Raw genomic sequence first — 51677 nt, forward strand, 5'->3', positions numbered from 1 at the left:
CACACCCAGCCAACCAGACACCCCAATCACAGGCCGACAGCAGCTGACCGTTCTACACCCTCAATCATGAAGAGCCGATTTACGACGTCATGCGCACGACCGGGGCTGTCCGCAAGTTCAGCGGCGAGCCCCTGCCCGACGACGTGCTCGAGCGCATCCTCGACAACGCGCGCTTCGCCCCGAGTGGCGGCAACCGGCAGGGCGCGCGGGTGATCGCGGTCCGTGACGTCGAAACCCGCAAGAAGCTGGGCGAACTGTCCAAGCCGGGCGCCCGGCAGTACATCGCTCAGATGGCCGCCGGCGAAGGGCCGTGGAACCCGTTGCAGCCCTGCGGGGTTGATCCGGCGGTCGTGGCGGCGACCCCGGTACCCGATGGCATGGTCACCGGGACGCTGCTGGGCGCCGAGGTCGTGCTCGCGGTGTGCCTGGACCTCGGCGTGGCAGCGGCGTTCGATCAGCACCTGGACCGCATCGGTGTGATCAGCGGCGCGTCGATCTACCCCTTCGTCTGGAACATCCTGCTGGCCGCGCGCAACGAGGGCTACGGCGGCGTGCTGACGACCATGGTGGTCGCGCAGGAGCCCAAGGTGCGCGAGCTGCTCGGCATCCCGGACAACTACGCCGTCGCGTGCATGCTGCCGCTGGGCAAGCCCGTCAAGCAGGTGACGAAGCTGACCCGGCGTCCGGTTTCGGAGTTCACCACCCGCGAGCGGTTCGACGGTCCGCCGCTCTGATCGCGTCGAGCGTGGGGCTTGACGAGGGGAATCGCGAGAATCTCCTCGTCATCCCCCACGCTCGAATCAACACTCAGGCCTTGGCGGCCTTCGCCACTGCTTTCATCTGCTTCTTGTAGGCGCGAACCTGGTCCAGTGAGCCCTTGTCGACGACGTCGGCGACGGACATGTGCGTGCCCTGCTTGCCGTAGTCGCCGGCGGCGGCGCGCCAGCCCTCGGGTGTGACGCCGTACTGCTTGCCGAGCAGCGCCAGGAAGATCTTGGCCTTCTGCTCACCGAAGCCGGGCAGCGCCTTGAGCCGGCGCAGCACCTCTTTACCGTCGGGGTTGCCGGTGGTCCACAGGGCCGCGGCGTTGCCGTCGTACTCGTCGACGATCACCTGCGACAGGGCCTGCACGCGCTTGGCCATGGAACCCGGAAAGCGGTGCACCGCAGGGGTTTGCGCGAACAGCTCGGCGAACTTGTCGGGGTTGTACTCGGCGATCTCGCGCGCATCGAGCGAGCCCATCCGGTCCTCGAGCTTCTTCGGCCCGGCGAACGCCACTTCCATCGGAATCTGCTGATCCAGGAGCATCCCGACCAGCAGTGCGAACGGGTTGGACTCGAGCAGTGCGTCGGCGGACGGCTCCTGAACCAGCTGCAGCTTCGACATCACGTCAGTTTAAAGCCTGCGAATGCAGTCGCGACGGAACACCGGTGATGGTCGGAGGAGCCAGACCAGGGTCGCGAAAACGCAGACTTGCGGTCTAGACAAAGGCATAACCGAGGGCATCCGCTCCAAGCGCGATTCTATGGAGGCCGGACACCGAATAGCATCGGCTACGCCGACCACGGAGCTCAGTCGACTCCTGAGTCTCCTGAGAGTTCGGTCCCGCAGGGTTTGCCCTGCCGTTCCGGTACCGGTGATGGACGGACAAGACCAGGGTGGATAGCCTTTGAGCGTCGATAAAAATTCCTGCGCTCGCCTGCCGAAACCGACGCCGAGCGGACCTAAAGCGACCCACGCCGACATGCAGAGCTTCCATCATCGGCAAGGCCGCCGCTCAGCCGTCAGCAAGGCCCTACTGCCGGAATCCGCCAGGTTGTCCGGGTTCGGGTTCGGGCCGTCCCCTTTCTCAAGCAACCGAAGCAACCCCCCTGGGTGGCCGCTTAGCCGCGAAGCGCACGACCATGCCGTATCGGCACTGTGAGCGGTTAGTCAAGGAACCGCACATGCGACTTGTCTATTCGGCCATCGAAGGGCGCGATTGCATACCTCGACAGATGAGTATTTATTTCCGATATGAAAGATTGAAGATTCCCGAGAGGATCCTCGACGACGTCGCCGTCAAAAATACGAAAGTTCTGCAAGTACGTCGTAAACATCGGATCCGCAGCATCGAGACATAACAACTGCAGGTTCTGCAATGCTTTAATAATTCCAAGATCCGCTGTGGGCATAGCCTCCAACAGGACTCCGCGGACGCTGAAGTACCATTGAACCAAAGCGTGGCGACAGTTGAGCGGATATCCACGACGGTCCAGTACGGAAAAGGGCCCCAATCGATCCCGTCGTATATACAAGATAATATTGTCTTCTTCGTATGGCAGGAATAGCCCCGGCGGGAACGGATACAGATCGTGAACATCCGCCGTGTTGCCAGAGCGAACAGCGTAAGTTTCGCCATCGGCGTTGACGACCAGCTCCAAATGTAAGCACATCAAACCCCTGGATAAACAATCGAACGCGTCCTGCCCGCTAGCCCCCAGTATTCGGGAATCGACGATTCGGGACTCAAAATCTAGCGCCACGCGCCCGCCCTCGCTGCATATGTCCTGAATGTTACGGACGGATAGCAGTCTGTCATCTACCGTTCGTATGATCGGCTCGCATAGCCAGCCATCTCCCGCCACAATTAGCGGGTCGCCAACAATATCGCCGAGCGTCCACTTCTTGTAGCCATACTGGGCGATCCTTCCTGTTCCGTCTGTCGTGCCGTCGATGTCCACGACGCCGGGAGCTACCAACCGTCGCTCCGGCTGTGTTGCACGTAGAAGAGCTAGCACTATAGCGGAATACAAGACGAACGGCGCCCCCTTGATCTGATCCCGGGCCACGTTAAGCTCCGGACGAAGGCTGTTCTCTAGACATATCTCGCCGTAGACCCGTGCGAATTGCCCAGCGACGCCCGCTGGCGATGGTTCTGCCAAGTCATTGACCCCGCTCGCCCACCACCTATACTCCATCCAGTACGAAGATGTACTTGGCCGTGGAAGTCGAACGCCGTTATGGCTCCAGGCGTGTAACGAATTACCATGAAAGCCGATTCGGTCTAATACCTGCTGCCAATCAACGACACCCCGAAGTTCTCCTATTATCCCGGATTCGCCTTGACTTCCATAGATCTTTTCGACGTCATCCTTAAGCCTCAACTCCTCAATTCCCACTTCTTCGATGTCTCCGTGAAGTTCCTGACGCAGCGCGGCTACTAAGCGGGAAACGGAAGAGTGACGATCGAAGAAATTTAATTTTAGGTTTGATAGCGGGAGATTAGGCACGCCAATTGGCCTCAAATACACAGTAGAATCGAAAGCAACTTTGAACATACTCTCTTGAACCATTCGGCTCGCGCCCGAAAGACTGTTCCATTCCTCGAAGTTCTTGAAACCGGGAAATTGACTCAGCGCCAAACTCTTTGTTGCGGCCGTCAACTTGCGGGCGTCCACAGAAACGACGAATCCTCGTCCGCTAAGTCCTTCGATGGTAATCGCGGGATCGATCTTGAATGTGGTGATACGAACTTTAATGTCGAGAATTCCGTCAATGATATCCTGTGGCAACTCGGCATCTAACTGGCCGCGCAGTGTTTCCAGTACCGTCTCAAGATTCCATTGCACTGGCACGTCGAATGATTGCGTAGGCGCGTCTTTCCAGGACGTTGGCCGACCATCCTCGATCAAGTTGCCGTTGACCCGAACGGGTACGGCGGTGCCGAGCAGGTGCGATCGTACTAATTGATCAAGGTGAATAACCGGGCTAAATTTACGCGGATCAATGCGTACCGCTATCGAAGTGCCGGGCTGTGATCTGTACCCGAATTCGGGTCCTACGGGGCCAGGAAATGGATGTGGCGTGTCAGGCGGTTCTTGAACGATCGCAAAGCCAGACAGTTCATTGAAGGACATCCGCAGAGGGGCGTCAACTCGAGAATCAGCAAGCTGTCGACGGGTCGACAGCTCGACAAGGTCGCCTACCATGAAGACTGAAAGAAGACCTACACCAAATCGTCCAATGGACACAATTGACGGTTTTTCCACTATCCCCGTTCTGACAACGTCGGCCTGGAATTCCTTGGATAAATAGTACGATCGACCGATTTTCAAGAGGAAATTCTCCACGATGTACTGATTCATGCCGATGCCATTATCATCGATCCGGATCCACTGCCGGCCGTCTTTGTCTGTCCAACTCGAGCAGTTTATCTCCCACCCTGCATCAACCGAATTGGTGCCCGATATCAAACTCCGCGCTTGAGTGGCGTCTATCGCGTTTTGGATGAGTTCTCGAATGAACACGAGAGGATCACCGTATAGGCGCTCACCCATGAAGAGCTCTAGAATCGATTCGCGGTCGAAATCAAACCTAAATTCGCCATATTTATAACCCTGACTGATGATGCCCCGCCGATCCACCTTGGTTGGCAACACAAAATCTGACCACCGATCAGAACAATATCTAATTATCCGCTGACAAAATGCCAGCTCTTGGTCGATGACATCGATGAAATTTCGCACGTCGCTCTCCACGGCCGGATTGTCGGGACCGCACTGCAGTTGGAGAGACCTACTCCCGTCTCGATTCGTTCCGAATTTGAATCCTTCCGAACTTAGATGTTTACGCCATTCGATATCGCTCTCAGCGGTTCGAGGGTCTGCCCGCATTCCTATACCAAGCGCCCGATAGATGCTGTCGGGCGACCGAGAATTATCGAAGTCAAGAATGTCCGCTATCCTCAAGATTATTGCGCAGAAACGAAGATCACATTCCCCTAAGAGGAAATCAGACGTGAATTCATCGCTCTTCAAATCATCGGCTGGGTAGCCGTGACTCTGACATACTTTGCCGAGGTAGTTTCGGATCGATATCTTTCCCCACTTAAACCATTCCTGGTCAAGCGCGTTAGAGCTCAAGAAATCGTAAACTCGATCTGGGTGTCTCCATCGGCAATAACCTTCAGCAATTGAATCGCTGAGTTCGCCACTCTCACGGAACGCTAAGTAGTGCTCAGGATGGTGGCGCAGATAGGTGTCAAACGACCCTTCCTTGCTAATCCTGGTCTTCTCATCTTCAGTGAAGACCATTCCAATATCGTGATAGTAGGCCGACAGTATAAGAAACGCCGATTCGACTGCCGTGAGGCGACTGATGTCATTATCGAGCAATTCTTCCATAAGTTTGATGACGTTTTCAGCATGTACGCAATTGTGCAGTGTGTACGTCGGAAAGGTATCTCTGACCAGATTGAGCATCCCGGACGCATATTCGACGAGCTTCTTTGTTTTCGCGATAGAGTCCGCGGTGCCTTTTGCTTCGAGGTTGGCCCACAGTGTCGTCATGTGCCCTTTTCGTTCGTATGGTCGCAAATCTGCCTCAGCACCGCACGATCACTTCGGCGCGTGACGCAAACCGGCGATGCGCCGGCGCTCTCCATACTTCTACATCAGACTCATGCGCATCGCTGTTTCAGCATCACAGGAGCCCGGTTTCGAAAGGCGACGGTTCTGAACCGATGAAACTTGCGCATGGCGGAGGGCTACAGCCCAATAGCCGCACTGCGTTCGCCCCCTGTGTCGCCCATACCCGCGACGCTGCGGTCTGAGTGCAATCGCGAGGTTCGAGTACGATTCCCTCGTGGGAGACAACAACGAAAAGCTAGATGCCGTTGTGTTGGAGCGATACAAGTACATCAACAGCCAACTCGCTGCTTTGAACGATTCAGCGCACAAGTTCTTGAGTTTGTATCAAACGCTGACGGCAGCGATCGTGACCGCCGGTCTTGCCCTGTTCGTCGGGTATCGAGGCTGGGGCATCAGCGCCGATAACGCCCACAAGGGCTTGATCGGCTTGTTGTTGCTTCAAGCGATCGTGGCGGCGTTCACATGCGCCTTCCTGTTAGCAGGCGTCGCTTCCTGGCTGGATTACCGCAGGGAAGAAGTGACCTTGCTCAGGGACTATCTCGATCAGTCGTTCCGCGAAGCCCCAAAGATCCGAAATTTCTATCGCTGGTACGAGACGTACATGGTCCTGTTGGTAGTCGCCTCCGCTGTCGTGATCAGCATCCTGGCATTGACCCGACTGTCGCCAGCAATGAAGTAAGGAAGCTGTATCTGGTCTGTCGGTGTTGACAACCAGAGCTGTTCAATCGCCAGTCCAATCCAAACACGCTAACGCCGATCAATTACAGCCCGACCGAGGCGTCATCGGGCCCGGCGCGCAGCAGCGCGTGATGGACGTGGCCCGCAAGTACGCCTGCCCGGTTCAGTAGGCGTACTCAGGCGCTGGCCAGCAGGCCCTTGAGTTCGGCGCGGCCGTCCTCGTCGAGCGGCAACAGCGGCGGGCGCGGGTCACCGGCATTGCGCCCCAGCAGATCCAGCCCGGCTTTGACGGTCGTCGGCAGACCACCGGCGACGATGAAGCGCAGCAGCGGCGCGAGATCGTCGTAGATTTCCTGCGCCCGGTCCCGGTCGCCACGTCGCACCGCGTCGTACAGCTCGACGCAAGGCTGCGGGCGCAGATTCGGTGCGGCCGTGCACCATCCGGACGCGCCGGCGAGCAGCGCGTCGAGCACCAGTGGGTTGCTTCCGTTGTAGAACGGCAGCGCTCCTTCGGAGAGCTCCTTGATACGCAGCATCCGGGTGAGGTCACCGGTGGATTCCTTGACCATGCGCACGTTCTCGATGTCGTCGAACATCCGCACCAGCAGTTCCGGAGCCATGTCGATGCCACTGGTGGCGGGGTTGTTGTAGACCATGATCGGCAGGTCGACGGCGGCCGAAATACTGGCGTAGTGCTGGAAAATCTCGCGCTCGTTCAGCTTCCAGTAGGAGATCGGCAGCACCATGACGGCATCGGCACCGGCCTGCTGCGCGTACCGTGCGCGCCGAATGGTGTTGGCAGTGGTCAGATCTGACGCGCCGACGATGACGGGGACGCGACCGGCGACGGCGGCGACCGTGGTGTCGACGACGGCGTCGAACTCGTCCTCGGTGAGGTACGCCGATTCGCCGGTGCTGCCCAGCGGAGCGATGGCGTGTGCGCCGGTGCTGACGAGTTGCTCGACGACGGCGGCCAGCGTCTCGGTGTCGACATTGTTTCCGTCAGCGGTGAACGGGGTGATCGGGTAAGCGATGATGCCGTGAATCCTGGGTGTCTCGGTCATGGGTCAGGTCCTTTCCGGGGTTGGTCAGTGGTCGAGGGCGTCGGGGTGGCGCACCAGGGCACGGCGCGCGTAGTAGGCGAAGTTGGCGACGCTGCGTTTGGGCGTCAGGGTCCAGTCGTGGGCCTCGCGGGCCAGCCGGTCGGGCAGCGGTGCGATGGTGCCGGCAGCCATGGCGGCCAGCTGGAGCTTGGCCCCGCGCTCGATGAGCATGGCCAGCGAGCAGGCTTCCTCGACGCTGGCCCCGGCCACCACCTGACCGTGATGGGCCAGCAGGATCGCCTTCTTGTCCCCCAGCGCGCCGGAGATGATCTCGCCTTCTTCGTTGCCCACCGGCACGCCCGGCCAGTCCTTCAGGAAAGCGCAGTCGTCGTACAGCGGTGCGATGTCCATCTGCGACACCGCCAGGGGCACTTCGAGCATCGACAGCGCCGCGACGTGGAACGGGTGCGTGTGCACGATGCAGTTCACGTCCGGCCGGGCCCGGTAGATCCACGAGTGAAAGCGGTTGGCGGGGTTGGCCATTCCGCCGCCGTCGAGGACGTTGAGGTCTTCGTCGACCAGCAGCAGGTTGCCCGCGGTGATCTCGTCGAAGCCGAGTCCGAGCCGCTGCGTGTAGTAGGTGCCCGGCTCCTCGGCGCGGGCGGTGATCTGCCCGGCCAGACCCGAGTCGTGGCCGGCGTCGAACAGCGCCCGGCAGGTCAGCGCCAGCTTCTCGCGGACCGTCAGGGCGGATTCGGCGATGTGGCGGTTCAAGCCCTCCTCGGCGCGCTGCATCAGTTCGCTCTTGGAGTCATGCATGGTGTCGGTCATTCGGAACTCCTCTCGTCCTCGTGCGCAATCGCATTCGATGACACATTGCCGACTGTAGGACACAAAGTGTCATGCAGTCAATGCGGTATCCTCGGTGCCGTGAGTGGCTTGTTGCGAGCGGTGCGCCAGCAACGCGGGATGACGCTGGAGGAACTGGCAGCCGGTACCGGGCTGACCAAGAGCTACCTGTCCAAGGTCGAGCGCGGCCAGAGCGTGCCGTCCATCGCCGCCGCACTGAAAATCTCGCGGACCCTCGATGTCGATGTGGCGCAACTGTTTTCCGACGACCCGGAAGTCAGCACCTTCGCCGTCGAGCGCGCCGCCGACCGCGGCACCGCCCGCAATCACGCGATCGCCGCGGGCATGCTCGGCAAGGCCATGTCGCCGTTCGTCGTGCGCCCGGGCCGCCAGTTCGCCGCCCATGCCCACCCGACGCATCCCGGCCAGGAGTTCGTGTTCGTCCACTCCGGAACCATCGAACTCAACTACGACGGCCGCCTCGTGGAACTGTCCGCGGGCGACTGTGCCTATTTCGACGCCGCTACGCAGCACAAGCTCCGTCAGGTCGGCGACGATACCGCCGAGGTGATCGTCGTGACATCGCCCGCGCCGCCGCGCACGGTCCGATGAGCGCCGCGGAATGCCAGCGGGTCCCGCGCGTGTTGCCCTACCCGTGCTCCAGACTCGAACCGTGACCTCGCGCCTCGGCTTCCCGCTGCTCGCCTACGCCTTCGCCGCCATCATGTTGGGCACCACGCTGCCGACGCCGATCTACGCGCTGTACGCCCACGAACTGCACTTCGCGGTCCTGACGACGACGGTCATCTTCTCGGCCTACGCCATCGGCGTGCTCGCGGCGCTGCTGTTGTTCGGCCGCTGGTCCGACGCCGTCGGCCGGCGGCCGGTGCTGATCGCGGGTGCGGTCGCCGCCATCGCGAGCGCCGTCGTCTTCCTCTATGCCGACAGCGTGCCGTTGCTGCTGGTGGGACGCCTGCTGTCGGGGTTGTCGGCGGGCATCTTCACCGGTACCGCGACGGCCGCCGTCGTCGAGTCCGTGCCGGAGGAGCGGCGCGAGCAGGCCGCGGCCGGCGCCACCATCGCCAACATCGGCGGACTGGGCGCCGGACCCGTCGTGGCCGGCCTGCTGGTGCAGTACGCACCGCACCCGTTGCAGCTGCCGTTCGTCGTCCACATCGTGCTGGCCGTTCTGGCCATCGCCGCGGTGTGGCTGGTCCCCGAGACCTCGAGCCGGGCCGGCCGGATCGGTTTCCAGCGACTGTCGGTCCCCGCCGAGGTCCGCGCCACGTTCGTCCTCGCTGCCACCGCCGCCTTCGCCGGATTCGCCGTGATGGGCCTGTTCACGGCGGTGGCGCCGTCGTTCGTCAGCAGCGTCATCGGCATCGACAACCACGCCGTCGGCGGTGCCGTCGCGGCATCGATCTTCGCCGCCTCCGCCGCCGCGCAATTGGCCGGCCGCCGCCTGCATCCGCCGCGGGCCGTCGCGCTGGGCTGCGCGATCCTCGTGGCAGGGATGGCGATTCTGGCTGTGGCCCTGCAATTTTCATCGCTGGCGGGTCTGCTGGTCGCCGCTGTCGTGGCCGGCATCGGGCAGGGCATCAGCTTCAGCCGCGGCTTGGCAGCCGTCGTGGAAGGCACCGCGACCGAGCGTCGCGCCGAAGTCAGCTCGACGTACTTCGTGGTGGCCTATGTGGCCATCTCGTTGCCGGTCGTCAGCCTCGGTTTCGCCGCGCAGCGGTGGGGTCTGCAGGCGGCCGGGGTCAGCTTCGCCGTCATCATCGCGGTCCTGGCGGCTGTCTGTCTGGCTGCCGTTCTCTGGCAGGAACGCCGCAGGTCAGCCTGATTTGAGTAGCAATACCTAGGGGTCGCGCCCTTACGTTCGAAGGCATGACCACCCGCGTCTTCCCTTCTGCGGCCGAGATCGCGCAGCGCACCCCCGCCGACCGTGACCGCGCCATCGACGTCATCCGCATCGTGTCGCTGGTCGGCGTCGTCGCCGGGCACACGATCATGGCGACCAGCATCATCGACGACGCGGTCTTCCGCTGGGGCAACCTGCTGACCACGTCCGTGGTGTTCCAGGCGCTGACCTGGGTGTTCCAAATCATGCCGCTGTTCTTCTTCGCCGGCGTCGCGGCCTCGGTCGGCTCGTACGGGAGCGGGACGAGCTGGGGTGGATGGCTGCTCAAGCGCTGCACCCGGCTGTACCGACCGGTGTTCTACTACCTGGCCTTCTGGGCCGCGGCGTTGCTGATCCTCAAGCCACTGCTGCCGATCCACGTCTACGAACCCGTCGCCGGCATCAGCACGCAGCTGTTGTGGTTCCTGGGCGCCTATGTGCTGGTGCTGGCCGCGGTGCCGCTGCTGGCGCGCATCACGACGTCCGGCGGGCTCATCGCTTCCGTGGCGGGCACCTACGCCCTCGTCGCGCTCGTCGACACCATCCGCATCAACGACCACTCCTGGGCTGCGTTGGGCTATCTGAACTTCGTGGTGTGGCTCATCCCCGGCATGCTCGGGGTGGCGTATCGCCGCGGGCTGCTGACCACCACGGCCGCCCTGCGCGTCGGCATCGGGATGCTCGCGGTCAACGTGGCGCTGGTCTGGATCGGCCCGTATGAGCTGAGCCTCGTCGGCATCGAGACGCAGCACATCAAGAACATGACGCCGCCGTCGCTACTGCTCGCCGGTCACGCAATCATGATGTGTGCGTTCGCGATTGCGGCCGCCCCCGCCATCAGCCGCTGGGCTGCCCGGCCGCAGGTGTGGCGGCTCGCGGTGATCGGCAACACCGGCGCCATGACGCTGTACCTGTGGCACATGCCCGCCCTGCTCGGCATGCACCTGGCCTTCGACTTCGCGGGCCTGCCCCGCTACCCCGGCCAGCCGCATTTCCTGGTCCTGAGCGTCTACCAGATGACGATCATGACGGCGCTGGTCGCCGGGCTGTTCCTGCTCCTGCGCCCGCTGGAGAACAACCCGTTGCCGCTGTGGGACGGCGGCCGGGTCGCGGCACCGGGTTGGCGCAGCGCGATCGTCGGCACCCTGTTGGTCGTCGCCGGCGCCGCCACCCTGGCGTCAGTCGGCTGGGGCCTGAAAGACACCGGCCTGCAGTGTGTTTCGGTGATGCTCGTGACCCTCATCGGGGCCCGCGCGTTGGCGCGGGATTAACCGCTCTTGCGGCGGAATTCGCGGCGGCCACCGCCGACCGCGCCGTGCGACTTGGATTGCTTGGCCCCGCCGTCCTGGTGGGCAGTGCCGCCGGCAGAGCCGGCCTTCTTACGCTCGAGCGCCTCGCGGAACTTGCGCTTGGTCTCGTCGGACGATGCTGAACCTTCGGCGGAGTTCTCGGCCATGCACGCAGACTAGCGCGTTCAGCGCACGCCCGGAGGCAGCCCGTACAAGTGAGTGATGGGCATGGTGAGCAGGACCCGGCGGTCGGCCACCATCGCCCGGCGATAGTCGTCCCAGTCCGGGTGCTCGCCGGAGATGTTGCGGTACAAGGCAATCAGACCTTCTACCGTGTCGTCATCGGGTGCCGCGGCAGGCGGACTCAGCACCGCGTTCCCCTCGGCCACCGCGTACGCCCACCCGTCGTCGGAGCGGACGTAGATCGAGGCCCGGGCGTCGCGCCGCAGATTGCGCGTCTTGGCCCGGGGCTCGGTGACCGACACCCCGATGGTGACGGCCCGTGGATCGAAGTAATAGGACACGTTGGACAACTGCGGGCGACCGTCGCGCTTGATGGTGGCCAGCACGCCCAGCGAATTGTCACTGATCAGCGCGAGCAGCTTGTCTTCGAAGACCTGACGGGTCATGGCTCCCAGCGTACGGGGCAACTGCCTACCATTGGGTGTCATGACGGAGTTGGGATGACGCGCTACGCGGTGTTTCTGCGCGGCGTCAACGTGGGCGGCGTGAACCTGAAGATGGCCGAGGTCGCCGCCGCCTTCCGCGAGGCCGGCTTCGATGACGTCAAGACGCTGCTCGCCAGTGGCAACGTGGTGCTGTCCAGCTCGGCCAAGGCTGCGACGGTACGTACGAAAGCCGAAGCGGCGCTGCGGGAATCGTTCGGGTACGACGCCTGGGTGCTGGTGTACCCCATCACGGAGCTCCGGACCATCTCGGCGGACTACCCATTCGAGCGTGAGGTCGAAGGGCGCCATTCGTACATCACGTTCGTCAGCGATCCGGACGTGCTCGACGAACTCGCGGCGCTCGAACCGGTGGGCGACGAATCGATCAGCCGCGGTCACGGCGTCCTGTACTGGCAGGTGGCTCGCGGCGACACCCTGAGCAGCGCGATCAGCAAGACCATGGGCAAGAAGCGCTACAAGTCGTCGACCACCTCGCGAAACCTGCGGACGGTCGAGAAGGTCCTGGCTGCGGGCGAATAGCTCAACCCGGCCAAACGTGCTGACAGACGGCGAAAGTGAACCGGGTCCGGCACTATGACCGGATGATTCCGCTCTCCTGGACGCCGGTCGGACCGGACGCCGCCGTCGTCGGCCCCGATGAACGGCTCAGCTGGCCCCGCACCATCGGTATCGGTGCCCAGCACGTGGTGGCGATGTTCGGCGCCACGTTCCTGGTGCCGGTGCTGACCGGTTTCCCGCCGGCCACGACGCTGTTGTTCTCCGGCGTCGGCACGATCGCGTTCCTGCTCATCACCGGAAATCGGCTGCCGAGCTATCTCGGGTCGAGCTTCTCGGTAATCGCACCGGTCACCGCCGCGGTCGCCGCGCACGGAACCGGCAGCGCGCTGGGCGGCCTGATCGCCGTGGGCCTGCTGCTGATCCTGGTCGGCGGGGTGGTGCATCTGGTCGGCACGCACTGGCTCGATGTGACGCTGCCGCCGGTCGTGACCGGTGCGATCGTCGCCCTGATCGGTTTCAACCTGGCACCGGCGGCGAAGAACAACTTTGAGAAGGGGCCGCTGGTCGGGCTGGTGACGCTGGTGCTGTTGGTCGCGACCCTGGCGTTCTTCCGTGGCATCATCGGCCGGCTGGCGATCTTCCTGGCCGTGGTGGTCGGCTACCTGCTGGCACTGGCTCTCGGCGAGGTGAACACCGCGGCCATCGCCGCCGCCCCGTGGATCGGGCTGCCCGAATTCCACGGGCCGTCGTTCAGCCTGGCGGTCCTGCCGATGTTCTTGCCGGCGGTGATCGCGCTGATCGCCGAGAACATCGGGCACGTGAAATCAGTGGGCCAGATGACCGGGAAGGATCTGGATCCACTGATGGGCCGGGCGTTGGCGGCCGACGGCGTGGCCACCGTGCTGGCCGGTGCGGGCGGCGGTTCGGCCACCACCACGTACGCCGAGAACATCGGCGTGATGGCGGCGACCCGCATCTATTCGACGGCCGCGTATTGGGTCGCTGCTGCCGTGGCCGTCGCACTGTCGTTGTGTCCCAAGGTCGGTGCGGCCATCTCGGCCATTCCGCCGGGCGTGCTGGGCGGGGCGACGATCGTGCTCTACGGTCTGGTCGGCATCCTCGGGGTGCGGATCTGGCTGACCAACCACGTGGATTTCTCGCAGCCGATCAACCAGATGACCGCCGCCATCCCGCTGATCATCGGCATCGCCGACTTCACCTGGCAGGCCGGACCGTTGACGTTCACCGGCATCGCGCTCGGTTCCGTTGCGGCGCTGGTGATCTACCACGGCATGCGCGGGCTGACCGCCCTGCGCGGCACGACCAGTCAGCCGGCCCAGACGTCCTCGACGTAGCGGTCGGTGCTGACCAGTCCGGCGAGCCAGGCGCGGGCTGCCTCGTCGTCGGCGCCGGTCTTGCTGCGGTAGATGTCCTGGAACGCGGCGCGCACGGCGGGCGCCATCCGGGCACCGTCGCCGCACACGTAGACGTGGGTGTCGTTGTCCGGGTTTCCGAGCATGTCCCAGACTTCGTCGGCGTCCGCGGCGATCCGGTCCTGCACGTACTTGACCTCATCACCGGCCCGCGAGAACGCCGGACGCATCCGCACGACGCCGAGACGTTCGGCGTCCTCGGCCTCGTGGCGGAACAGGTAGTCCACGTCGGGGTGCCGCACGCCGAAGAAACACAGCGCGGCGGTGAACGGCTCCCCTGCTTCCAATGCGCCCAGCCGGTCTCCGATGAAGCCCCGGAACGGGGCCACACCCGTCCCGGCGCTGACCAGGATGACGTTGCGGGTCGGATCGGCGCCCGCCCGGAAGGCCTGCCGAGCCGGGTCGACCCGCATCCGAATCTGCTGTCCCGGCACAGCATCCGCGAGGTAGCTGGATGAGACGCCGCGGAAGACACCGGAGCCGGACCGGGCCGGCCCTTCCAGCACCCCCACGACCAGTTCGACTTCCCGGACGCGGCGGCGCGACGAGGTGGCGATCGAATAGTGCCGCGGGGACATCGGTTCGAAGAGCTCCAACAACTCTTGGCGGCTCAGCTTGGTGGCCGGGAACTCCGCCAGGCAGTCGGTGATGCTCAGTGCGCGGGCCTCGGGGTCGTCGGCCAGGGCGGTCAGCGCGGCCCGTTCCGGCGGACACGGGTTGGCGGCCGCGAGCCGTAGCAGCTGACTGCGGGTCGCCGGCTTGCGCAGTTCCAGGAAGTGCGTAAGCAGTTGGCGCACAGTGACTTCCCGGTCGATCGGGATGGCCCGCCGGGTACTGCGCCGTGGATTGATCGAGATGCGACGGTCGAGGCGCAGGTCCAGCAGTTCACCGACCTCGTCGACCAGGGCGGGGCTGTTGTCCGGCAATACGGTCAGGTGGTCGCCGGTCTGATAGTCGACGCCGTCGGGCAGCGCGATCCGGATGAGCCGCTTGTCCTGCCCGAACTCGGAGCCCGTGTCCACCAACGGAATGTTGTCCAACACCGTCGCCGGTTGCACTTGATGGCGGGCATCGATCGCGGCGGTAACCGGCCCGTCGATGGCGCGCAGATCGTAGAGCGGCTCATCGGCCACGGGCTCATCGGCGGCGACGGCGCCGAAGACACCGCCGAGCGCATTCCACAGTGCCACCGAGAAATCCTCGACCACACCAGCGAAGTCGCCCGAGGTGTCGGCTTCGGCCATCGGAAGCAGTTGTGTGGCACCGAGTTCCACGAGCCGGGCGTCGATGCGCCGCGGTATCGCCAGGTATGTCTCGGCCCAGTTCCGGTCTCCGACACCGAGTACCGCGTACGGCACTGCCGGTACTTGATCCGCCGACCCGTCCAGCCAGTCCACGAACGTCCGGGCATCGTCGGTCGGCATCCCGTTGTACGACGCGGCGACGATCACCACCGCCCCCTGGTCCGGCAGTGCCGCGGTTGCGGAATCCAGTGCGGCGACGGTCGTTTCGTAGCCGAGGTCGACGGCCTCGTCACCGAGTTGCTGCGCCAACGACCGGCAGTTTCCGAGGTTCGAACCATGCAGCACAAGCAGTTTCGTGCCCGGCGGCACGGTCGCGCGGGATTGTGTCACCGGCGCGGCAGCGACGGCCGCCGGAGCTTGGCGGCGCTCCTCCGGGGTGCGGCGGATGAGTTCGACGTAGAACCCCTCCGGCTTGCGCAACACATCACTGTGGGTACGCAGCGTGTAGTGCCCGACGTCGACGAACCGGTAGCGGTGCACCAGAGTGGCGATCGCCATGGTCGCTTCGTGCAGCGCGAACTGGCGGCCGATGCACGACCGCGCACCGGTGCCGAACGGCTTGAACAGGTTGACCGGCCGCTGCCCCGCCCGGTCTGGCGCGAACCGGTCCGGATCGAAGATCTCGACGTTGTCGCCCCACTCCGGTTGCCGATGCAGTGACGACGTTAGCACCGTCACGGCTTCACCCTGGCGCACCGGGTACTTGCCACCGATGACGGTGTCCGACAAGGCCATTCGATCGAATTCCCGCACCGGCGGGGACAGGCGCAGCGCCTCGTCGATGATCTGGCGGATGTAGGTGAGCTTGCCGATCTCGTCGAACGCCGGCACGTGGTCGTCGTCGGGGCCGAACACCGCGTCCGCCTCGGCCTGCGCGCGGTGCAGCACCGCCGGGTTCTTGACGATGCTGTACAAGGCCGTCGGCATCAGTATCGACGTCGTGTCCTGGCCGGCAACCAGGAACGTGGCGATCTGATTGCGAATGCTGTCGTCGTCGAGGATCGGTGTCCCGTCGGGACCGGGCTGCAGCATCAGGGCCAAGAGATCGTCGAGATCCACTTCGCCCGCGCGGTGCTGCGCGATCAGGTCCGCGATGAAGCTGAACAGCTTCCCGCGCTCGGTCTCGAACACCGCCTGGTCGGCGCCCGGTCCGAGCAGTATCTGGTTCAGGGTGGCTGCGAAACTCGCTGGGATGTCGGCGAGTCCGTCGTGCTGATAGGAGTCGAACCGGGCCCCGAAACCAGCCAGACCGACGGTGTCCATGGCCAGCTTCGCCAGATCACCGGCCACGTCCACCGTCCGCGTGCCGACCGCCGCGTCCCACTGTGCGATCAGTTGCCGGTTGATGTCGAGCATGGCGGGGTGATAGCTGCGCAGCCCGCTGAAGCTGAAGCCGGGGATCAGGACGTCGTGAGCTTCCTGCCAGCCCTCCTCGCCGGGGTACGCGGTGAACAGCCCGTTGCCGACCACCGGGCGGAACCTGGCCAACCGGCCCGTGAGTGCTTTGCTGAACCGGCTCTCATCGCAGAGTTCGTCGACCAGTGCCAGCGAGCAGGCATAGAGGCGGCGGCCGGGCCCGAGGTCGGCGTAGAACAGTGGGCCGTACTGCTCGGTGAGCAAGTCCAGCGGCAACGAATAAGGCCGCCCGGGCACTGGCCCGGGCGGCAACTCGACACCGACAGCTGAAGGGACACCGGGAATCTCGGGCGGCACCGCTGGCGAGAAGCTCTCCATTCACGCCAGTGTAAACGGCCGCCCTGAGAGCAGATCAGGAAACCGGCGCGAACGCTTGAACTTCTGCGCGACGGGCGGCGGCGAACCGCAGGTTCGGATCCGTGACCGCGCCGTGCCGCAGCACCTCGCGGTCGAAGTTGTAGTTCATCGACATCACCCAGGGGCCAGCGGCGCCCTGCCGCGGCAGCGTGTCCGCGACCCGCTGCACGTATCCCGCCGCGAAGTCCAGCAGCGGCTTGGTTTCCATGCCCGCATCGTCGAACTCCGGCCGGACGCTGTCGAATCCGCGTTCGTCCATGTGGCTCAGCAGTCGGCAGAAGTGCTCGCACAGCAAGCCGACCTTGAGCGTCCACGACGAGTTGGTGTAGCCGAAAGCGAAGGCGAAGTTCGGCACACCCGACAGCATGATGCCCTTGTAGGCGACGGTTTCCGAGAGGTCCACCGCCTGACCGTCGACGGTCAGCGTCATCCCGCCGAACAGCTGGACGTTCAAACCGGTTGCGGTGACGATGATGTCGGCATCCAGGTGCTGCCCGGATTCCAGTTCGATGCCGGTCTCGGTGAAGGTCGCGATCCGGTCGGTGACCACCGCGGCCTTGCTGCTGCCGATCGCCTTGAACAGGTCGGCGTCGGGCACCGTGCACAGGCGCTGGTCCCACGGCTTGTAGTCGGGGCTGAAATGGGTGTCGACGGGATAGCCCGCGGGCAGCTCGCGGGCGTTGGTCCAGCGAATCAACCGCCGGGCGGCGGCCGGGTACTTCTGGCAGAAGGTGTAGACGGCGCGCTGCCGGATGACGTTCTTGCGCCGGGCCAGCGCGTAGCCGCGGTCGGCGCCGAGTACGCGACCGGCCACGTTGGCGAACGCGTCTTTGGACGGCACCGGAAGGATGTACGTCGGCGACCGCTGCAGCATGGTGACGTGCGCGGCCTTGGCCGCCATCGACGGCACCAGCGTCACCGCGGTCGCCCCGCTGCCGATGATGACGACCTTCTTGCCGGTGTAGTCGAGGTCCTCGGGCCAGTGCTGCGGGTGCACGACCTGGCCGCCGAAGCGGTCGCGGCCCGGGAACTGCGGGGTGAAGCCCTGGTCGTAGCGGTAGTAGCCGCCGGCACAGAAGAGCCAGTTGGCGGAGATTTGCACCAGTTCGTCGGTGTCGGTCCGCTCGACGTCGACCAGCCACCGGGCGGTGCCGCTGTCCCACGCAGCCCCGAGCACCTTGTGGTGGAACCGGATGTTGCGGTCGATGTTGTTCTCGCGCACCGTCTCTCGTAGGTAGGCGAGGATCTTGTCGGCGGAGGCGATGGCGTCCTCGTCGCGCCACGGCTTGAACTCGTATCCGAAGGTGTGCAGGTCGGAGTCGGATCGAATGCCGGGGTACCGGAACAAATCCCAGGTGCCGCCGGTCGCGCCGCGGGATTCCAGGATCGCGTACGACAGTCCGGGATGCTCCTGTTGCAGGTAGTAGGCGGCACCGATGCCGGAGATGCCGGCGCCGACGATCAGGACGTCGACCTGGGTTGTGTTGGCGGTGTGCTCCATTGCGAACTCCCTGTTGGCGGTGATGGGGTTGGCCATAATGGTGGCGCGCGACGAGCCCCCGGCTGAAGGTCAAAACGTCTCAACTTTGGCTGCTTGCGGTGCAAAATGCACCACACGCGATACGCTCACCCCATGGACGGCGCCCAGCCATCACCGCAGGTACGCGACCTGATCCGGCAGTGCGCGCAGGTCGTCGTCAACGCCCCTGCAGCATGGCTCGAAGAACTCGACCGCGCCGTGCTGGGCGCCAATCCGGCCATCGCCTCCGATCCGGAACTGGCCGCGGCCGTCAGCCGGAGCAACCGCTCGAACCTGTTGTTCTGGGGTGCGGCCAACGTGCGCGATCCCGGCGCACCGGTACCGCCCAACGCCGGCGCAGAGCCGATGAGCGTCGCCCGGGAAATGGTCCGTCGCGGCGTCGACTCGTACACCTTGGACGCCTACCGGGTCGGTGAAGGCGTGGCATGGCGACGCCTGATGGACATCGCCTTCGAACTGACCTCCGACCCCGTCGACCTGCACGCGATGCTCGACGTCTGCTCACAGTCGATCAGCGATTTCATCGAGGCCACCCTGGCAGCCATCGCCGCCCAGATCGAACTCGAGCGCGACGAACTCACGCGCGGCAGCCACGCCGAGCGGCGCGCCACCGTGGCACTGCTCCTGGAGGGCGCCCCGATCCCCCGTCCGCGCGCCGAAAGCCGCCTCGGATACGGCCTCGGCGGCACCCATACCGCGGCCGTCATCTGGACCGACAACCCGGATGGTGACCTGTCTCAATTGGACCGTGCCGCTGAAACTTTCGGGCGTGCCGCCGGTAGCCGCCCGCTCACGGTGCTGGCCAGTAGCGCCACCCGGTGGGTGTGGGCACCCGGCGCGGTCGACGTCGACGCGGTGGCCTCAGCCGCCGGAGCCGAAGTGCGCGTCGCGATCGGTTCCACCGGCACCGGGGTCGACGGGTTCCGGCGCAGCCACTTCGACGCCATCACCACCCAGCAGATGATGGCGCGCCTGCACTCACCGCAGCAGATCGCCGAATACACCGATATCGAACTCGTGGCGCTGCTCACCGCGGACGCCGACCGTGCGGCGGTATTCGTCAAACGGGTTCTCGGCGAACTGGAAGCCGCGAGCCCGGAATTGCGGTCCGCGGTGCGCGCGTTCGTCCATGAGCAGTGCAACGTGTCCCGTGCCGCGGCCAAGCTCTTCACGCATCGCAACACCTTGCTGCGCCGGCTGGCCCGTGCCGACGAACTGCTGCCGCGCCCCCTCGCCGACAACAGCGTCGAAGTCGGCGTCGCGCTCGACGTGTTGCACTGGCGCGGTTGAGGTTTCACCGCCGGAAATAACCACTCGGTTTTGTCGCCCGGCGCTGTTACCGTTGATTCCGTGGCTTTTCTGCATGACGACCAGCTCGCCGAGGTGTCTTCGACGCCGACGGCGGCTTTGTCGTACGCAGACACCGCCGGCTCCATAGCCCGGCACGAATCGAGTGAGCAGAGCAGCGTTTTCTGGCAGCCCATGCGCTTCCCGTCGTCCCGCCGTACTTCCGCCGCGCATGCCGGCGTGCGCGGCGGCCGGAAGCTCGGGCCAGAAGACAACTCTCACAAATTCCACAGCATTGCAGTTTTCCCTGGCAGGAACGTCGCCTGACGTTCCTGTAGTTCCTTGCACCCAATTGCGTTGCACAGCAACATATTTCGTGTACATATTCGCTCGACAACTCCCGCGTCGATGCGCATCATTGATCACACGCCGGATCGATCCGGACATGCAGTGCGGTACGAATCAGACTGCGCGGTAGGACCTTTGAGAACTTCATAGTGTTGGCATCTGCGCTCGTGGCGAAAACTACGGCAGACGCGCCCGGCTCAAACCCGGGTGCCGGTAGCCCCGGCGTGCAGGTTCAAATCCTGCCGAGCGCACGCATGCCCCGCTGGCCCAACTGGAAGAGGCACTGGATTTAGGTTCCAGGTGTTGGGGGTTCGACTCCCTCGCGGGGCACAGGCGCCGTTAGCTGAGCTGGGATAGCACCAGACTCTTAATCTGGAGACGGGGGATCGAAACCCTCACGGCGCACAGCACATTCATCACTGCCGGTGAGGTGTAACTGATCAGAAGGGAGGCACGCGGTATGACGCATTTTCGACAACACCAGGCCAGTCACCGGGCCGTGGCGGTGTACAACGCCGACTACCGCGTGCTGACCCACGTGAGCTGGCAGGAGGCGGTCCGGTTGCTGCTGCGGGGTTCGGTCTACGTGATCGAACGCCACAGTCCGGCCGTGCACATACACAGCCCGTCGACTGTCATCGAGCTGCCCGCATCCGTCGCGCTGCATCAGTACGTCCACGTGCCGTACCGGCCGCACAACCGGGTCACCCGTGACGGGGTCCTGGCTCGCGACGGCTACACCTGCGGCTATTGCGGTGGCCATGGCGACACGCTGGATCACATCGAGCCGGTGTCGCGAGGCGGGCAAGACACCTGGCTGAACCTCATTACGGCGTGCGCGCCGTGCAACGGCCGCAAGAGTGACCGCACACCGGAGGAAGCCGGTATGCGGCTGCTCTGGGAGCCCTATGAACCCCGCGATCGGGATCGCTACCGGGTCCCCGAATTGGTTTGAAACCCGTCGGGCGGGGCGGGAGGTCCGTCACCTCTCGCCTCGCCACGACGAAACATGTTGCCCCGTAGCTCAACTGGCAGAGCAGCTCCCTGTTACGGAGTAGGTTGCAGGCTCGACTCCTGCCGGGGTAGCCAAGCGTGCGCGGCGACGCGGGAGTGTCGCACCTGGCTGTAAACCAGAGGCCTTCAGGCACAGGGGGTTCGAATCCCTCCGCACGCACCGATGACCCGTGGTGTAACCGGTAGCACTGCTGATTTTGGTTCAGCCGGTTCAGGTTCGAATCCTGGCGGGTCAGCTTCAGGAAGACAGCGCGCCGTGGTGGCGCATCCCGTTTCGAAAACGGGCGCGGGGTGAAAGCCCTGGGGTTCGACTCCTCTGTCTTCCGCTGTGTGCGATGCCGAAGCGGTCGAGGCCCCAGGTTGTGAGCTTGGGCGAAGCGGGTTCGAGTCCCGTCGCACACCCCAACTTCGACAACGCCGCGGATTGCAGTCGCCCACTGACTGCAATCCGCGGCACTGACCCAATGTCCGGTAGCTCATCTGGTTAGAGCGTCGCCCTGATACGGCGGAGGCAGGTGGTTCAAGCCCATCCCGGACAACCACGGAGGCGTGGCAGAACGGTAATGCAGCGGCTTGCTAAGCCGTGGCCGCTGTCCAGCGGTTGTGGGTTCGACTCCCGCCGCCTCCGCCAAATGCCCCTGTAGCTCAACGGAAGAGCACCTGCTTTCGACGCAGATGGCTGGGAGTTCGAATCTCTCCAGGGGCGCGCATGCGCAGGTAGCTCAGTTGGTCAGAGCGCCGTCCTTATAAGACGGATGCCGCGGGTTCAATCCCCGTCCTGCGCACCACCCTCCGGCGGCAGTGCCAGGTCAAAGCCGTCACCAAGGGCTGACAATGTCACGTTTTGCGACAGCTCCCAGCGCGCACTCATGCGAAGCCCCGCAGCGGCCAGGAACTGGCGCGCGAATGTGCACACAGCTCGCCGGATCCGCGAAACGGGCGCTCTGCTCGCACACTCGCGAAGCACCCCGCCCTACTCGAACGCCGCGTCCAGATACCGCAGCGCGTCGGCTTTCAGCACGCCCAATGCCCGGGCGGTGTCGGCGAAGGCATTGGCCGCGTCCACCATGGCCGCGGCAGCCGGGTCGGCAGCCGCCACGAAAGTTCCAGACCTCCCCCGGGTTTCGAGGACCCCGGCGGTCTCGAGCTCGCGGTAGGCCCGGGCGACGGTATTGGCCGCCATTCCCAGCGTGCCGGCCAGGTCACGGACGGTGGGCAGCCGGGTCCCGGCAGGCAGCCGGCCGTCGCGAATCGCGTCGATGATCTGCAGCCGCAGCTGGTCGAACAACGGCCCCGCGTGCGGGTCGAGGTGCACCCACTCAGCGAAATCGGTCACCAGCCGAGTATGACCGATGACGAGGTGGCCCAGATCACCCAAGACCCGATAACGTGGTCCAATGCGGGTGACGGTGTTCAGCGGTGCGGGGATGTCCGCCGACAGTGGCGTGCCGACCTTCCGGGACGCCGAGACCGGACTGTGGGCCAACACCGACCCCTACGAGATCTCGAGTTCGGACGCCTGGCGCCGCCACCCCGAGCGGGTGTTCGCCTGGTATCTGTGGCGCCACCACATGATGGGCAACGTGTCCCCCAACGACGGCCACCGGGCCGTGGCTGCGTGGCAGGACTACACCGAGGTCGACATCGTCACCCAGAACATCGACGACCTGCACGAGCGCGCCGGCAGCACACGGGTCCATCATCTGCACGGCAGCCTGTTCCACTTCCACTGCGACAGTTGCAAAGCCGAATTCGAAGGTACGTTGCCGCCGATGCCGGAGCCCGAGATCGCCATCGAACCGCCGGAGTGCTACTGCGGCGGCTTGGTGCGGCCCAATGTGGTCTGGTTCGGCGAGAACCTGCCCTCCGACGCGTGGAACAACTCCGTCGCCGCGGTCAGCGCGGCCGACCTGGTCATCACCGTCGGTACGTCGTCGGTGGTGTACCCGGCGGCGTCATTGCCGGAAGCCGCGGTGCAGCAGGGCATTCCGGTCATCGAGGTGAACCCGAAGCCGACCCCGTTCTCGGATCAGGCCACGGTATCCCTGCGCGAAACCGCGGCCACCGCGCTGCCGACGCTGTTGCAGCGGTTGCCCGAACTGCTGCCGACGATCAAGCAGGCCTGACGGCGCGGCCCAGCGCCACCTCGGCCAGCGGCACCCAGCCCGGCAGCATCAGCACGCGCCGGGCATCCGAAACCTCGAAACCCGCACCGACGATGCTCTGCTCGGTTTCCCGGTGTGCGTGACAGTTGCCGGAAATCTTGGGCCAGAACGTCGAATCCAGGAAGCGCTGCACCCGGCCCCGCACCCCGCCGCTGGCGACGTGCTCGAAGTAGCGCAGCTCACCACCGGGCTCGAGCCGTGAATACACCTGCCGCAGCACACTTTCCGGCTGGTCGACCGAGCACAGCACCAGGGAGCACACCACGGCGTCGAAAAGATCGGCGCCGTCGAAGTTCTCGACGGTCTCGGTGCGGACCGTCACCGGCACCGGCGCGGTCAGTGCCGCCTTCCGGGCCAGCGGCGCCAGCCGGACCTCCGGCTCGACGGCCACCACCTCGGTCACGGTGTCCGGATAGAACGCGAAGTTGGTTCCGGTTCCGGCACCGATCTCCAGCACCCGGCCGCGGAGCCCGGCCAGATTCTCCTGCCGCAGTCTGGTCATGAACTTGCGCTCACGCGACGACATCGCGATCCACATGCGGGCGAAGAACGGGTTGTCCACCGAGGTGTCGGTCATCGTCAGGAGCCTTTCAGTCGCTCGACCAGCTGTTGCGGCGCCACATCCGGTCCGCCCAGTCCTCTCACCATGCCACCGAGGCACGCGGCGCTGAGTACCCGGTCCGCGAACTCCTCGAGATCACCGAACGGCAGATACGGCCGCGAGATGAACAACGCTGCCAGACCGTGCGCCACCGTCCACAACCCGAGCGCCGTCACCGTCACGTCGCCGGCCGGATAGCTGCCCTCGTCCATCAGCGCCTGCACCGAATCCCGCATGTGCACGAACGCCGCGGTGTTAAGGGCCTGGTCCACGTCGCTGTCCGGATGCCCCTCGGACATCATGGCGATCCGGTAGAGCTCGGGGTTCTGGCGGGCGAACCGGACGTATGCCAGCCCTTGCGCGCGCAGCCGGTCGATGGTCGTCGGTTGCTCGGCGGCCACCTGCTGCATCACGGCGTCCAGTCGCTCGAAGTACCGGCCGCACACCGCGTCCAGCAAGGCGTCCTTGTCGGCGAAATGCAGGTAGATCGATGGCGGGGTGACGCCCACCCGCTGTGCGACGGACCGGATGGACACCGCCTTCTCCTGGTTCGATTCCAGGAGAATTTCGGTTGCCGCGTCCAGGATTTCGTCGCGCAGCTGGTCTCCGGACCCGCGCGGGGCACGACGCCGTTTGGCCGCTGTCATCGCGCGCCGCACTCCGACAGCTGGGGCGCCGATTCACTGATACCGATGCGCTTGTGCAGCCGCGCCAGCGGCGCCGGCGCCCACCAGTTCCACCGTCCCATCAGGTGCATGAACGCCGGCACCAGCACCGTTCGTACCAGGGTGGCATCCACGAGGACGGCGATGGTCAGGCCGAGCCCGAACATCCGCATGAACGACACTTCCGCGGCGATCAGCGCGCCGAACGAAATCGACATCACGAGCGCCGCCGCGGTGATGACCCGTCCGGTGTGGGCCAGGCCGAGCGCGACGCTCTCGTCATTGTCCTGTTCGACGAGCCAGAACTCCCGGATGCGGGCGACCAGGAACACCTCGTAGTCCATCGACAGCCCGAACGCGATGCAGAACAGCAGCACCGGCATGTTGGATGCCAGCGTCCCCGTCGCCGTGGTACCGAGCGCGCCGAGGTGACCGTCCTGGAAGATCCAGACCAGCGCACCGAATGCCGCGGTGAGTGAAAGGACATTGAGGACAACGGCTTTCACCGGAAGGACCACGCTGCCGGTGAGCAGGAAAAGCAGCCCGAGTGTGATGACAGCGATGACGGCCAGCACCCACGGCAGCCGGTCGGTGACGGCCTGCACGCTGTCGTGACTGATCTGAGCGACGCCCGCCAACTGCACCAGCCGCCCGTCCGGTCCGCGAACGGCGTGCACCGCATCGAGCTGCGCCTGAGACGCGTCCGAGAACAGCGGCGCGCTGCTGCCGACCGTCAGGAAGGCGCTGCCGTCGACGATCGCCGCGCCGGGACCGGCCGGCCCCACTTTCCGGCCGCCGACGAAAGTGCCAGTGGGCGAGGAGACTTCGGTGACCGCGGCGACGCGCGAGACATCGGCGGCGTACGTATCGAAAGCGGCCGGGCTCAGCCCAGCGGCGTCGGGAATGACGGCCGTGATGTCGGTGGCGGAGTTGTTGGCGAAGTCGTTGCGCAGCTGGTCCCCCAACTGGTGTGCCGACGCCGTGGTCGGTAGTACCCGCTCGTCGGGGAATCCCCACTTCGCGCCGAGGAAGGGCGCGCCCAGGACCAACAGCAGTGCGACGACGGCGAGGCTCGCCGAGACCGAGCGGCGCATCACGGCCTTGGCGGCGCGGTACCAGAACAATTCCTGCACGGGTTTGGGCGTGGTGTCGCGCCGGAACAGGTGCGGCAGGCTGAGGGAATCGAGCCGGTCGCCGAGGAGCCAGATGGCGGCCGGCGTGACGATCACCGCGGCCGCGGCGGCGAATGCGACCGTCGCGATGCCGGCGTACGCGATGGAGGTGAGGAAGTACATCGGGAACATCAGCATCGCGGCCATCGACAGGCCGACCGTCGTCGCCGAGAACAACACGGTGCGGCCCGCGGTGACCATGGTGCGGATCAGCGCCTGGTCCCGCGGCTGGCCCTCGGCCACCTCGTCGCGGTAGCGACTGATGATCAGCAATGTGTAGTCGATGGCGAGGGCGAGCCCGAGCGCGGTGGCGACGTTCAGCGCGAAGACGGACACGTCGGTGAAGAACGTGATGGTCCGCAGCACCGCCAGGGTGCCGGTCATCGCCAATCCGCCCACCAGGATCGGCAACGCTGCAGCGACCAGTCCCCCGAACACCCACACCAGCACCAGGAAGCTGAGCGGTATCGCGATGGACTCCATCAGCAGCAGATCATGTTCTGTCTGGGTGTTGATCTGGGAGTAGATGATCGCCCCGCCACCGGCCTTGACGGTGACGCCGGGCCGGTCGTGGACGACCTGGTCGGCGAGTTCCTGGGCGTACTTCTGCGCGTTGTTCTCGCCGCCGTTCATGCCGGCCACGATCAGCCCGGACTTGCCGTCCTTGCTGATCAATTCCCCGGCCGCGGCCGGCGGCACCGTCCAGGCCGAAGACACGTAGGCGACGTGCGGCGAAGCCTTCAGATGGTCGACGATCTCGCGGGCGGCCGCGGAAGCCGCCGGGCCGTGGACCCCGTCAGGCGCCGTGACGGTAACCAGCATCGGCATGTCGCCCTGGTGGAACTTGGTGGCCAGCAGCCGGCTGGCTTGTGCCGACTCGGACTTCGGATCTTGGAAGCCGCCCGCGGGCAGGGTCTTGACGACCGGGACACCGAAGATCGCCGCGGCGATCAGGACCAGCCCCGCGACGGCCAGAATTCTCTTCGGCGCGGCGATGGCCAGCAGCGCGATGCGGTTCAGCATGCAGTCCCCTTCTGCTAACACCGCTAAGTTATCGTCGATAACTCAGACCTGTCAATGCTCACTCACCCCTGGTCACGAGATTTATTGACGTCTGGTTCACACCGCCCACCAGGCGTTACCGCGGTGACCGTCATCATGTTTGCTACTGGCCAGTGAACTAAGCCGCGACCAGGACCGCTGTCCGCACATCAAGATCACCTGCGACCTTGCGGAATGTGAGCTACCCACGGGTCACTTGGGGGTCGGAGTAGGCCAACCTACCCAGCGGTAAGAATTGCCAACGTTTTCCGAATCGTGACTCAATGATTTCTTAATAGCGACCCATAGCCTCATAGACATGTGGATCGACGACACCAACGCAGATGTCATCAAAGTAGATTTCGATGCCCTGTACCACGGGGACGTCCTGATCGAGGGTGACACGTCCGAGCAGTTCCCCGACCTCGCCGAGGCTGTCTGATTCCGCGGGTTCACCCGCGAGTCTGACGCCGCGCCGAGGCGCGACGCCCGTGCACTGAAATCGCGTGCACGCAGGGACTCGCTGGGGTGATCACCAGCGTCAAAGCCACCGACCAATACGGTCGGTGGCTTTTTGTGTGTCCGGGCTCGGGTCCCGGCTCACCCGACAGCCATCTACAGCCCCAGGTCGCGACCGATGACCTCGCGCATGATCTCGTTCGAGCCCGCCCAGATCTTGGTGACGCGGGCGTCCTTCCAAGCCCGCGCGACCCGGTACTCGTTCATGAAGCCGTAGCCGCCGTGGATCTGGACGCAGTTGTCCAGGATTTCGTTCTGCACCACCGAACTCCAGTACTTGGCTTTCGCCGCGTCGACGGCGGTCAACTGGCCGCTCAGGTGCGCCATCACACAGTTGTCGACATAGGCCTGCGCCACATCGAGTTTGGTGACCATGTCAGCGAGCAGGAACTTGTTCCACTGCAGGGAGCCGATGGCCTGGCCGAACGCCTTGCGCTCCTTGGCGTATTCGACGGTGTCTTCCAGAATCCGCCGGACGTGGGCGAGGTTGGCCACCGCGACGCTGATCCGCTCCTGGGGCAGCAACGTCATCATGTGGATGAAGCCCCGGTCGACCTCACCGATGATCGCCGACTCGTCGACCCGGACGTCTTCGAAGAACAGCTCCGCGGTGTCCGCTTCGGGCTGGCCCACCTTGTCCAGCTTGCGCCCGCGCGTGAACCCCGGCATGCCCGTTTCGACGGCGAACAGCGTGATGCCCTTGGAGCCCTTTTCGGGTGCGGTTCTCGAGGCGACGATCACCATGTCGGCCTGGGTCCCGTTGGTGATGAACGTCTTCGAGCCGTTGATGATGTAACTGGACCCGTCCTTGACCGCGGTGGTCTTCAACGCGGCCAGGTCCGATCCACCGGAGGGCTCGGTCATCCCGATAGCGGTGATCATCTCGCCGGTGCAGAACTTCGGCAGCCACCGCCGCTTCTGTTCCTCGGTGGTCAGCGTGACCAGATATGGTGCGGCGCAGTCGTAATGGATGGTGAACGCCGACGCCGCGGCGGCACTGGACCGCGAAAGCTCTTCGCACAGAACGGTGTTGAAGCGGTAATCGCCCGCGGCGCTACCGCCGTACTCTTCGGGCACCTCCAGCCCCAGATACCCGTTGCGGCCGGCCTCCAGCCACACCTCACGGTCGATGTAGCGCTGCTCGATGAACTTGTCTTCATTTGGCTCGATGTGTCGAGAGACGAATTCGCGCACCGAGGCACGGAAGTCGTCGTGATCTACCTCGAACAAGCTGCGCTGCATATCAAAGTCCTTAACGCGGGTCGCCTTTGGCCAAAAGCTACCCCGCCGGCCGCCACCGAACGCAGTGAGGGCCGTGACCCGGTGGGAGTCACGGCCCTCAGCGCATGAATTGCGGCTAGACGCCGGCGAGTTCGGCTTCGCCCGCGCCGACCATCCGGGCCAGCCGCCCGGTGATGATCTCCTCGGCTTCCCCGACGATGCGGCTGATCAGCTCGTCGCACGTCGGGATGTCGTGGATCAGACCCATGACGGTGCCCGCGGTCCAGATGCCGGCGTCCAGGTCGCCGTTCTCGAACACCTTGCGGCCCCGCACACCGGCCACCAGATCCTTGACGTCCTCGAACTGGCCGCCGCCCTTGAGGATTTCCACCACCTCACGCGAGACGGCGTTGGACGCCACGCGCGCGGTGTTGCGCAGGCTGCGGAAGATCAGCTCGGTGCCACGCTCGTCAGTCGCCACGATGGCTTCCTTGACGTTCTGGTGGATGCACGACTCGACGGTGCACATGAAGCGCGTGCCCATGTTGATGCCGTCCGCGCCGAGTGCCAGTGCGGCCACCAGGCCGCGGGCGTCACCGAAACCACCCGAGGCGATCATCGGAATCTCGATCTCCTTGGCCGCGGCCGGGATGAGCACCAGGCCCGGCACGTCGTCCTCACCGGGGTGACCGGCGCACTCGAAACCGTCGATGCTGATGCCGTCGACGCCGAGGCTCTGGGCCTTGACGGCGTGGCGCACCGAGGTGCACTTGTGCAGCACCTTGATGCCCGCGTCATGGAACATCGGCAGGTGCGGTCCCGGGTTGGAACCGGCCGTCTCCACGATCTTGATGCCGGCGTCGACGATCACCTTGCGGTACTCGTCGTACGGCGGCGGGTTGATCGACGGCAGGATCGTCAGGTTCACTCCGAACGGCTTGTCCGTCAGGTCGCGGGTCTTGGCGATCTCGTTGGCCAGATCCGCCGGCGTCGGCTGCGTCAGCGCGGTGATGAAACCCAGGCCGCCCGCATTTGCAACGGCGGCAACCAGTTCCGCGCGACCGACCCACTGCATGCCGCCCTGGGCGATCGGGTGCTCGACACCGAACGCCTCGGTGAATTTCGTCTTGATGCTCATCGCGGCGCCATCCGGATCGCGCCATCCAGACGGATGACCTCACCATTGAGCATCGGGTTCTCGATGATGTGCTGCGCCAGGGCGCCGTACTCATCGGGGTCACCGAGGCGCGCGGGGTGCGGCACCTGCTGGCCGAGGGACTTCTGCGCCTCTTCCGGCAGCGAGCCCAGCAGCGGGGTCTTGAACAGGCCCGGGGCGATGGTGCAGACGCGGATCAGCTCACGCGAGAGGTCGCGGGCGATCGGCAGGGTCATGCCGACGACGCCGCCCTTGGACGCCGAGTACGCGGCCTGACCGATCTGGCCGTCGAACGCCGCCACCGAAGCGGTGTTGATGATGACGCCCTTCTCGCCGTCGACCGCCTCGGTCTTGGCGATGCGCTCGGCCGACAGGCGGATGACGTTGAACGTGCCGATCAGGTTGACCTCGACGACCTTGCGGAAACCGGCCAGCGGGAAGGCGCCGTCCTTGCTCAGGGTCTTGATGGCGTTGCCGATGCCCGCACAGTTGACGTTGATGCGGACCGGGCCCATCTCCTCGGCCGCGTCCAGCGCCGCGCTCACGCCGGCCTCGTCGGTGACGTCGGTGGCGACGAACTTGGCGCGCGGGCCCAGCTCGGCGACGACGTCCTCACCCTTGAGATCGATGACGACGACGCTGCCGCCGGCGTCGAGCAGGCGCTTGGTGGTCGCCAGGCCGAGGCCTGACGCGCCGCCCGTCACGACGGCCACGGAATCTTTGATCTGCATTGATGCAATTCCCTTCTTGTTACGGAAATCTGTGGGGCGCCTCAGGCCCAGTCGCGCAGGACCGACTCGGTGTCGGAACCGGGCACGCGAGGCGGCGTCGGAACGCTCGGCACGCTGCGGGAGAACCGCGGCGCGGGCATCGGCTCGAGGTTGTCGCCGTCGTCGGGCGAGAACCGGAAGAAGGTGTCGCGCTCGGCGATGTGCGGCTCGGTCTCGACCTCGGCGAAGCTCAGGACGGGGCTGACGCACGCGTCCGAGCCGGTGAACACCTTGGTCCAGTGGTCCCGGGTCTGCGCCTTGAACGCATTGGTGAAGATCTCGCGCAGCTCGGGCCAGCGGGCGACGTCGTTCTGGCCGGGCAGGGCCGCCGGGTCGAGTTCCAGCTTGGCCAGCAGCTCGGCGTAGAACTGCGGCTCGATGGAGCCGACGGCCATGTACTTGCCGTCGGCGGTCTCGTAGGTGTCGTAGTACGGCGCGCCGGTGTCGAGCATGTTGGTGCCGCGCTCGTCGCTCCACATCCCCTGCCGGCGGAAGCTCCACATCATCTGCATCAGCACGCTGGAGCCGTCGACCATCGCGGCGTCGATCACCTGGCCCTTGCCTGAGGTCTGCCGCTCGAACAGCGCCGACAGGATGCCGACCAGCAGGAACATCGACCCGCCACCGAAATCACCGGCCAGGTTCAGCGGCGGCACCGGACGTTCGCCCTTGCGGCCGACGGCGTGCAGCAGTCCGTTGAGCGAGATGTAGTTGATGTCGTGGCCGGCCCGCAGGGCGCGCGGACCGGTCTGGCCCCACCCGGTCATGCGGCCATAGATCAGGCGCTCGTTGACCGCGGCACAATCCTCCGGGCCGAGGCCCAGCCGCTCGGTGACGCCCGGACGGAAGCCTTCGACGAGAACGTCGGCCTTCTTGATCAGGCTCAGTACCAGCTCGCGGCCTTCGTCGCTCTTCAGGTCGGCGGTGACGGACCGGCGGTTGCGCAGCATCGAGTCGCCGCTGGGCTTGCCGGACTTGCTCGGGCGCTCCACGCGCACGACGTCGGCGCCGAGGTCACCCAGGATCATCGCCGCGTGCGGCCCGGGGCCGATGCCGGCCAACTCGACAACGCGCAGTCCCTGCAGTGGTCCAGCCATCTAAATGCACCTCTTGGTCGATCGGTTTGAGCCCAGTTCTATTGACCGCGACATAGCTTACTTGTATAACGAAGTCTGTCTAGTGCGGGCATCTGGCCCGCCCATGAAACTGGGGTACTGAATGACTTACACCGGATCCGACGATCTGACCGTCTCACTGGATGACGGCGTGTTGTCCGTGACGCTCAACCGGCCGGACACGTTGAACTCGCTGTCACTGGGAATGCTCGAACTTCTCGGCGACGCGGTGCTCCAGGCCGCGACCGATCCCGACGTCAAGGTGGTCCGGCTGGGCGGTGCGGGCCGGGGCTTCTGCTCGGGCGCGGGCCTGAGTGCCGAGGACCAGGACGCCAAGAAATTCGATGCCGCCGCCGTCTTGAACGCCGCCAACCGTGCGGTCGCGGCGCTGGTGAACCTGCCCAAGCCCGCGGTCGCGGTGGTGCACGGCGTCGCCGCCGGCGTCGGGGTGTCGCTGGCCCTCGGGTGCGACATCGTCCTGGCGTCGGAGAAGTCGTCGTTCCTGTTGGCGTTCACCAAGATCGGCCTGATGCCCGACGGCGGTGCCTCGGCTCTGGTCGCCGCGTCGATCGGCCGCGCCCGGGCCATGCGGATGGCGCTGCTGGCCGAGAAGCTGCCCGCGTCCGAGGCGCTCGCCGCCGGGCTGGTGAGCTCGGTGCACGCGGCCGACGAGCTCGACGCCGAGGTCGACCGGGTTCTCATGGCGCTCAAGTCCGGCCCGGCCGTGGCCCTGCGCAAGACCAAGCAGGCCATCAACGACGCCAGCCTGACCGAGCTGAACAACACGTTCGCCCGCGAAACCGCCGGGCAGATCCAGCTTTTGAACGCCGCGGACTTCCGCGAGGGCGTGGCGTCCTTCCAGGAGCGCCGGCTGCCGGTTTACACCGACGTGTAGCGAACGGGTCCACACCACGAGCGTGCGCACAGATCACCAGATCCGCGGTTGACGCGCTCTGGTTGCACAGTCGCGGAGTCATGCGTTTCGGCGGGTTCGCGAGTGTGCAACCAGGGCGTCGATTTCGCGGATCCGGTGATCTGGTTGCACATTCGCGGCAATGGCTCATACCGACGTACGGCCTAAATCGCTTGACGGGCGCGGGACGATGGACTGGTGAGTTCCCAGTTCGACGTCAAAACGCCAGAACCGCGGACCACTGACCGCTGGCGGGTGTTCGCGCCCTTACGTTTCCGCGAATACCGCCTGCTCATCGCGGCCGTCTCGCTGTCCATCTTCGCCGAGGGCATGTGGACGGTCGTGGCCGCGCTGCAGGTCATCGCGTTGGACAACGATCCGGCCGCGCTGTCTCTGGTGGCGACCTGCCTGGGTACCGGCCTGGTGTGCTTCGTGTTGGTCGGTGGCATCGCGGCCGACCGGCTGAACCGACGAAACATCATCATCACCGTCGAGACCGTCAACCTCGCCGCGGTGACGGCCGTCGCTGTCCTCAGTTCAACTGGGGCGCTGCGCATTTGGCACATGGCGGTGGCGGCGACCTGCCTCGGCATCGCCGCGGCCTTCTTCTTCCCGGCCTACAGCGCGCTGCTCCCCCGCATCCTGCCTGCCGAACAACTGTTGGCGGCCAACGGCATTGAGGGCGTGGTGCGCCCGGTGCTGCAGCAGGCGATCGGCCCGGCCGCCGCCGGCGTCCTGGTCGGGCTGACGTTCCCGAGTATCGGTGCGACCACGGTCGCGGTGTTGTTCGCCGTGGGCCTGGTGCTGCTGGTGGCCACCCGGCCGAGCACCGTCCGGGCCGACGCGGAACCGGTCGAGCACAAGCACGTCCTGCACGATCTGCGTGACGGTTTCCGGTTCATGACCCGCACCCCGTGGCTGCTGTGGACCCTGCTGGTCGCCAGCGTCTACGTGCTGGTGGTGCTGGGACCCATCGAGGTGCTGGTGCCGTTCATCGCCGAACGACGCTTCGAAGACGGCCCGCGCGCCTACGGGTTCATCATGGCCGGGTTCGGTATCGGCAGCGCCGTTGGCGCACTTGCGGTTTCCGCCGCGCGGATGCCGCGGCACTACCTGACCGCGATGATGGTGATCTGGGGCCTCGGCGCGCTGCCACTCGTCGTCGTCGGCAGCACGTGGTCGTTCCCGGTCATGCTCGCCGCGACGTTCCTCGTCGGCATCGGCGAGGGCGCCAGCATGGTGATCTGGGGAACGCTGCTGCAGATGCGGGTACCGACCGAGATGCTGGGCCGGGTCTCGAGCCTGGACTTCTTCGTCTCGCTGGTGTTCCTGCCGGTGTCCTACGCGATCGTCGGCCCGCTGTCGAAAATCGTTCCGATGCAATGGATTTTCGTGGTGTCCGGCGTGGTGCCGTTGGTGCTGACGGCCATCGCCTGGGGCGTGGCCAGGATGCGCGCCGACGAACTGGCCCACCCCCTGTGATTTGTGCACGATTTTCCGCGCCCGGCGCGGAAAATCGTGCACAAATCCCTGGTCGAACTAGCCGCGGTGCAGCGTGAGCAGGTGCTCGTACACCTGGCCGTTGATGCGGTTGTGGTTGATCTCGTCTTCGGTCAGCTCGCGACGGATCTTGCCCGGCACCCCGGCGATCATGGTGCCCGGCGGCACCACGAACCCTTGCGGCACAACGGTTCCGGCCGCGACCAGCGACCCGGCGCCGATCGTCGCTCCGTTGAGGACGATGGCCCCCATGCCCACCAGGGCACCGTCTTCGACGGTGCAGCCGTGCAGGACCGCGTTGTGCCCGACGCTTACGCCGGCGCCGACCTTCACCGGGAAGCCCGGGTCGACGTGCACCGTGCAGCCGTCCTGGATGTTGGACCCCTCACCGATCTCGATGGGCTCGAACTCGGCACGCAGCGTGGTGCCGTACCAGATGCTGGCCCGCGCGGCGAGCGTCACCTGGCCGAGCACCGATGCGGTCGGCGCGACCCACGCCTCGTCGTGCAGCTGCGGCGCGTGGCCCTGGATGGGAAGAATCAACGGTCCTGACATGCGGCAGAGTTTAGGTCGCGTGCCGCTGCGGCCGGGATCGTGGCTCAATCTGTGCGGTTCGTGTCGGTTCTGCCACTGGCCTGGCCGTGGCGCACCGGCCAGAGTGGTGCGGTGACGCTCACCTCGACGACTGCGCCGACTCGCGCCGCATGGGCGGTGGCCGCCGTCAGTTTCCTGGCGATTCTGGCCGCTGCCGGCTTCCGGGCGGTCCCCGGCGTGCTGATGACCCCGCTGCACCATGAGTTCGGTTGGTCGCACGCCACGGTCGGCCTCGCGATGTCGGTCAACATGACGCTGTTCGGGGTCACCGCTCCGTTCGCGGCTGCGCTGATGGACCGATTCGGCGTCCGGCCGGTGCTGTCGGTGGCGCTGGGGCTGATCACCGCCGGTTCGGCACTGTCGGTCCGGATGACGTCCGGTTGGCAGCTGGTGGCGTGCTGGGGCGTATTGGTCGGCATCGGTACCGGCTGCATCTCGATGGGCTTCGTGGCGACCGTCGCCACCCGCTGGTTCGACGAACGCCGCGGTCTGGTGACCGGCGTGCTGACCGCAGCCAGCGCCACCGGGCAACTCATCTTCCTGCCCCTGGTCGCCGAGGTCGCGACCCATCACGGCTGGCGCTGGGCCTGCCTCATCGTCGCCGCGGCCGCGTTCGCGGTGGTCGCACCCGTCCTCATCGTCATGCGCCACCATCCTCCTGCGCCGACGGCGGCGCCGACCAACGGCTTCCGGTCCGCGCTCGACGGGCTCGTCGTCGGCGCGCGGGTGCCCGTGTTCTGGCTCCTCGCGGGCAGCTTCGCGATCTGCGGCATGACCACCAACGGATTGATCGGCACCCACTTCATCCCTGCCGCAGGCGACCACGGCATGCCGACGACGGTCGCCGCGGGGCTGCTGGCCACGATCGGCGTTCTCGACGTGGCGGGCACAGTCTGTTCGGGCTGGCTCACCGACCGGGTCGATCCGCGGCTGCTGCTCACTGTGTATTACGTCGGACGCGGGATTTCGCTGATGCTGCTGCCTTCGCTGCTTTCCGCGCACGCCGACCCGGGCACCTGGGTGTTCATCGTCTTCTACGGCCTGGACTGGGTTGCCACGGTGCCGCCCACGATCGCGCTGTGCCGCGACTACTTCGGTGATCGGTCCCCGGTGGTGTTCGGCTGGGTGTTTGCCGCGCATCAGGTCGGCGCCGCGATCGCCGCGGCCGCCGCCGGCTGGCTCCGCGATCTGCAAGGTAACTATGACCTGGCCTTTCAACTCGCGGCAGGCTTGTGCGCGGTCGCCGCGCTGCTGTGCTTCAGCGTCCGAAAAGTGCAGGTCAGCCCTGCCTGACGAAACCGGACCGCCGGTAGCTGATTTTGCTGTTTCCCAGCGCCAGCCATTACCATTCGACGGGCGCCACGCCCCGGATGGGGTCTCCCCGGTCGGGCGGGGTGCGCGTCATGAACAGCTGAGGAGCCGAACCATGAAGACTCGCACCAGCAGATTTCTGGGCGTAACCGCGGCCGTCGCCGCCCTGACCGCATCGCTGCCGCTGGCAGTGTCCGCCTACGCGGACCCGCCGCCGCTGCCGCCGCCGACCAACAAGACGGTGGACCCCCAGGGCCCCGGCTGCGACAAGGTCAAGACGGGCATGCCCGACCTGAAGACGTTGGTCAACAAGCCGGTGAGCCAGGCGCTGGCCGCCATTCCGGCGATCAGCACCTTCAACTCGGCGATCTCCGGCGGCCTGAACCCCGCCGTGAACATCACCAGCGTGCTGGACAACGGCCCGTACGTCGTGTTCGCGCCGACCAACGAAGCCTTCGCGGCGCTGGACCCGGCCAAGCTGGAGGCCCTGAAGGCCGACCCGGCCGCGCTGACGAGCCTGGACTACTACCACGTGTTCCTGGGCGTGCTGGGCAATGACACCGTCAAGGGCCAGCGTCCGACGCAGCAGGGCACCCAGATCAAGGTGACCGGCGACGGCGGCGACATCAAGGTCAACGACACCGCCAAGCTGGTGTGTGGCGCGATCGAGGCGAGCAACGCCCGCATCTACGTGATCGACACCGTGCTGGACCTGGCTGAGGCCCCGGCCCCGGTTACCGCCGCGGGTAGCGAGACCTCCACCTCGACCTCGGCCACCACCGCGACGTCGACCTCCGCAGCGCCGAGCGCCGCCGAGTCGACCTCGGCGACCCCGACCACCACGTCGGCCGCGCGGTAGCCAACACATTCAAACGAAATCGGCGCCCCTGCACCACGTTGTGCAGGGGCGCCGATTGGCTTTGTGGGGGTTACAGGCCGCGTCGGCCGAGCCGACTAGAGACCGAGGTCGCGGCCGATGATGTCCTTCATGATCTCGGTGGTGCCACCGAAGATCGTCTGGATGCGCGCATCGCAGTAGTCGCGGGCGACGCGGTACTCCATCATGTAGCCGTAGCCACCGTGCAGCTGCACGCAGCCGTCGATGACCTTCTTGGCGGTCTCGGTGCAGAACCACTTGGCCTTGGCCGCCTCGACGGCGGACAGGTCGCCGTCGAGCACGCCCTCCAGGCACCGGTCGATGTAGCGCTCGCAGACGTCGAGTTCGGTGTCCATCTCCGCCAGCAGGAAACGGTTGTGCTGGAAGCTGCCGATCGGCTGGCCGAAGGCCTTGCGGTCCTTGGCGTATTGCAGTGTCTGGCGCCAGGATTCGCGCGCACCGGCGATCGCGGAGATCGCGATGCCGAGCCGCTCCGACGGCAGGTTCTGCATCAGGTGATAGAAGCCGCGGCCTTCCTCGCCGAGGATGTTGGCCGACGGGACCCGCACGTTCTCGAAATGCAGTTCCGAGGTGTCCTGCGAGTGCAGGCCCATCTTGTCCAGTTTGCGGCCGCGGGTGAAGCCCTCCATCCCGCGTTCGACGACGAACAACGTGAAGCCCTTGTGCCCGGCCTCGGGATCGGTGCGACACACCGTCACGACGAGATCGCTGTTGATGCCCGCCGAGATGAAGGTCTTGGAGCCGTTGATGATCCAGTCGTCGCCGTCGCGGACGGCGGACGTGCGAATGCCAGCCAGGTCACTGCCGGCACCGGGCTCGGTCATCGCGACGGCGAGGATCAGCTCACCGCTGGCGATGCCCGGCATCCACCGCGCCTTCTGTTCGTCATTGGCGAGGTGCTTGAAATACGGTGCGACGACGTCGTTCTGGAGGCTCAGCGCCGGCGCGGGGCCACCGTAGCGGGCGATCTCCTCGTCGATCACGGCGTTGAACCGGAAGTCGTCCGACCCACCGCCGCCGAACTCCTCGGGCATGTTGAACCCGATCAGGCCGTACTTTCCGGCGGCGACGTACGCCGACCGGTCGACCATGCGTTCCTGTTCCCACTTCTCGGCATTGGGGACGAGCTCACGCTCGATGTACTGCCTGGTGGATTCCCGGAGCGCCTCGTGCTCCTCTTCGAATACTGTCCGCTTCACGATTTCTTCTCCGTCACTTGGCTTTCCATACAGGCTGACGTTTCTGCGCGAACGCCAGCGGGCCTTCCTTCGCGTCCTCGGACTGCAGCAGGGTCACGAACTCCCGGTTGGTGCGCCGCCAGCCGTCCTTCTCGGCGGTCACCACGCCGTCGTCGGCGCCGTACGCCACGCGCTTGCTCGCCTGCACCGCCAATGGTGCATTGGACGTGATCCGTTCCGCCAGAGCCAAAGCCGCGTCGACGACGGTGCCGTCCGGGACCACCTGGTTGATCAGGCCCCAGCGCAGGGCATCGGCCGATGTCATGGGCTCACCGGTGAACAGCAGCTCCAGTGCCACCTTGCGCGGCAGCTGATCGACGATCCGGAACACGCCGCCGGCACCGGCGATCAGTCCCCGCTTCACTTCCGGCAGGCCGAATTTCGCGCTCTCCTCGGCGACCACGAGGTCGCTCGCCAGCGCCAGTTCCGAGCCGCCGCCCAGCGCGGTGCCGTTGACGGCCGCGATGGTGGGTTTGTCGATGAAGTGGCTGACGTAGCCGGCGAAGCCCCAGTCCGTGTGGTCGGGGTGGAAGAGGTTCTCGCCGCGCGAGAGCGCCTTGAGATCCGCACCGGCACAGAAGGATTTGTCGCCGGAGCCGGTGATGACGACAGCCCGGATCTCGGGATCGTCCTGCGCGGCCTGCAGGGCGTCGCCGACACCGATGCTCACGGCCTGGTTCACCGCGTTGCGGGCGTCGGGCCGGTTGATGGTGATCAGCAGAACGTTGCCCCGCCGTTCGGAGAGGGCTCCGGGTTCGGCGGACACCGCGGTCACAGCAGTTCCAGGATGGTCGCGTTGGCCTGGCCGCCACCTTCACACATGGTCTGGAAACCATACTGAATTCCGTTGTCCCGCATGTGGTGCAGCAGGGTCGTCATGATGCGGGCGCCGGAGCCGCCGAGCGGGTGGCCGAGGGCGATGGCGCCACCGTTCGGGTTCAGGCGGTTCTCGTCGGCGCCGATGTCCTTGAGCCAGGCCATCGGAACGGGGGCGAAGGCCTCGTTGACCTCGAACACCCCGATGTCGTTGACGCTCAGGCCGGACTTCGCCAGCGCCTTCTGCGTGGCGGGGATCGGGGCGCTCAGCATCATCACCGGGTCGGCGCCAGCCAGGACACCGGTGTGCAGACGGGCAAGAGGCTTGAGCCCCAGCTCTTTTGCCTTCTCGGCCGACATGATCAGCAGCGCGGCCGAGCCGTCGGAGATCTGAGAGGAGTTGCCGGCGTGGATGACGCCGTCTTCCTTGAACGCCGGCTTGATGGCGGCCATGGACTCGACGGTGCCGCCGCGGCGGATGCCGCCGTCTTCGGTGACGATGTTGCCATCCTGGTCCTTGATCGCCACGATCTGGTCCTTGAAGGCGCCGGCATCCTGTGCGGCAGCGGCCTTTTCGTGCGACCGCAGCGAGAACTCGTCGAGCTGGGTGCGCGACAGGCCCCACTTCGCGGCCATCATCTCGGCGCCCGTGCCCTGGTTGGGTGACTGGCCGTCGTAGCGGGCGCGGAACGCCTCCGGGTACGGGTGTCCGCCGTTGGCGAGCGACGAGCCCATCGGCGTGCGCGACATCGATTCGACACCGCCGGCGACGACGACGTCGTAGTGGCCGGCGACCACACCGGCGGCGGCGAAGTGCACCGACTGCTGGCTGGAGCCGCACTGGCGGTCGACGGTGACACCGGGAACGGTCTCGGGCCAGCCGGCGGTCAGGACCGCGGTGCGGGCGATGTCGAGCGCCTGCTCTCCGGCCTGCATGACGCAGCCCCAGATCACGTCGTCGACCAGCGCCGGGTCGACGCCGGCGCGCTGCACCAGGGCGTTCAGCACCTGAGCCGAGAGCTCCGCCGGATGGACACCCGACAGGGCGCCGTTGCGCTTCCCGATGGGCGAGCGGACCGCCTCGACGATGACTGCTTCAGCCACGGACTTCTCCTTCAACGTTGAATATCGACCCGGGATTGACACCTGTAAAGGCGCCCACATCTGCGAACATAGAACAGAAGGTTTACTAGGTCAACCTACTAGTTGGTAGGCAAACGCCATTTCCGCGAATGCCGGCTGAATACCAGGCCGCCGCCCGTTCACATGGTTTACTGAGTTGCCTAACAGGAGGCCAAGACAATCGGTTCAAGGAGGGCCCAGATGGCGCAGACTCCGCCGTTGTCGCCGATGATCGACCCACGTACTGTGCCATCCTCGGCCAGCGGCCCCATCCGCTCCCCCAAAACCGCGGAACTGGTGGCCGGCACCCTGCGCCGCATGGTTGTCGACGGCCAGCTCAAGGAAGGCGACTTCCTCCCCAACGAGGCCGAGCTGATGGCCCACTTCGGGGTCAGCCGCCCGACCCTGCGCGAGGCCGTGCGCGTTCTGGAGTCCGAGCGCCTGGTGGAGGTGCGACGCGGGTCGCGCACCGGCGCCCGCGTTCGCGTGCCCGGACCCGAGATCGTCGCGCGCCCGGCGGGCCTGCTGCTGGAGCTCTCTGGCGCGACCATCTCCGACGTGACCACCGCCCGCGCCGGCATCGAACCCACCGTCGTACGGCTGCTGACCGAGCAGGGCAACACCGAGGCGTTCGACGAGCTCGACACCATGCTGGCCGAGTACGTCCCGTCCGGCTACGAGACCGGCCGCATGGCCGAGACCACCGGTGACTTCCACCAGCGCATGGTCGAGTTGTCCGGCAACGCGACGCTGGCCATCGTCGCCGGCATGCTGCACGAGATCACGGTTCGCCACATCGCTTTCGCGATGCGGGAGAACCGGCCGATGTCGAAGTCGGACTACGACATCCTGATGCGGTCCTACCGGCGGCTGATGACGCTCATGCGCTCCGGCAACGCCGCTGCGGCCGAAGCGCATTGGCGCAAGCACCTCGACGTCGCCAACGGCCTGCTGTTCGCGGGCATGGAGGACGTCAAGGTCCGCGACGTCATGCGTTAGTGACGCCGTACACGGGGACATCGTCGGCCCACGGCTGGCGGGTCACCATGTCGCGCACCTTCACGTAACCGCGCTCGAACTCACCGGTGGCGGCGTCGACCAGGCGGTACTGCTGTGTCTGCCGGTGGATGGGCTGCGCGTCGAGCATGACGATCCGCACCTCACCGGGCTCGAAGTGGCAGCGCTTCTGCAGCGCCGCGACGAGTTGTTCGTTCGACATGTGGCCGTCGCCGAAGTTCCAGCCGATGGCGGTCGAGACGATCCGCTCACCGTCGGTCAGCGTGTAGTCGGCCTCGTTGTGCCCGGCCATCGCGCGGTGCGCGAGCGTGAACAGCGCGCGGCCGTGCGTGTTGAAGGCGCGGAACGCGTAGCCCATGTACAGGTACATCTGCGCGTTCTCCGGGCTGCCGTAGTACCGCTCCATCTGGGTCGCGGGCATGCTGGCGATCGCGACGATGTTCTTCTCGATCTTCTCCGAAGCCGACGGCTTGATGCACCACAGCGACGTGTCCCAGTTGCCGGCGTAGTAGCGCATGCCGGGCAGGAAAGACACCTTGCGCGGGAACAGGTTTCCGATGACGACGGTGCCCGCGACGACCGCGAACAGCACCAGCGGCCACGGCGACGTCAGATCGGCGATGCCGATGTCCGCGTGCCCGACGAAAAGCGTCACGACACAGAACATCATGAAGACGTTCCACTCCAGCGGCACGCCCATCGGGATCGCCGACAGGATCCCGAAGTGGAAGCACAGCATGACGAACGCGGCGATGTACGTCGGCCAGCCGCCGTGACTGAAGAAGAGCACCAGCGGTACCGCGCCCTCGATGAAGGTGCTGAAGTGCGCCATGAAGCGCGATGGGCGGCCGGGGCGCAGGTCGTCCGGGAAGTGTTCGAAGAACGCGCGCTTGATGAACTTCGGCCGCAGCACCGGGTTGTTGCTCATCATCGTGGAGATGACGAACGGGAAGTGATGGTTGAGCTTCGACGTCGCGGCGCCCAGCCAGATGACCATGCACACGAGCTTGGCGGCGATGATCAGGTCGACGCCGTAGCCGGCGAACAGGAAGGCGACGGTGAACGAGCCGTAGACCTCGCCGCGGGCGGCCAGGAAGATCACCTTGTCGCGCAGACCGGCCAGGGCGAGGACGCCCAGGATCGCCCAGATCTGCCACATCGGGAGTACGCCGACAGTCGCGCCGGGCAAGACCGGGCCGGTGCCGTCAGAGCACAGCGCGACGACGAGCAGGGCCAGCAGCGCGCCGTAGAGCAGCACATCAACGGAGGTCCGGGCATCGCCACGCGTCAGCGGGATGCGGCCGGGCCACGGTGGCAGACGAATGGTCTTCGGCCGCAGCCAGTACAGGATCGAGCCCATCGGCGGGAAGAAGCGGTTGTTCAGTGGGCCGAACCCGCAGCCGAGGCCGATCACCTCGAACAGCATCGTGTAGAGCACGACCTTCTCGAACACGATCGGCTCGGTCCACCACGCCGCGACGTTCGTGAATCCGTCGATCCCCTTGGTGGACAACGCGATCAGCCAGCCGCCCAGGATGTACAGGCAGATCTTGACGACGTAGAACAGGTGCAGTGCCACCGGGGTGCCGAAGCCCGTCTCGGCCCAGTGCCGGGCCATGGGGACGATCTTCTGCGCGCGGGTGCCCTTGTTCCACTCCTCGAAGTCGATGACAGGAGTGTCCTGCGTGAGAAAGCCCATACCCGTCAGACTAGAACGTGTTCTAGTCTGACGGAATCAGATCCCCATAGTTGATCCCGTGGCCAGGGCGCAGACGTTCGAGAACCAGCGCCCCGGACACCGACGGGTTCAGGCCTTCGCGGGCGGCCGGAAGAAGATCAGCAGCTGCCCGATACCACCGGCGAGGCCGAGCCCGACGGCGATCAGCAACCCACACCAGCCGTGCAGCAGGTGGTAGAAGCCGCTGTTGTGGAACAGCAGGCAGTCCAGGCTGTAGTGGCCCGCACCCGTGCCCGCGATCGCCACGGCCGCGACGCCCAGCACCAGGTTGTACTCCCAGCCGGATTTCACGATGAAGAAGCCGTTTTCGCGGTGCACGGTCCATGCGGCCACCACCATCAGCGCCACGAACCCCGCGGCGGGGATCGGCGTCAGGAAGCCGGCAGCCAGGCCCAGGCCGGCCAGGATTTCGGTGCCGGCAGCCAGCCGGGCGTGCAGCATGCCGGGCTTCATACCGATGCTGTCGAACCAGGCGGCAGTACCGGGGATGCGGCCGCCACCGAAGAACTTGTTGTACCCGTGCGCAGCCATCGTCAGACCGAGCACCACCCGCAGCAGCAGGATCGAGAACGCGTAAGCAGTCACGCGATGAATTTAGCCCCCGGCGTCCAGCACCGCAGACAACCGTTCCACATACGAATCGACATCCGGTAAGGCCGACGGGGACGCGTGCACGCTGATCGTGACGGTGTCCCCGATGCCGTGCACGCCGTGCGTCAAGCCCATCATCGGCGACAACGCCGGGCACGCGGTGGTCAACACCACCGGGCACTCGCCGAACGTCAGATCGGCCGCGCCGCGGTTGACGCTCGAGACCACGGTGTTGCCGGTGGCCGTCGTCGACCGCGCGTGCGGATCGAATTGCTCAGTGCCCCAACGCAGCAGCCGGGCCGGCACCGCCGCGGTGGCGGCACCGCTCGCCGCGGCCGCGGGATGCTCGAACCGCTGCCGCCGCATGGCGAGTTCCGACTCGATGCGGGCCGCCCGCTCGTGAAAGGGCAATTCCGGGTGCAATGCCACGCCGACGTTGCCGTAGTGGTTGTAGGCCCGGCGGGTGCCGGTCTTGGCCATGGGCACCTCGGCCCCGAGCGCGGTGACACCGCCCAGCTCGGCCGCCAGCGCCTCCGAGATGGCCGCCAGCACGCCGACCGTCACCGTCGGCCCGGGCAGATGCGTACGGTGACGCACCACCGTCCGCAATGTGTCGGGGCCCGCCGGCGCGTTGTTGGTCGGCTGCACCGGCCACGAATCCGCCGGTGGCGCAACAGCACCCGACTCGGTGTCCCGCACGAGTTGCCGGTGGGCGGCACTGGCGCGCCACGCCAGGTACGGCAGCGCCCACGTCCCCAGCCGCGACTCGACCACCGCCGGCACCGGCTGGTCCCGGCCGAAGATCCGCCCCATGAGAGCCGTCGCGCGCTGCCCGTCGGCGAGGGCGTGCGACATCTGCACCACGACGACGGTGCCCGGTCCCGTCGTCTCCGGTATCCCGGTGACGCCGGCGAAGACGTGCAGTCGCCACGCCTGCACGGTCGCGTCGAGCTGGTCACTCGCGGCCAGGGCACACACGGCGTTCAGGCACCCGGACCAGGTGGGGTCCCCGGGTTCGTGCACGACGATCGGCATGGCATCACACCGCACCCAGGACGGATAGCGCCAGGAATGCGAATCGTCGATGCGCACCAACAACTCTGGGCACGCCGACACGTTGCGCCGCACCGCCGTCAGCGCGGCGTCCAGCTCGGCGGGCACGCCGTCGAACCCGCACACCAGAAACATGTCGTTCGGGATTTTCGCCGACATCCAGAAACTCTGGGCGTCGGCGGCCGCCATCCGCTTCACGTCCGCCACCCCGGGATTTGTGCACGAAAATCCGCGCCGGCCGCGGAAAATCGTGCACAAATCACGGCGGTCACACCGGTTCGAACTTGGCGATCAGCCACTGGCCCCCCAGTCGTTCCAGGGTCACCCGCGCGCTGGTCGGGGTGCTGGTCGGCGGTTGATCACCGACCCGGACTACCTGGTTGACGAACACCAGCACCACGGCGTGGTTCTCCTCGACCGACACCGCGGCCGCGGCCGGCACCCACGTCGCCGCCGAGATGCGCCGCTGCTCGGCGCCGGGGATCACCGACTTGGTCAGCGTCGTGTACTCATCGAGGAACGGGGTGGTGAGCAGCTTGCGCGCGTCGGTCAGTTGTTGACGGACCGTGTCCGGCTCGTAGGACAGCAGGGCGACGGTGCCATCGGTGGCCACCTTGATCACGGCGGCCTGGTCGGCCTCATTGCCGTGCCGCGACGTCAGGTACCACAGCCCGCCCGCGGCGGCCGCGAGCAACAGCGCCAGCGCCGGCAGGACCCGATACGCCGTCACCCGTGCCCACTCGATGCCGCCGGTCTTGCGCGGCTTCACTTGTGGCACAACATTATTGGGCGCCGGCTCGACCTCGACCGACTCTGCCGCATCCTGCTCCGGCTCGGTCGACTCGAGTTCAGCATCGGCCGGCTCGTCGGGTTCATCCACCCCGTGCTTGCTCATTGGATCGGCTCCACCTTCGAGACCTTGGCGCTGTCGCCCACCTTCTGCATCGTCAGCCGCACGCGCCAGTAGCGGTCGCGTTGCGGCGGCCCGTTGCCGACCTCGGTGTGCACCTTCACCGCGACGAGGACCACGCCACTGGTGTCGTTCGCCGACTCCACGCCGGCCTCGGTGACGGTGCCGACCGATGCCGACTGCTGCTGTTTCACCGAGTCCACGACCGCCGTCGAGCGTTGCTTGAAGTCGTCGAAATAGGCGCCGGTCGAGGTGTCCAGCGCCCGCTTGATGCCGTCGTCGACGTGCCGGTAGTCGATGGTCGTGAGGTTCACCGCGACCTGCTTGCCGGCGGTCAGGTACATCTCGTGCAGGGCGTCGTCGCGACGCAACTGCAGCTCACGCTGACCGAGCCAGGCCACCAGCGCGCCCAGTGCACCCACCACCAGCACGCCCACGACCAGAGCCGCAATCACCTGCTTACCCCTTTGGGGCGCAGGGTGTTTCAGGAACGCGAGGGCTTCCTCGTCGGAGATGGCCGGTTTGTCGTCGTCGGCATCCGGGGTCTCGTCCGGGGCGCTCGCATCGTCGTCGTCGACCTCGTCGGGATTCCTGTGCCGCCCGTGCTCGTCAGCCATATGCCTTCCTCTCGCCGCACGCCCGGCCGGACGGCGACACCTCGGCCGAGTCTAGAGACCGCCGGGTGACCAGGGTCATGTTCGGTTCAGTTAGCACAGCTCGGTAACGTGCAGGAGAAGTGACGAGAGGATTCCAGTGAGCACCGACGAACGCACTTCCCCGGCCGATGGCGGCAGCAATCCACAGACGGTGCGATTCCGCGGTATCGACGAACTGACCCTGGTCGCCGACGAGTGGAACCGCGACGCGGAAGCCGCCGCGGACAAGCCCACGATCCTGATGCTGCACGGTGGCGGGCAGAACCGGCACTCCTGGAAGAACACCGGCCAGATTCTCGCGAACGCCGGCTTCCACGTCATCGCGCTCGACAGCCGCGGGCACGGCGACAGCGACCGCTCGCCCACTGCGAACTACTCACTCGAGACCCTGACCGGCGACACCCTGCAGGTGATCTATCAGATCGGCCGGCCGGTGGCGCTGATCGGCGCCAGCATGGGAGGGCTGACCAGCCTGCCGGTCGCGCATGAAGCCGGACCGGAACTGGTCACCAAACTGGTCCTGGTCGACGTCGTGCCGCGCTTCGAGAAGAGCGGCAGCGCCCGAATCCGCGACTTCATGTTCAGCGGCATCGACGGGTTCGCCTCACTCGAAGAGGCCGCCGACGCCGTCGCCGCCTACCTGCCGCACCGCACGCGGCCACGCAGCGTGGAAGGCCTCAAGAAGAACCTGCGCCTGCGCGACGGCAAGTGGTTCTGGCACTGGGACCCGGCCTTCCTCACCGCGCCCGGCGACGACCCGTTCGAGCGCGCCGAGATGCTCGAGCATGCGGCGATCAGCCTCGAGATCCCGATCCTGCTGATCCGCGGCAAGCTGTCCGACGTGGTGAGCACCGAAGGCGTGCAGGACTTCCTGCAGAAGGTGCCGGGCGCGCAGTTCGTCGAGCTGTCCGACGCCGGGCACACCGCAGCCGGCGACGACAACGACGCGTTCACCGACGCGGTGGTGCAGTTCGTCCGTCAATGACCCGATCGCGGCCCGCCGCCTCGATACTTGAGCGGTGACGGTTTCGACGATCTCGCTGGTCGCCATCTGTGTGCTCGCCGTGGTGGTTGTCGTCGAGACCATCGTGTTGCGGGTGACGCGGTCCCGGCTGCGGGCCGCGCGGCGGGAGATCGAGGAACTGCGCGCGCCGTCCGAACCCCGCACCAATCTGCTGCTGGCCGGCGGCCGCGCCGCAGTGAAGACGATGTGGCAGACCGCCAACCTCATCAACAAAGAGGGCTTCGGCGGTGCGATGTGGTCGTCCATCGAGGAGCTCGCCGGCTGGGCCGAGGTGGAGCGACCGGACCTGGCCAAGCTCGCACCGACCGGCCGCGTGGCGATCATGTTCTCGGACATCGAAGGATCGACGGCCCTCAACGAGCGCATGGGTGACCGGGCCTGGGTGCGGCTGATCGACCATCACGACAAGTTGGTCGGCCGGTGCGTCAAGAAGCAGTCGGGGCTCGTCGTGAAGAGTCAGGGCGACGGTTTCATGATCGCCTTCGCCGAGCCCGAGCAGGCCGTGCGCTGCAGCATCGACATGCAGCAGCAATTGGCGAAGGCGCCGGGCGGCGTCCGGGTCCGCATCGGCATTCACACCGGCAAGTCGGTGCGACGCGGCGACGATCTGTTCGGCCGCAACGTCGCCATGGCCGCGCGGGTGGCGAGCCAGGCCGACGGCGGCGAGGTGCTCGTGAGCAAGGCCGTGCGAGATGCCTTGTCCGCCTCGGCTTCCTGCGCCGACATCACGTTCGACGGCGGCCGGGTGGCGGAGCTGAAGGGCTTCGCCGGCGACCACCGGCTCTATGCCGTGGGCTGGCTCCCGCCGGATTCGGCCAGCCGCTGATGCAGCCGGGCGCGAATATCGTCGGCCGTGTATGACTCGCGCTTGCGCTGATCGCGCGCGACCAACACGCCACCGGCGACCACGCCCGCGACACCGGCCAGGCCAACCCACTTCCACACGCCACGCATGCAGTGATTATGACCGGGCGAAGCGCCGGGGAATGTCTAAGCTGCCCAGATGACTGGTAACGCGGTGACTTTGGAGCGGGCACTGGCCGAAACCCGGACCGGCGACATCTGGTTGTTCCGTGGGGCTTCCAAGCCCGACCGCGCCATCCAGACGCTCACCAACGCCCCTGTGAACCACGTCGGCATGACGGTCGCCATCGACGACCTGCCGCCGCTGATCTGGCACGCCGAACTCGGCGACAAACTCGAATGCCTGTGGAGCGGCAGCCATCACCGCGGCGTGCAGCTCAACGATCTGCGCGCCGCCGTCGAACGGTGGGTGTACGTGTACGGGCAGCGGTGCTGGCTGCGGCAACTGACGCCGTTCGCCACCCGCGAGCAGGAGGACCTGGCGCTGAAAGTGGTGGCCCGCATGGACGGCACCGCGTTCCCTACCACGGCGCGGCTGACGGGCCGGTGGTTCCGCGGGCGGGCGCCGGTGATCAGCGACTACACGCGCGGAATTCCGTTGGTACATCGCAAGGTTCGCGAATCCGCCGAGCGGGACAAGAACCGCCGGCGGACAGCCGGGCTCGAGACCGCGTACTGCGCCGAGACGGTGGCGATCACCTACGAGGAAATGGGGCTGCTGGTCACCGAGAAACGCGAGAACTATTTCGACCCGGGCTCGTTCTGGAGCGGCGATTCGTTGTCGTTGACGCCGGGATATCACCTGGGCGCCGAGATCGAAATCCTCGCCTGACCTGCGGCCCGAAAACCGCGAATAATTTCAATCGCCGTCAGCGCAGTCAAGGCCGGACTAGCATTTGTGCGCAAATTCCCAGTAACCGGCAGGCCGGCAGGAGACGTCATGCGAATGAAAATTGCGCTCGTAGCACCGTGGATTGCCGCTGCCGCGATCGGCGGCGCGATAAGCCTTGCCCCGATGGCCGGCGCCGACCCGGACCCCGATGTGCCCTACGGCGGCGACGAATTCGACCTGCCGCAGCAGGGCCCGAACCCGTACGACTTCGGGTTCCACGAGTCGAATCACGACGAGAAGGACACGTCCGTCGGCGCTACCGACGTGCCGTACTGATCCGTCTGATCGTCGACGATCAGACGGACTGATCGCCGGCGATCTCCAGCAGCCGCTTCGGGTGCATGCCGTCGACCTGACCGATGAACGGCGGGTGGATGCTGTAGCCGAGCATGCGGCGAATGTCTTCTGACACCCGGCGGACGGTGTCGCGGGTCATCGACAGCGTGAAGGCCTCCTGCGGCCGCAGCCATGGCTCGCAGTATTGGGCAGTGACGGCCAGCCGCGGACGGTCGGTGCGGTTGGCGCCGCCGCCGTGCCACAGCGTGCCGGGAAAGAACACGCACGACCCGGCGCTCATCACGACGGGCTTGCGCTCGACGTCGTCGCCGGGCAACCGGTCATCCCACAATTGGCTGCCGGGCACCACATCGGTGGCGCCGTTGTCGGCGGTGAAATCGTCGATGGCCCAGATGGTCGCCGCACCCAACGCCGCGCGGGGCCGCGGCAGCGGGTAGAAACCGTCGTCGGTGTGCAGCATCTGCGCCTGCTCCCCCGGCAGGATGTTGATCACCTGGAGCATCGACAGCAGATAGTTCGGCAGGAACATCCGGTCCAGCAGCGCGAGCACGCGCGGATGGTCGGCGATGACGTCGCACGCCGCGGTCTTGTTGAGCACGCTGTAGATGCGCTGGGTGGACCGTCCCTCAAATCCGTTGCGGCCGTGCCGATCCAGCATCGGCGTCACGGCCGCGCGAATCTCGTCCAGCTGGGCCGCACTGAGCAGATCGGACAGGATCACGTAGCCGTCGCGCGTCATCGTGGCGAGATCGGCGTCCACGATCGCGGGGTCGACGGTCGCGCCGCTGCTCTCGGTTCGGCGATAGGTGCCGGCCAGGTCGCCGCTCAAGTCCGCCAGCGAAGACACTTCAGTGCTCATTGCTTCACTCCCGCCGAAACATAACCGAGTTCTGTTATGTTTTGGACTATGGCACGTGCCCCGATCGGACGTCAACAACTTCTGACCGCCGCGCGCGACGAACTGGTGCGCGGCAACGGCGTGCTCGAACTGAGCGCGCTGACCCGCCGGGCGCAGCTCAGCACCGGCGCCCTGTATCACCACTTCGGTTCCAAAAGTGGGCTTCTCGCAGCGGTTTACGACGACTTCTACCACGGGCTGCGCCATGCCATCGCCGACGCGCACCTGCCCGTGGACGCCGACTGGGGAGTCCGGGAGCGCGAGCGCACCCGCCGTTTCGTCGTCTACCACTTCGACGACGAGCTGGCGCCGATCCTGCTCGGTCGCGCGACACTGGACCCCGAACTCGCCGAACTCGAAGCGGTTCATCTGCAGACGATGAGCGAGGCAGCAGCCGACAACATCCGCCGCGGCCAGCAGGACGGTGACTTGCCCGACGACATCGACGCGGACAGCGCCGGCGCGTTCGTCATCGGCGGCCTGCGGCACAGCATCGCCCAGCAGCTCCGGGCCGCGCCGCGTGCCGACCCCGATCTGGCCGCCGAACGGCTCTGGCATCTGGTCGCCGCGGCACTCGGGATTTCGTGACCGGATCAGACGGTTCCGCGCGCCGCCCACGCCGTGGCCGTCACGGTGAACGGGCCGTCGCCAAGACGTTCGCGCGCAACGGTTTCCAGCCTGCCGCGCCCCGCATCATCGAGGCGCTGCACGTAGTCCCCGGCCGGGCCGACGCCGAACGTGTACGGCTCCCACCATTCCTCGAAGCTCGGGTGCCGCACGTCGATGGTGATGGCGTCCTCCGCCACATCGCGTAGCCCGGCGGCGTCGAAAATCTCGGTCAGGTGCCCCTTGTGCGCGCCGGACAATAGCGCCTCGTCCTGCGCGTCTGGGTCGATCACGTGGACGGCATCCCAGAACGGCGCCAGCGCACCCATCGGCCCGTCCCACACGCATGCCGCGACGATGCCGCCGGGCCGGGTCACCCGCGCCATCTGCCTGATGCCGGCGACGGGATCGGTCATGAAATGCACCACCAGTTGGGCGAGCGCCGCATCGAAAGTCGCGGTGTCGTAAGGCAATTCCTCTGCTGTTCCGAGGCGGGCGTCGAGCGCCGGAAACCGCTTCTGGATCGCATCGACGAACGGCGGTGACGGATCGATGGCCGCGACCTCGGCGCCCGCCGTCAGCAGCCGTGCGGTCAGCGCGCCGGGTCCGCAGCCGACGTCGAGCACCTTGGCTCCGGCGGTGATCCCGGCGAAGGCGGCGAAGACCTCCGCGAGCGGCTCGGCGTATCGGCCCATGTAGCGGCCGTACGCGTCCGGCGAGACGACGAAGCTCACCAGCAGATGCTATGCCGCATACCAGCGGCTACGCCCCGAATTTGGCCTTGGCATCGTCTCTCACCGGCGTGAAGAGGTTGACGAGGTTGCCGTCGGGATCGCGGAACAACAGCGACCGGTTACCCCACGGCATCGTGGTGGGCTCGGTGACGACCTCGTCCAACCGGCTTCGCAGCCGTTCGTACTCCGCGTCGACGTCAGCCACGATGAACTCGATGATGGCGCTCCGGTTGGCCGCCGGCTCGGCGGAGCCCGCCCCGAACAAGGGCACGGTCTTGTCGCTACCGATCGCCAAAGTGCCCACCGGCGTGGGGATTTCCGCGAACAGCTCATTGGCCCAGACGGCCTCGGCCCCTGTCACCAATTCATAGAAGCCGACCAGGCTCGGGACGTCGGCGGTGATGATGCGGGTGGAAACAAGCTTCATGACGCGCACGATATCGGCGACCACCGACATTGATTGTGTTCAACCCGTTCGGGCGAGGATGACCTTGCTCGTTCGCCGCTGGTGATGACCCTCCCAC

Annotated in this window: 51 protein-coding genes, 12 tRNA genes and 1 pseudogene; 35 read left to right on the forward strand and 29 right to left on the reverse strand. The window is 66.0% G+C overall.

Annotated elements, in window-relative coordinates; translation table 11 throughout:
* Positions 1-89 precede the first annotated feature (89 nt).
* Entirely contained in the window at positions 90-734 is a 645-nt protein-coding gene (locus tag ACJH6J_RS24015) for a nitroreductase family protein (RefSeq protein WP_406804631.1), read from the forward strand.
* A gap of 73 nt (positions 735-807) precedes the next feature.
* On the opposite strand, the gene ACJH6J_RS24020 is transcribed toward ACJH6J_RS24015, so the two are convergent.
* Positions 808-1386 carry an HhH-GPD-type base excision DNA repair protein gene (locus ACJH6J_RS24020; protein ID WP_406775578.1) on the reverse strand — a complete coding sequence of 193 codons (579 nt, stop codon included), beginning with the start codon at positions 1384-1386 and terminating at the stop codon, positions 808-810.
* Positions 1387-1928: 542 nt separating this feature from the next.
* Positions 1929-5330: a hypothetical protein gene (locus tag ACJH6J_RS24025; protein WP_406804632.1), complete on the reverse strand. Its 3402-nt coding sequence runs from the start codon at positions 5328-5330 to the stop codon at positions 1929-1931.
* Between the two features lie 295 nt (positions 5331-5625).
* Here ACJH6J_RS24025 and ACJH6J_RS24030 point away from each other — a divergent pair, with 295 nt between their 5' ends.
* Positions 5626-6090 carry a hypothetical protein gene (locus ACJH6J_RS24030; RefSeq protein WP_406776010.1) on the forward strand — a complete coding sequence of 155 codons (465 nt, stop codon included), beginning with the start codon at positions 5626-5628 and terminating at the stop codon, positions 6088-6090.
* A gap of 94 nt (positions 6091-6184) precedes the next feature.
* Positions 6185-6259: pseudogene (locus ACJH6J_RS24035) on the forward strand (DUF732 domain-containing protein); the annotation flags it as partial.
* Between the two features lie 6 nt (positions 6260-6265).
* Here ACJH6J_RS24035 and ACJH6J_RS24040 read toward each other — a convergent pair.
* Both ACJH6J_RS24040 and ACJH6J_RS24045 read right to left on the reverse strand, forming a co-directional pair.
* The gene (locus tag ACJH6J_RS24040; RefSeq protein WP_406776011.1) at positions 6266-7153 is read right to left on the reverse strand and encodes a dihydrodipicolinate synthase family protein; all 888 of its coding nucleotides are present in this window, start codon (positions 7151-7153) and stop codon (positions 6266-6268) included.
* 24 nt (positions 7154-7177) lie between these two features.
* Positions 7178-7963, reverse strand: coding sequence for an aldolase (locus ACJH6J_RS24045; RefSeq protein WP_406804633.1), 786 nt, complete (start codon positions 7961-7963; stop codon positions 7178-7180).
* A gap of 99 nt (positions 7964-8062) precedes the next feature.
* Between ACJH6J_RS24045 and ACJH6J_RS24050 the strand changes: the two genes are divergently transcribed.
* The 3 genes from ACJH6J_RS24050 to ACJH6J_RS24060 are packed head-to-tail and all read left to right on the forward strand — an operon-like array spanning position 8063 to position 11152.
* On the forward strand, positions 8063-8593 hold the full coding sequence (locus ACJH6J_RS24050; protein ID WP_318986243.1) for an XRE family transcriptional regulator: 531 nt from the start codon (positions 8063-8065) through the stop codon (positions 8591-8593).
* 10 nt (positions 8594-8603) lie between these two features.
* Positions 8604-9824: an MFS transporter gene (locus tag ACJH6J_RS24055; protein WP_406784218.1), complete on the forward strand. Its 1221-nt coding sequence runs from the start codon at positions 8604-8606 to the stop codon at positions 9822-9824.
* 44 nt (positions 9825-9868) lie between these two features.
* A complete protein-coding gene (locus ACJH6J_RS24060; protein WP_346415155.1) occupies positions 9869-11152 on the forward strand; it encodes an acyltransferase in 1284 nt (427 codons plus the stop codon).
* Here the strand turns inward: ACJH6J_RS24060 and ACJH6J_RS24065 are convergent.
* Together ACJH6J_RS24065 and ACJH6J_RS24070 are read right to left on the reverse strand one after the other, a co-directional pair.
* The gene (locus ACJH6J_RS24065) at positions 11149-11337 is read right to left on the reverse strand and encodes a DUF5302 domain-containing protein (RefSeq protein ID WP_226520921.1); all 189 of its coding nucleotides are present in this window, start codon (positions 11335-11337) and stop codon (positions 11149-11151) included. The two genes, ACJH6J_RS24060 and ACJH6J_RS24065, sit on opposite strands and share 4 nt — an antisense overlap.
* 18 nt (positions 11338-11355) lie before the next feature.
* A complete protein-coding gene (locus tag ACJH6J_RS24070) occupies positions 11356-11799 on the reverse strand; it encodes a PPOX class F420-dependent oxidoreductase (RefSeq protein ID WP_318986245.1) in 444 nt (147 codons plus the stop codon).
* A gap of 54 nt (positions 11800-11853) precedes the next feature.
* Here ACJH6J_RS24070 and ACJH6J_RS24075 point away from each other — a divergent pair, with 54 nt between their 5' ends.
* Both ACJH6J_RS24075 and ACJH6J_RS24080 read left to right on the forward strand, forming a co-directional pair.
* Positions 11854-12378, forward strand: a complete 525-nt coding sequence (locus ACJH6J_RS24075; RefSeq protein WP_406804634.1) for a DUF1697 domain-containing protein — start codon at positions 11854-11856, stop codon at positions 12376-12378.
* A gap of 62 nt (positions 12379-12440) precedes the next feature.
* The gene (locus ACJH6J_RS24080) at positions 12441-13712 is read left to right on the forward strand and encodes a solute carrier family 23 protein (protein WP_318986247.1); all 1272 of its coding nucleotides are present in this window, start codon (positions 12441-12443) and stop codon (positions 13710-13712) included.
* Here ACJH6J_RS24080 and ACJH6J_RS24085 read toward each other — a convergent pair.
* Together ACJH6J_RS24085 and ACJH6J_RS24090 are read right to left on the reverse strand one after the other, a co-directional pair.
* Positions 13685-16828, reverse strand: a complete 3144-nt coding sequence (locus ACJH6J_RS24085; protein ID WP_406804635.1) for a cytochrome P450 — start codon at positions 16826-16828, stop codon at positions 13685-13687. The genes ACJH6J_RS24080 and ACJH6J_RS24085 overlap by 28 nt on opposite strands.
* Before the next feature lie 34 nt (positions 16829-16862).
* Positions 16863-18368 carry a flavin-containing monooxygenase gene (locus ACJH6J_RS24090; protein ID WP_406804636.1) on the reverse strand — a complete coding sequence of 502 codons (1506 nt, stop codon included), beginning with the start codon at positions 18366-18368 and terminating at the stop codon, positions 16863-16865.
* A gap of 132 nt (positions 18369-18500) precedes the next feature.
* On the opposite strand from ACJH6J_RS24090, the gene ACJH6J_RS24095 reads away from it, so the two are divergent.
* The 15 genes from ACJH6J_RS24095 to ACJH6J_RS24165 all read left to right on the forward strand — a co-directional run bounded on the left by ACJH6J_RS24095 (position 18501) and on the right by ACJH6J_RS24165 (position 21844).
* Positions 18501-19697 (forward strand): PucR family transcriptional regulator, encoded by a 1197-nt coding sequence (locus tag ACJH6J_RS24095; protein ID WP_406776019.1) that lies wholly within the window; start codon positions 18501-18503, stop codon positions 19695-19697.
* Positions 19698-19757: 60 nt separating this feature from the next.
* Complete coding sequence (locus tag ACJH6J_RS24100) at positions 19758-20021, forward strand: hypothetical protein (protein WP_406776020.1); 264 nt, start codon at positions 19758-19760, stop codon at positions 20019-20021.
* A gap of 182 nt (positions 20022-20203) precedes the next feature.
* Positions 20204-20293, forward strand: a tRNA-Leu gene (locus tag ACJH6J_RS24105).
* A gap of 5 nt (positions 20294-20298) precedes the next feature.
* A tRNA-Leu gene (locus tag ACJH6J_RS24110) sits at positions 20299-20372 on the forward strand.
* 3 nt (positions 20373-20375) lie between these two features.
* Positions 20376-20447: transfer RNA gene (locus ACJH6J_RS24115), tRNA-Lys, on the forward strand.
* A 55-nt stretch (positions 20448-20502) separates the two neighbouring features.
* Complete coding sequence (locus ACJH6J_RS24120; RefSeq protein ID WP_406776021.1) at positions 20503-20997, forward strand: HNH endonuclease; 495 nt, start codon at positions 20503-20505, stop codon at positions 20995-20997.
* Positions 20998-21055: 58 nt separating this feature from the next.
* Positions 21056-21131: transfer RNA gene (locus ACJH6J_RS24125), tRNA-Asn, on the forward strand.
* A gap of 1 nt (position 21132) precedes the next feature.
* Positions 21133-21216, forward strand: a tRNA-Tyr gene (locus ACJH6J_RS24130).
* A gap of 4 nt (positions 21217-21220) precedes the next feature.
* Positions 21221-21292 (forward strand) — tRNA-Gln (locus ACJH6J_RS24135).
* 5 nt (positions 21293-21297) lie between these two features.
* A tRNA-Ser gene (locus ACJH6J_RS24140) sits at positions 21298-21382 on the forward strand.
* A gap of 2 nt (positions 21383-21384) precedes the next feature.
* Positions 21385-21461: transfer RNA gene (locus ACJH6J_RS24145), tRNA-His, on the forward strand.
* Between the two features lie 60 nt (positions 21462-21521).
* Positions 21522-21598, forward strand: a tRNA-Ile gene (locus tag ACJH6J_RS24150).
* 1 nt (position 21599) lies between these two features.
* Positions 21600-21687: transfer RNA gene (locus ACJH6J_RS24155), tRNA-Ser, on the forward strand.
* A gap of 3 nt (positions 21688-21690) precedes the next feature.
* Positions 21691-21762, forward strand: a tRNA-Arg gene (locus ACJH6J_RS24160).
* 5 nt (positions 21763-21767) lie between these two features.
* Positions 21768-21844: transfer RNA gene (locus ACJH6J_RS24165), tRNA-Ile, on the forward strand.
* A 185-nt stretch (positions 21845-22029) separates the two neighbouring features.
* Here the strand turns inward: ACJH6J_RS24165 and ACJH6J_RS24170 are convergent.
* Positions 22030-22392, reverse strand: a complete 363-nt coding sequence (locus tag ACJH6J_RS24170; protein WP_406776022.1) for a GntR family transcriptional regulator — start codon at positions 22390-22392, stop codon at positions 22030-22032.
* A gap of 61 nt (positions 22393-22453) precedes the next feature.
* Here ACJH6J_RS24170 and ACJH6J_RS24175 point away from each other — a divergent pair, with 61 nt between their 5' ends.
* Positions 22454-23182: an NAD-dependent deacylase gene (locus tag ACJH6J_RS24175; RefSeq protein WP_406804637.1), complete on the forward strand. Its 729-nt coding sequence runs from the start codon at positions 22454-22456 to the stop codon at positions 23180-23182.
* On the opposite strand, the gene ACJH6J_RS24180 is transcribed toward ACJH6J_RS24175, so the two are convergent.
* The 3 genes from ACJH6J_RS24180 to ACJH6J_RS24190 are packed head-to-tail and all read right to left on the reverse strand — an operon-like array spanning position 23169 to position 26682.
* Positions 23169-23798, reverse strand: a complete 630-nt coding sequence (locus tag ACJH6J_RS24180; protein ID WP_064859959.1) for a bifunctional 2-polyprenyl-6-hydroxyphenol methylase/3-demethylubiquinol 3-O-methyltransferase UbiG — start codon at positions 23796-23798, stop codon at positions 23169-23171. The genes ACJH6J_RS24175 and ACJH6J_RS24180 overlap by 14 nt on opposite strands.
* Before the next feature lie 2 nt (positions 23799-23800).
* Positions 23801-24469, reverse strand: a complete 669-nt coding sequence (locus tag ACJH6J_RS24185) for a TetR/AcrR family transcriptional regulator (protein WP_406804638.1) — start codon at positions 24467-24469, stop codon at positions 23801-23803.
* Positions 24466-26682 (reverse strand): MMPL family transporter, encoded by a 2217-nt coding sequence (locus ACJH6J_RS24190; RefSeq protein WP_346415164.1) that lies wholly within the window; start codon positions 26680-26682, stop codon positions 24466-24468. Before ACJH6J_RS24190 ends, ACJH6J_RS24185 begins: the two co-directional genes overlap by 4 nt.
* A gap of 337 nt (positions 26683-27019) precedes the next feature.
* On the opposite strand from ACJH6J_RS24190, the gene ACJH6J_RS24195 reads away from it, so the two are divergent.
* Positions 27020-27142, forward strand: coding sequence for a hypothetical protein (locus tag ACJH6J_RS24195; RefSeq protein WP_020099274.1), 123 nt, complete (start codon positions 27020-27022; stop codon positions 27140-27142).
* A 173-nt stretch (positions 27143-27315) separates the two neighbouring features.
* On the opposite strand, the gene ACJH6J_RS24200 is transcribed toward ACJH6J_RS24195, so the two are convergent.
* The 4 genes from ACJH6J_RS24200 to ACJH6J_RS24215 all read right to left on the reverse strand — a co-directional run bounded on the left by ACJH6J_RS24200 (position 27316) and on the right by ACJH6J_RS24215 (position 31463).
* Positions 27316-28461, reverse strand: a complete 1146-nt coding sequence (locus ACJH6J_RS24200) for an acyl-CoA dehydrogenase family protein (protein ID WP_346415165.1) — start codon at positions 28459-28461, stop codon at positions 27316-27318.
* A 115-nt stretch (positions 28462-28576) separates the two neighbouring features.
* On the reverse strand, positions 28577-29578 hold the full coding sequence (locus ACJH6J_RS24205) for an NAD(P)H-dependent flavin oxidoreductase (protein ID WP_406804639.1): 1002 nt from the start codon (positions 29576-29578) through the stop codon (positions 28577-28579).
* Positions 29575-30327 (reverse strand): 3-hydroxyacyl-CoA dehydrogenase, encoded by a 753-nt coding sequence (locus ACJH6J_RS24210; protein ID WP_406804640.1) that lies wholly within the window; start codon positions 30325-30327, stop codon positions 29575-29577. The genes ACJH6J_RS24205 and ACJH6J_RS24210 overlap by 4 nt, the downstream gene beginning before the upstream one ends.
* A 41-nt stretch (positions 30328-30368) precedes the next feature.
* Positions 30369-31463, reverse strand: a complete 1095-nt coding sequence (locus ACJH6J_RS24215; RefSeq protein WP_064860934.1) for a CaiB/BaiF CoA-transferase family protein — start codon at positions 31461-31463, stop codon at positions 30369-30371.
* A 121-nt stretch (positions 31464-31584) separates the two neighbouring features.
* On the opposite strand from ACJH6J_RS24215, the gene ACJH6J_RS24220 reads away from it, so the two are divergent.
* Both ACJH6J_RS24220 and tet(V) read left to right on the forward strand, forming a co-directional pair.
* Positions 31585-32376, forward strand: a complete 792-nt coding sequence (locus ACJH6J_RS24220) for an enoyl-CoA hydratase (RefSeq protein WP_406804641.1) — start codon at positions 31585-31587, stop codon at positions 32374-32376.
* Positions 32377-32592: 216 nt separating this feature from the next.
* Entirely contained in the window at positions 32593-33876 is a 1284-nt protein-coding gene (tet(V), locus tag ACJH6J_RS24225) for a tetracycline efflux MFS transporter Tet(V) (protein ID WP_406804642.1), read from the forward strand.
* Positions 33877-33933: 57 nt separating this feature from the next.
* On the opposite strand, the gene ACJH6J_RS24230 is transcribed toward tet(V), so the two are convergent.
* On the reverse strand, positions 33934-34449 hold the full coding sequence (locus ACJH6J_RS24230) for a gamma carbonic anhydrase family protein (protein ID WP_293018603.1): 516 nt from the start codon (positions 34447-34449) through the stop codon (positions 33934-33936).
* Between the two features lie 111 nt (positions 34450-34560).
* On the opposite strand from ACJH6J_RS24230, the gene ACJH6J_RS24235 reads away from it, so the two are divergent.
* The gene (locus ACJH6J_RS24235) at positions 34561-35781 is read left to right on the forward strand and encodes an MFS transporter (RefSeq protein WP_406804651.1); all 1221 of its coding nucleotides are present in this window, start codon (positions 34561-34563) and stop codon (positions 35779-35781) included.
* A gap of 133 nt (positions 35782-35914) precedes the next feature.
* Positions 35915-36658: a fasciclin domain-containing protein gene (locus ACJH6J_RS24240; protein WP_346415171.1), complete on the forward strand. Its 744-nt coding sequence runs from the start codon at positions 35915-35917 to the stop codon at positions 36656-36658.
* A 95-nt stretch (positions 36659-36753) separates the two neighbouring features.
* Here the strand turns inward: ACJH6J_RS24240 and ACJH6J_RS24245 are convergent, their stop codons facing one another.
* Genes ACJH6J_RS24245 through ACJH6J_RS24255 form a run of 3 tightly spaced genes read right to left on the reverse strand, consistent with a single transcriptional unit; the run spans position 36754 to position 39855 of the window.
* Positions 36754-37896 (reverse strand): acyl-CoA dehydrogenase family protein, encoded by a 1143-nt coding sequence (locus tag ACJH6J_RS24245; protein ID WP_406804643.1) that lies wholly within the window; start codon positions 37894-37896, stop codon positions 36754-36756.
* A 13-nt stretch (positions 37897-37909) separates the two neighbouring features.
* Positions 37910-38710: a crotonase/enoyl-CoA hydratase family protein gene (locus tag ACJH6J_RS24250; RefSeq protein WP_406784207.1), complete on the reverse strand. Its 801-nt coding sequence runs from the start codon at positions 38708-38710 to the stop codon at positions 37910-37912.
* On the reverse strand, positions 38707-39855 hold the full coding sequence (locus ACJH6J_RS24255) for an acetyl-CoA C-acyltransferase (RefSeq protein ID WP_346415174.1): 1149 nt from the start codon (positions 39853-39855) through the stop codon (positions 38707-38709). The genes ACJH6J_RS24250 and ACJH6J_RS24255 overlap by 4 nt, the downstream gene beginning before the upstream one ends.
* Positions 39856-40074: 219 nt before the next feature.
* Here ACJH6J_RS24255 and ACJH6J_RS24260 point away from each other — a divergent pair, with 219 nt between their 5' ends.
* Entirely contained in the window at positions 40075-40872 is a 798-nt protein-coding gene (locus ACJH6J_RS24260; protein ID WP_346415175.1) for a GntR family transcriptional regulator, read from the forward strand.
* Here the strand turns inward: ACJH6J_RS24260 and ACJH6J_RS24265 are convergent.
* The 5 genes from ACJH6J_RS24265 to ACJH6J_RS24285 all read right to left on the reverse strand — a co-directional run bounded on the left by ACJH6J_RS24265 (position 40862) and on the right by ACJH6J_RS24285 (position 45799).
* A complete protein-coding gene (locus ACJH6J_RS24265) occupies positions 40862-42589 on the reverse strand; it encodes a DUF3556 domain-containing protein (RefSeq protein WP_406784206.1) in 1728 nt (575 codons plus the stop codon). The two genes, ACJH6J_RS24260 and ACJH6J_RS24265, sit on opposite strands and share 11 nt — an antisense overlap.
* A gap of 108 nt (positions 42590-42697) precedes the next feature.
* The gene (locus tag ACJH6J_RS24270) at positions 42698-43213 is read right to left on the reverse strand and encodes a DoxX family protein (protein WP_406784205.1); all 516 of its coding nucleotides are present in this window, start codon (positions 43211-43213) and stop codon (positions 42698-42700) included.
* Positions 43214-43222: 9 nt separating this feature from the next.
* Entirely contained in the window at positions 43223-44461 is a 1239-nt protein-coding gene (locus tag ACJH6J_RS24275) for a WS/DGAT domain-containing protein (protein WP_406784235.1), read from the reverse strand.
* A 79-nt stretch (positions 44462-44540) separates the two neighbouring features.
* Positions 44541-45167, reverse strand: a complete 627-nt coding sequence (locus ACJH6J_RS24280) for a hypothetical protein (protein WP_406804645.1) — start codon at positions 45165-45167, stop codon at positions 44541-44543.
* Positions 45164-45799 carry an Mce protein gene (locus ACJH6J_RS24285; RefSeq protein WP_406804646.1) on the reverse strand — a complete coding sequence of 212 codons (636 nt, stop codon included), beginning with the start codon at positions 45797-45799 and terminating at the stop codon, positions 45164-45166. The genes ACJH6J_RS24280 and ACJH6J_RS24285 overlap by 4 nt, the downstream gene beginning before the upstream one ends.
* Positions 45800-45935: 136 nt before the next feature.
* Between ACJH6J_RS24285 and ACJH6J_RS24290 the strand changes: the two genes are divergently transcribed.
* Entirely contained in the window at positions 45936-46823 is an 888-nt protein-coding gene (locus ACJH6J_RS24290) for an alpha/beta hydrolase (RefSeq protein ID WP_346415180.1), read from the forward strand.
* A 34-nt stretch (positions 46824-46857) separates the two neighbouring features.
* Positions 46858-47688, forward strand: coding sequence for an adenylate/guanylate cyclase domain-containing protein (locus ACJH6J_RS24295; protein ID WP_318986264.1), 831 nt, complete (start codon positions 46858-46860; stop codon positions 47686-47688).
* Here ACJH6J_RS24295 and ACJH6J_RS24300 read toward each other — a convergent pair.
* Positions 47646-47816, reverse strand: a complete 171-nt coding sequence (locus tag ACJH6J_RS24300) for a hypothetical protein (RefSeq protein ID WP_090562611.1) — start codon at positions 47814-47816, stop codon at positions 47646-47648. The genes ACJH6J_RS24295 and ACJH6J_RS24300 overlap by 43 nt on opposite strands.
* A gap of 49 nt (positions 47817-47865) precedes the next feature.
* Between ACJH6J_RS24300 and ACJH6J_RS24305 the strand changes: the two genes are divergently transcribed.
* Together ACJH6J_RS24305 and ACJH6J_RS24310 are read left to right on the forward strand one after the other, a co-directional pair.
* Positions 47866-48558, forward strand: a complete 693-nt coding sequence (locus tag ACJH6J_RS24305; protein WP_318986265.1) for a guanylate cyclase — start codon at positions 47866-47868, stop codon at positions 48556-48558.
* Positions 48559-48666: 108 nt separating this feature from the next.
* On the forward strand, positions 48667-48894 hold the full coding sequence (locus ACJH6J_RS24310; protein WP_406804647.1) for a hypothetical protein: 228 nt from the start codon (positions 48667-48669) through the stop codon (positions 48892-48894).
* A gap of 19 nt (positions 48895-48913) precedes the next feature.
* Here the strand turns inward: ACJH6J_RS24310 and ACJH6J_RS24315 are convergent, their stop codons facing one another.
* A complete protein-coding gene (locus tag ACJH6J_RS24315; protein WP_406804648.1) occupies positions 48914-49774 on the reverse strand; it encodes a phytanoyl-CoA dioxygenase family protein in 861 nt (286 codons plus the stop codon).
* A 48-nt stretch (positions 49775-49822) separates the two neighbouring features.
* On the opposite strand from ACJH6J_RS24315, the gene ACJH6J_RS24320 reads away from it, so the two are divergent.
* A complete protein-coding gene (locus ACJH6J_RS24320) occupies positions 49823-50401 on the forward strand; it encodes a TetR/AcrR family transcriptional regulator (protein ID WP_406804649.1) in 579 nt (192 codons plus the stop codon).
* A gap of 5 nt (positions 50402-50406) precedes the next feature.
* Here the strand turns inward: ACJH6J_RS24320 and ACJH6J_RS24325 are convergent, their stop codons facing one another.
* Positions 50407-51153, reverse strand: coding sequence for a class I SAM-dependent methyltransferase (locus tag ACJH6J_RS24325; RefSeq protein ID WP_406804650.1), 747 nt, complete (start codon positions 51151-51153; stop codon positions 50407-50409).
* Positions 51154-51181: 28 nt separating this feature from the next.
* Positions 51182-51580 (reverse strand): VOC family protein, encoded by a 399-nt coding sequence (locus tag ACJH6J_RS24330; protein ID WP_212812690.1) that lies wholly within the window; start codon positions 51578-51580, stop codon positions 51182-51184.
* Positions 51581-51677: the final 97 nt, after the last annotated feature.

It is taken from the genome of Mycobacterium sp. SMC-18 (assembly GCF_045310895.1).
GTDB lineage: Bacteria > Actinomycetota > Actinomycetes > Mycobacteriales > Mycobacteriaceae > Mycobacterium.

Excerpts from the sequence above, each read along its gene's own strand:
- ACJH6J_RS24320 (WP_406804649.1), top strand. The coding sequence starts at position 49,823 with ATGGCACGTGCCCCGATCGGACGTCAACAACTTCTGACCGCCGCGCGC.
- ACJH6J_RS24180 (WP_064859959.1), bottom strand. The coding sequence starts at position 23,798 with ATGACCGACACCTCGGTGGACAACCCGTTCTTCGCCCGCATGTGGATC.
- ACJH6J_RS24305 (WP_318986265.1), top strand. The coding sequence starts at position 47,866 with ATGACTGGTAACGCGGTGACTTTGGAGCGGGCACTGGCCGAAACCCGG.
- ACJH6J_RS24260 (WP_346415175.1), top strand. The coding sequence starts at position 40,075 with ATGGCGCAGACTCCGCCGTTGTCGCCGATGATCGACCCACGTACTGTG.
- ACJH6J_RS24200 (WP_346415165.1), bottom strand. The coding sequence starts at position 28,461 with ATGCAGCGCAGCTTGTTCGAGGTAGATCACGACGACTTCCGTGCCTCG.
- ACJH6J_RS24120 (WP_406776021.1), top strand. The coding sequence starts at position 20,503 with ATGACGCATTTTCGACAACACCAGGCCAGTCACCGGGCCGTGGCGGTG.
- ACJH6J_RS24280 (WP_406804645.1), bottom strand. The coding sequence starts at position 45,167 with ATGAGCAAGCACGGGGTGGATGAACCCGACGAGCCGGCCGATGCTGAA.
- ACJH6J_RS24230 (WP_293018603.1), bottom strand. The coding sequence starts at position 34,449 with ATGTCAGGACCGTTGATTCTTCCCATCCAGGGCCACGCGCCGCAGCTG.
- ACJH6J_RS24210 (WP_406804640.1), bottom strand. The coding sequence starts at position 30,327 with ATGCAGATCAAAGATTCCGTGGCCGTCGTGACGGGCGGCGCGTCAGGC.
- ACJH6J_RS24205 (WP_406804639.1), bottom strand. The coding sequence starts at position 29,578 with ATGAGCATCAAGACGAAATTCACCGAGGCGTTCGGTGTCGAGCACCCG.
- ACJH6J_RS24315 (WP_406804648.1), bottom strand. The coding sequence starts at position 49,774 with ATGAGCACTGAAGTGTCTTCGCTGGCGGACTTGAGCGGCGACCTGGCC.
- ACJH6J_RS24065 (WP_226520921.1), bottom strand. The coding sequence starts at position 11,337 with ATGGCCGAGAACTCCGCCGAAGGTTCAGCATCGTCCGACGAGACCAAG.
- ACJH6J_RS24220 (WP_406804641.1), top strand. The coding sequence starts at position 31,585 with ATGACTTACACCGGATCCGACGATCTGACCGTCTCACTGGATGACGGC.
- ACJH6J_RS24185 (WP_406804638.1), bottom strand. The coding sequence starts at position 24,469 with ATGACAGCGGCCAAACGGCGTCGTGCCCCGCGCGGGTCCGGAGACCAG.
- ACJH6J_RS24190 (WP_346415164.1), bottom strand. The coding sequence starts at position 26,682 with ATGCTGAACCGCATCGCGCTGCTGGCCATCGCCGCGCCGAAGAGAATT.
- ACJH6J_RS24095 (WP_406776019.1), top strand. The coding sequence starts at position 18,501 with ATGGACGGCGCCCAGCCATCACCGCAGGTACGCGACCTGATCCGGCAG.
- ACJH6J_RS24085 (WP_406804635.1), bottom strand. The coding sequence starts at position 16,828 with ATGGAGAGCTTCTCGCCAGCGGTGCCGCCCGAGATTCCCGGTGTCCCT.
- ACJH6J_RS24045 (WP_406804633.1), bottom strand. The coding sequence starts at position 7,963 with ATGACCGACACCATGCATGACTCCAAGAGCGAACTGATGCAGCGCGCC.
- ACJH6J_RS24265 (WP_406784206.1), bottom strand. The coding sequence starts at position 42,589 with ATGGGCTTTCTCACGCAGGACACTCCTGTCATCGACTTCGAGGAGTGG.
- ACJH6J_RS24075 (WP_406804634.1), top strand. The coding sequence starts at position 11,854 with ATGACGCGCTACGCGGTGTTTCTGCGCGGCGTCAACGTGGGCGGCGTG.
- ACJH6J_RS24285 (WP_406804646.1), bottom strand. The coding sequence starts at position 45,799 with ATGGCTGACGAGCACGGGCGGCACAGGAATCCCGACGAGGTCGACGAC.
- ACJH6J_RS24025 (WP_406804632.1), bottom strand. The coding sequence starts at position 5,330 with ATGACGACACTGTGGGCCAACCTCGAAGCAAAAGGCACCGCGGACTCT.
- ACJH6J_RS24240 (WP_346415171.1), top strand. The coding sequence starts at position 35,915 with ATGAAGACTCGCACCAGCAGATTTCTGGGCGTAACCGCGGCCGTCGCC.
- ACJH6J_RS24070 (WP_318986245.1), bottom strand. The coding sequence starts at position 11,799 with ATGACCCGTCAGGTCTTCGAAGACAAGCTGCTCGCGCTGATCAGTGAC.
- ACJH6J_RS24215 (WP_064860934.1), bottom strand. The coding sequence starts at position 31,463 with ATGGCTGGACCACTGCAGGGACTGCGCGTTGTCGAGTTGGCCGGCATC.
- ACJH6J_RS24300 (WP_090562611.1), bottom strand. The coding sequence starts at position 47,816 with ATGCGTGGCGTGTGGAAGTGGGTTGGCCTGGCCGGTGTCGCGGGCGTG.
- ACJH6J_RS24060 (WP_346415155.1), top strand. The coding sequence starts at position 9,869 with ATGACCACCCGCGTCTTCCCTTCTGCGGCCGAGATCGCGCAGCGCACC.
- ACJH6J_RS24040 (WP_406776011.1), bottom strand. The coding sequence starts at position 7,153 with ATGACCGAGACACCCAGGATTCACGGCATCATCGCTTACCCGATCACC.
- ACJH6J_RS24330 (WP_212812690.1), bottom strand. The coding sequence starts at position 51,580 with ATGAAGCTTGTTTCCACCCGCATCATCACCGCCGACGTCCCGAGCCTG.
- ACJH6J_RS24015 (WP_406804631.1), top strand. The coding sequence starts at position 90 with ATGCGCACGACCGGGGCTGTCCGCAAGTTCAGCGGCGAGCCCCTGCCC.
- ACJH6J_RS24310 (WP_406804647.1), top strand. The coding sequence starts at position 48,667 with ATGCGAATGAAAATTGCGCTCGTAGCACCGTGGATTGCCGCTGCCGCG.
- ACJH6J_RS24080 (WP_318986247.1), top strand. The coding sequence starts at position 12,441 with ATGATTCCGCTCTCCTGGACGCCGGTCGGACCGGACGCCGCCGTCGTC.
- ACJH6J_RS24275 (WP_406784235.1), bottom strand. The coding sequence starts at position 44,461 with ATGGCGGCCGCCGACGCCCAGAGTTTCTGGATGTCGGCGAAAATCCCG.
- ACJH6J_RS24195 (WP_020099274.1), top strand. The coding sequence starts at position 27,020 with ATGTGGATCGACGACACCAACGCAGATGTCATCAAAGTAGATTTCGAT.
- ACJH6J_RS24020 (WP_406775578.1), bottom strand. The coding sequence starts at position 1,386 with ATGTCGAAGCTGCAGCTGGTTCAGGAGCCGTCCGCCGACGCACTGCTC.
- ACJH6J_RS24055 (WP_406784218.1), top strand. The coding sequence starts at position 8,604 with ATGCCAGCGGGTCCCGCGCGTGTTGCCCTACCCGTGCTCCAGACTCGA.
- ACJH6J_RS24090 (WP_406804636.1), bottom strand. The coding sequence starts at position 18,368 with ATGGAGCACACCGCCAACACAACCCAGGTCGACGTCCTGATCGTCGGC.
- ACJH6J_RS24175 (WP_406804637.1), top strand. The coding sequence starts at position 22,454 with ATGCGGGTGACGGTGTTCAGCGGTGCGGGGATGTCCGCCGACAGTGGC.